At 56.2% G+C, this 56,497-nt stretch carries 54 protein-coding genes, 1 tRNA gene and 1 riboswitch (2 of these 56 cut by a window edge); of the genes, 31 read left to right on the top strand and 24 right to left on the bottom strand.

All coding sequences use genetic code 11. The features are described from left to right. Positions 1-32, top strand: partial view of a hypothetical protein gene (locus tag ACR0MQ_RS00305; protein WP_029621749.1) — the 3' end only. The gene continues 364 nt to the left of window position 1, outside the view; the window shows 32 of its 396 coding nt (coding positions 365-396); its start codon lies off the left edge, out of view; its stop codon occupies positions 30-32. Between the two features lie 2 nt (positions 33-34). Here the strand turns inward: ACR0MQ_RS00305 and ACR0MQ_RS00310 are convergent, their stop codons facing one another. Beyond that, positions 35-682, bottom strand: coding sequence for a glutathione S-transferase family protein (locus tag ACR0MQ_RS00310; RefSeq protein WP_170770356.1), 648 nt, complete (start codon positions 680-682; stop codon positions 35-37). 3 nt (positions 683-685) lie between these two features. Then, positions 686-2,170 carry an exodeoxyribonuclease VII large subunit gene (xseA, locus tag ACR0MQ_RS00315; protein WP_480603681.1) on the bottom strand — a complete coding sequence of 495 codons (1,485 nt, stop codon included), beginning with the start codon at positions 2,168-2,170 and terminating at the stop codon, positions 686-688. Positions 2,171-2,244: 74 nt separating this feature from the next. Here xseA and purD point away from each other — a divergent pair, with 74 nt between their 5' ends. Further along, positions 2,245-3,507: a phosphoribosylamine--glycine ligase gene (gene purD, locus ACR0MQ_RS00320; protein WP_480603684.1), complete on the top strand. Its 1,263-nt coding sequence runs from the start codon at positions 2,245-2,247 to the stop codon at positions 3,505-3,507. Between the two features lie 106 nt (positions 3,508-3,613). On the opposite strand, the gene ACR0MQ_RS00325 is transcribed toward purD, so the two are convergent. The 4 genes from ACR0MQ_RS00325 to ACR0MQ_RS00340 form a co-directional block, all read right to left on the bottom strand. After that, positions 3,614-4,318 carry an FG-GAP repeat domain-containing protein gene (locus ACR0MQ_RS00325; protein WP_480603686.1) on the bottom strand — a complete coding sequence of 235 codons (705 nt, stop codon included), beginning with the start codon at positions 4,316-4,318 and terminating at the stop codon, positions 3,614-3,616. A 17-nt stretch (positions 4,319-4,335) separates the two neighbouring features. Further along, complete coding sequence (locus ACR0MQ_RS00330; protein WP_010439247.1) at positions 4,336-4,659, bottom strand: 2Fe-2S iron-sulfur cluster-binding protein; 324 nt, start codon at positions 4,657-4,659, stop codon at positions 4,336-4,338. Positions 4,660-4,817: 158 nt separating this feature from the next. Then, complete coding sequence (locus ACR0MQ_RS00335; protein WP_170469259.1) at positions 4,818-5,648, bottom strand: creatininase family protein; 831 nt, start codon at positions 5,646-5,648, stop codon at positions 4,818-4,820. Positions 5,649-5,710: 62 nt separating this feature from the next. After that, entirely contained in the window at positions 5,711-6,400 is a 690-nt protein-coding gene (locus ACR0MQ_RS00340) for a glutathione S-transferase N-terminal domain-containing protein (RefSeq protein WP_480603690.1), read from the bottom strand. Positions 6,401-6,529: 129 nt separating this feature from the next. Beyond that, positions 6,530-6,607: riboswitch (SAM riboswitch) on the top strand. 62 nt (positions 6,608-6,669) lie between these two features. On the opposite strand from ACR0MQ_RS00340, the gene metZ reads away from it, so the two are divergent. From metZ to ACR0MQ_RS00365, 5 genes are all read left to right on the top strand, one after another. Further along, positions 6,670-7,860 carry an O-succinylhomoserine sulfhydrylase gene (gene metZ, locus ACR0MQ_RS00345; RefSeq protein ID WP_480454624.1) on the top strand — a complete coding sequence of 397 codons (1,191 nt, stop codon included), beginning with the start codon at positions 6,670-6,672 and terminating at the stop codon, positions 7,858-7,860. A 181-nt stretch (positions 7,861-8,041) separates the two neighbouring features. Further along, on the top strand, positions 8,042-9,145 hold the full coding sequence (gene folE2 / locus ACR0MQ_RS00350) for a GTP cyclohydrolase FolE2 (protein WP_480603693.1): 1,104 nt from the start codon (positions 8,042-8,044) through the stop codon (positions 9,143-9,145). 281 nt (positions 9,146-9,426) lie between these two features. Beyond that, positions 9,427-10,194, top strand: coding sequence for a hypothetical protein (locus ACR0MQ_RS00355; RefSeq protein WP_480603696.1), 768 nt, complete (start codon positions 9,427-9,429; stop codon positions 10,192-10,194). Positions 10,195-10,245: 51 nt separating this feature from the next. Then, complete coding sequence (locus ACR0MQ_RS00360; protein WP_170779079.1) at positions 10,246-11,694, top strand: TrkH family potassium uptake protein; 1,449 nt, start codon at positions 10,246-10,248, stop codon at positions 11,692-11,694. Beyond that, positions 11,694-13,268, top strand: coding sequence for a thiamine pyrophosphate-binding protein (locus ACR0MQ_RS00365; protein WP_480603699.1), 1,575 nt, complete (start codon positions 11,694-11,696; stop codon positions 13,266-13,268). Before ACR0MQ_RS00360 ends, ACR0MQ_RS00365 begins: the two co-directional genes overlap by 1 nt. 56 nt (positions 13,269-13,324) lie before the next feature. On the opposite strand, the gene ACR0MQ_RS00370 is transcribed toward ACR0MQ_RS00365, so the two are convergent. Further along, complete coding sequence (locus ACR0MQ_RS00370) at positions 13,325-15,064, bottom strand: serine protease (protein WP_480603702.1); 1,740 nt, start codon at positions 15,062-15,064, stop codon at positions 13,325-13,327. 207 nt (positions 15,065-15,271) lie between these two features. On the opposite strand from ACR0MQ_RS00370, the gene ACR0MQ_RS00375 reads away from it, so the two are divergent. Further along, the gene (locus tag ACR0MQ_RS00375; protein WP_170770375.1) at positions 15,272-16,201 is read left to right on the top strand and encodes a glycine--tRNA ligase subunit alpha; all 930 of its coding nucleotides are present in this window, start codon (positions 15,272-15,274) and stop codon (positions 16,199-16,201) included. A gap of 8 nt (positions 16,202-16,209) precedes the next feature. Here the strand turns inward: ACR0MQ_RS00375 and ACR0MQ_RS00380 are convergent, their stop codons facing one another. After that, positions 16,210-16,842 (bottom strand): MarC family protein, encoded by a 633-nt coding sequence (locus ACR0MQ_RS00380; RefSeq protein WP_480603705.1) that lies wholly within the window; start codon positions 16,840-16,842, stop codon positions 16,210-16,212. Between the two features lie 78 nt (positions 16,843-16,920). On the opposite strand from ACR0MQ_RS00380, the gene ACR0MQ_RS00385 reads away from it, so the two are divergent. From ACR0MQ_RS00385 to glmM, 9 genes are all read left to right on the top strand, one after another. Beyond that, positions 16,921-17,442 carry a DUF6446 family protein gene (locus tag ACR0MQ_RS00385; protein WP_480603708.1) on the top strand — a complete coding sequence of 174 codons (522 nt, stop codon included), beginning with the start codon at positions 16,921-16,923 and terminating at the stop codon, positions 17,440-17,442. After that, on the top strand, positions 17,418-18,656 hold the full coding sequence (gene gltS / locus ACR0MQ_RS00390) for a sodium/glutamate symporter (RefSeq protein WP_480603711.1): 1,239 nt from the start codon (positions 17,418-17,420) through the stop codon (positions 18,654-18,656). Before ACR0MQ_RS00385 ends, gltS begins: the two co-directional genes overlap by 25 nt. Positions 18,657-18,665: 9 nt before the next feature. After that, entirely contained in the window at positions 18,666-20,885 is a 2,220-nt protein-coding gene (glyS, locus tag ACR0MQ_RS00395) for a glycine--tRNA ligase subunit beta (protein WP_170770381.1), read from the top strand. Positions 20,886-20,897: 12 nt separating this feature from the next. Next, positions 20,898-23,483 (top strand): putative PEP-binding protein, encoded by a 2,586-nt coding sequence (locus tag ACR0MQ_RS00400; protein ID WP_480603714.1) that lies wholly within the window; start codon positions 20,898-20,900, stop codon positions 23,481-23,483. Positions 23,484-23,669: 186 nt separating this feature from the next. Then, positions 23,670-24,308 (top strand): cell wall hydrolase, encoded by a 639-nt coding sequence (locus ACR0MQ_RS00405; RefSeq protein WP_029621754.1) that lies wholly within the window; start codon positions 23,670-23,672, stop codon positions 24,306-24,308. 73 nt (positions 24,309-24,381) lie between these two features. Next, positions 24,382-25,755 (top strand): multicopper oxidase family protein, encoded by a 1,374-nt coding sequence (locus tag ACR0MQ_RS00410; RefSeq protein WP_480603717.1) that lies wholly within the window; start codon positions 24,382-24,384, stop codon positions 25,753-25,755. A gap of 104 nt (positions 25,756-25,859) precedes the next feature. Then, complete coding sequence (locus tag ACR0MQ_RS00415; protein WP_010439296.1) at positions 25,860-26,780, top strand: dihydroneopterin aldolase; 921 nt, start codon at positions 25,860-25,862, stop codon at positions 26,778-26,780. Next, on the top strand, positions 26,777-27,775 hold the full coding sequence (gene folP, locus ACR0MQ_RS00420) for a dihydropteroate synthase (protein ID WP_480603720.1): 999 nt from the start codon (positions 26,777-26,779) through the stop codon (positions 27,773-27,775). The genes ACR0MQ_RS00415 and folP overlap by 4 nt, the downstream gene beginning before the upstream one ends. Positions 27,776-27,807: 32 nt before the next feature. Further along, a complete protein-coding gene (gene glmM, locus ACR0MQ_RS00425) occupies positions 27,808-29,151 on the top strand; it encodes a phosphoglucosamine mutase (RefSeq protein WP_480454638.1) in 1,344 nt (447 codons plus the stop codon). On the opposite strand, the gene ACR0MQ_RS00430 is transcribed toward glmM, so the two are convergent. After that, positions 29,148-30,050, bottom strand: coding sequence for a DMT family transporter (locus tag ACR0MQ_RS00430; protein ID WP_170770387.1), 903 nt, complete (start codon positions 30,048-30,050; stop codon positions 29,148-29,150). The two genes, glmM and ACR0MQ_RS00430, sit on opposite strands and share 4 nt — an antisense overlap. A gap of 78 nt (positions 30,051-30,128) precedes the next feature. Here ACR0MQ_RS00430 and ACR0MQ_RS00435 point away from each other — a divergent pair, with 78 nt between their 5' ends. Together ACR0MQ_RS00435 and ACR0MQ_RS00440 are read left to right on the top strand one after the other, a co-directional pair. Next, complete coding sequence (locus ACR0MQ_RS00435) at positions 30,129-30,440, top strand: metalloregulator ArsR/SmtB family transcription factor (RefSeq protein WP_170770389.1); 312 nt, start codon at positions 30,129-30,131, stop codon at positions 30,438-30,440. Then, positions 30,437-30,892, top strand: a complete 456-nt coding sequence (locus ACR0MQ_RS00440) for an SRPBCC domain-containing protein (RefSeq protein ID WP_170770391.1) — start codon at positions 30,437-30,439, stop codon at positions 30,890-30,892. The genes ACR0MQ_RS00435 and ACR0MQ_RS00440 overlap by 4 nt, the downstream gene beginning before the upstream one ends. A gap of 45 nt (positions 30,893-30,937) precedes the next feature. On the opposite strand, the gene ilvC is transcribed toward ACR0MQ_RS00440, so the two are convergent. Beyond that, entirely contained in the window at positions 30,938-31,960 is a 1,023-nt protein-coding gene (gene ilvC, locus ACR0MQ_RS00445; protein ID WP_170469311.1) for a ketol-acid reductoisomerase, read from the bottom strand. Between the two features lie 132 nt (positions 31,961-32,092). Here ilvC and ACR0MQ_RS00450 point away from each other — a divergent pair, with 132 nt between their 5' ends. Both ACR0MQ_RS00450 and ACR0MQ_RS00455 read left to right on the top strand, forming a co-directional pair. Then, positions 32,093-32,548, top strand: coding sequence for an Lrp/AsnC family transcriptional regulator (locus ACR0MQ_RS00450; protein ID WP_170770393.1), 456 nt, complete (start codon positions 32,093-32,095; stop codon positions 32,546-32,548). Beyond that, entirely contained in the window at positions 32,545-33,003 is a 459-nt protein-coding gene (locus ACR0MQ_RS00455) for an Lrp/AsnC family transcriptional regulator (protein WP_010439313.1), read from the top strand. Before ACR0MQ_RS00450 ends, ACR0MQ_RS00455 begins: the two co-directional genes overlap by 4 nt. Here the strand turns inward: ACR0MQ_RS00455 and ACR0MQ_RS00460 are convergent. Continuing rightward, positions 33,000-33,701 carry a GntR family transcriptional regulator gene (locus ACR0MQ_RS00460; RefSeq protein WP_170469317.1) on the bottom strand — a complete coding sequence of 234 codons (702 nt, stop codon included), beginning with the start codon at positions 33,699-33,701 and terminating at the stop codon, positions 33,000-33,002. The genes ACR0MQ_RS00455 and ACR0MQ_RS00460 overlap by 4 nt on opposite strands. A gap of 231 nt (positions 33,702-33,932) precedes the next feature. On the opposite strand from ACR0MQ_RS00460, the gene ACR0MQ_RS00465 reads away from it, so the two are divergent. Then, positions 33,933-35,060 carry an aminotransferase class V-fold PLP-dependent enzyme gene (locus ACR0MQ_RS00465; protein ID WP_170770951.1) on the top strand — a complete coding sequence of 376 codons (1,128 nt, stop codon included), beginning with the start codon at positions 33,933-33,935 and terminating at the stop codon, positions 35,058-35,060. A 32-nt stretch (positions 35,061-35,092) separates the two neighbouring features. Here the strand turns inward: ACR0MQ_RS00465 and ACR0MQ_RS00470 are convergent, their stop codons facing one another. From ACR0MQ_RS00470 to ACR0MQ_RS00480, 3 genes are all read right to left on the bottom strand, one after another. Continuing rightward, a complete protein-coding gene (locus ACR0MQ_RS00470; RefSeq protein WP_480603726.1) occupies positions 35,093-36,289 on the bottom strand; it encodes a UbiH/UbiF family hydroxylase in 1,197 nt (398 codons plus the stop codon). Positions 36,290-36,361: 72 nt separating this feature from the next. Beyond that, a complete protein-coding gene (locus ACR0MQ_RS00475) occupies positions 36,362-36,610 on the bottom strand; it encodes a hypothetical protein (RefSeq protein WP_170770397.1) in 249 nt (82 codons plus the stop codon). A gap of 87 nt (positions 36,611-36,697) precedes the next feature. Beyond that, positions 36,698-37,342 carry a pyrimidine 5'-nucleotidase gene (locus ACR0MQ_RS00480; RefSeq protein WP_170469326.1) on the bottom strand — a complete coding sequence of 215 codons (645 nt, stop codon included), beginning with the start codon at positions 37,340-37,342 and terminating at the stop codon, positions 36,698-36,700. A 100-nt stretch (positions 37,343-37,442) separates the two neighbouring features. Here ACR0MQ_RS00480 and ACR0MQ_RS00485 point away from each other — a divergent pair, with 100 nt between their 5' ends. Then, on the top strand, positions 37,443-38,090 hold the full coding sequence (locus tag ACR0MQ_RS00485) for a GntR family transcriptional regulator (protein WP_170770399.1): 648 nt from the start codon (positions 37,443-37,445) through the stop codon (positions 38,088-38,090). Here the strand turns inward: ACR0MQ_RS00485 and ACR0MQ_RS00490 are convergent. Further along, a complete protein-coding gene (locus tag ACR0MQ_RS00490) occupies positions 38,047-39,951 on the bottom strand; it encodes a glycosyltransferase family 2 protein (protein WP_170770401.1) in 1,905 nt (634 codons plus the stop codon). The genes ACR0MQ_RS00485 and ACR0MQ_RS00490 overlap by 44 nt on opposite strands. A 79-nt stretch (positions 39,952-40,030) precedes the next feature. Then, on the bottom strand, positions 40,031-41,197 hold the full coding sequence (carA, locus tag ACR0MQ_RS00495; protein WP_480603730.1) for a glutamine-hydrolyzing carbamoyl-phosphate synthase small subunit: 1,167 nt from the start codon (positions 41,195-41,197) through the stop codon (positions 40,031-40,033). A 183-nt stretch (positions 41,198-41,380) separates the two neighbouring features. Between carA and ACR0MQ_RS00500 the strand changes: the two genes are divergently transcribed. Next, positions 41,381-41,863 carry a GatB/YqeY domain-containing protein gene (locus ACR0MQ_RS00500; protein ID WP_170539063.1) on the top strand — a complete coding sequence of 161 codons (483 nt, stop codon included), beginning with the start codon at positions 41,381-41,383 and terminating at the stop codon, positions 41,861-41,863. On the opposite strand, the gene ACR0MQ_RS00505 is transcribed toward ACR0MQ_RS00500, so the two are convergent. The 3 genes from ACR0MQ_RS00505 to ctaD form a co-directional block, all read right to left on the bottom strand. Further along, positions 41,864-42,349 (bottom strand): DUF2244 domain-containing protein, encoded by a 486-nt coding sequence (locus ACR0MQ_RS00505; protein ID WP_170770412.1) that lies wholly within the window; start codon positions 42,347-42,349, stop codon positions 41,864-41,866. Positions 42,350-42,394: 45 nt separating this feature from the next. Then, the gene (locus ACR0MQ_RS00510; protein WP_170770414.1) at positions 42,395-42,994 is read right to left on the bottom strand and encodes a 2-hydroxychromene-2-carboxylate isomerase; all 600 of its coding nucleotides are present in this window, start codon (positions 42,992-42,994) and stop codon (positions 42,395-42,397) included. A gap of 148 nt (positions 42,995-43,142) precedes the next feature. After that, positions 43,143-44,801: a cytochrome c oxidase subunit I gene (gene ctaD, locus ACR0MQ_RS00515; protein ID WP_260025559.1), complete on the bottom strand. Its 1,659-nt coding sequence runs from the start codon at positions 44,799-44,801 to the stop codon at positions 43,143-43,145. A 279-nt stretch (positions 44,802-45,080) separates the two neighbouring features. Here ctaD and ACR0MQ_RS00520 point away from each other — a divergent pair, with 279 nt between their 5' ends. Further along, positions 45,081-45,500: an HIT family protein gene (locus ACR0MQ_RS00520; protein ID WP_480603735.1), complete on the top strand. Its 420-nt coding sequence runs from the start codon at positions 45,081-45,083 to the stop codon at positions 45,498-45,500. Positions 45,501-45,896: 396 nt separating this feature from the next. Here ACR0MQ_RS00520 and lipB read toward each other — a convergent pair whose 3' ends face one another. Next, positions 45,897-46,553, bottom strand: a complete 657-nt coding sequence (gene lipB / locus ACR0MQ_RS00525; RefSeq protein ID WP_170539071.1) for a lipoyl(octanoyl) transferase LipB — start codon at positions 46,551-46,553, stop codon at positions 45,897-45,899. Positions 46,554-46,592: 39 nt separating this feature from the next. After that, entirely contained in the window at positions 46,593-47,252 is a 660-nt protein-coding gene (locus ACR0MQ_RS00530; protein ID WP_480603739.1) for a DsbA family oxidoreductase, read from the bottom strand. Between the two features lie 130 nt (positions 47,253-47,382). Here ACR0MQ_RS00530 and ACR0MQ_RS00535 point away from each other — a divergent pair. Beyond that, positions 47,383-47,469, top strand: a tRNA-Leu gene (locus ACR0MQ_RS00535). Between the two features lie 79 nt (positions 47,470-47,548). Here ACR0MQ_RS00535 and ACR0MQ_RS00540 read toward each other — a convergent pair. Beyond that, positions 47,549-47,815, bottom strand: a complete 267-nt coding sequence (locus ACR0MQ_RS00540) for a helix-turn-helix transcriptional regulator (RefSeq protein ID WP_480603742.1) — start codon at positions 47,813-47,815, stop codon at positions 47,549-47,551. 1,153 nt (positions 47,816-48,968) lie between these two features. Between ACR0MQ_RS00540 and ACR0MQ_RS00545 the strand changes: the two genes are divergently transcribed. Both ACR0MQ_RS00545 and ACR0MQ_RS00550 read left to right on the top strand, forming a co-directional pair. Further along, a complete protein-coding gene (locus ACR0MQ_RS00545; RefSeq protein WP_480603745.1) occupies positions 48,969-50,558 on the top strand; it encodes a hypothetical protein in 1,590 nt (529 codons plus the stop codon). A gap of 271 nt (positions 50,559-50,829) precedes the next feature. Beyond that, positions 50,830-51,801 carry an AAA family ATPase gene (locus ACR0MQ_RS00550; RefSeq protein WP_480603748.1) on the top strand — a complete coding sequence of 324 codons (972 nt, stop codon included), beginning with the start codon at positions 50,830-50,832 and terminating at the stop codon, positions 51,799-51,801. A 404-nt stretch (positions 51,802-52,205) separates the two neighbouring features. On the opposite strand, the gene ACR0MQ_RS00555 is transcribed toward ACR0MQ_RS00550, so the two are convergent. Further along, positions 52,206-53,093 (bottom strand): LysR family transcriptional regulator, encoded by an 888-nt coding sequence (locus tag ACR0MQ_RS00555; RefSeq protein WP_480603751.1) that lies wholly within the window; start codon positions 53,091-53,093, stop codon positions 52,206-52,208. Positions 53,094-53,171: 78 nt separating this feature from the next. Between ACR0MQ_RS00555 and ACR0MQ_RS00560 the strand changes: the two genes are divergently transcribed. From ACR0MQ_RS00560 to ACR0MQ_RS00570, 3 genes are read left to right on the top strand one after another with little or no spacing between them, the layout of a single operon-like run. Beyond that, on the top strand, positions 53,172-54,059 hold the full coding sequence (locus tag ACR0MQ_RS00560; RefSeq protein WP_480603754.1) for an SDR family NAD(P)-dependent oxidoreductase: 888 nt from the start codon (positions 53,172-53,174) through the stop codon (positions 54,057-54,059). After that, positions 54,056-54,433: a DoxX family protein gene (locus tag ACR0MQ_RS00565; protein WP_480603757.1), complete on the top strand. Its 378-nt coding sequence runs from the start codon at positions 54,056-54,058 to the stop codon at positions 54,431-54,433. The genes ACR0MQ_RS00560 and ACR0MQ_RS00565 overlap by 4 nt, the downstream gene beginning before the upstream one ends. Positions 54,434-54,463: 30 nt before the next feature. Next, on the top strand, positions 54,464-55,252 hold the full coding sequence (locus ACR0MQ_RS00570) for a nuclear transport factor 2 family protein (RefSeq protein WP_480603760.1): 789 nt from the start codon (positions 54,464-54,466) through the stop codon (positions 55,250-55,252). Between the two features lie 178 nt (positions 55,253-55,430). On the opposite strand, the gene ACR0MQ_RS00575 is transcribed toward ACR0MQ_RS00570, so the two are convergent. Next, on the bottom strand, positions 55,431-56,497 hold the 3' portion of the coding sequence (locus tag ACR0MQ_RS00575) for a mechanosensitive ion channel family protein (RefSeq protein WP_480603763.1). Its footprint extends 238 nt past the window's final position; 1,067 of the gene's 1,305 nt are visible here — the last part of the coding sequence; the start codon falls outside the window, past its right edge; the stop codon is at positions 55,431-55,433.

The raw sequence follows: 56,497 nt of genomic DNA on the forward strand, positions 1-56,497 counted from the left end.
TGCTGTGCTACGGGCCAGATGTCGGGGTCTGATGTCAAGCGTCGGGTGGCCTTAGCTCTTCGTAGCCAATCATGACATGTCTTTTATATGCAGGTCTTTCGGTTAACGTGTCGTAGTATCTGCTAAGATGCGGGAGCGTCGCGCGGTCTATTTCGATATCGTAGTAGCGGTAGAGCACGTGGCCGAATTGGATATCGGCCAATGTGAACGTATCGCCCGCCAGATATGGTGAGTCGGCAAGCAGAGTATCCGCTATGGTGAGCTTGAACTCCAGATCGATGACAGCCTGTCGGATTGTCTGATCGTCCCGCTGTTTTGCATGGGTGCGAACCACTTGCCAGAATACCGGGACGGTAAACGCCATTGCGACGTTTAGTTTTGCCCATTCCGCCCATTTGTCGATCTGTGCGCGCTGTATGGGATCTGATGGCCAGAAAGTTTCGTTCCCATATCTAGTAGCAAGATACCGCAGGATGGCACCGGTCTCCCAGAGCGGTGCGCCGTCACCATCTCTTAGAACCGGAATGGTTCGGTTTGGGTTCAGGGCCTGAAACGCCGCGCTGTCCAACCCGCCAAAGCGATGACCCAGATCGTGGCGCTGGTACTCCAGATCGAGTTCGCCGACACACCACATGAGTGCCTGAACATTGGATGATGTTTTACGGCCCCAGATCGTCAGCATTGATTAGAACAACGATCCCTGATCAGGCGGTGCCTGTTTGGGTTTTTTGGTCGATGCTTTGCCCTGTGTTCCGGTTTGGAGGCGACCATCGGCGAACTCGATCTCAAGTGCCGTGTGACCGGCGGCCTGTGCTTTGGTTGTGATGACTTCGCCGTCGGCGCGCACGACGGCGTAGCCACGCCCGAGCGTCGCCTTGTAGCTCAGCGTTTCGCGCAGGCGGTCAGTGGCCTCCATCTGCTGGCGCAGGCGGTCCAGCCGCGTGGATTGCGCGGCGTTCAGGCGATCGCTCAGTCGGTTGAGGGTATCGCGCCGTGTTTCCAGCTCGCGCTGGATCGGGCGAAGAGACAAGCGCGAAGACAGATTGCGCCAGCGGTCTCGGCGGGTTTCGACGAAACTGCGCAGGGTCGAGGGGCGCAGACGGGCCGCGCTATCGAGCAGTTTGACGCGACGGTTCTGAACACCCCGGATCAGCGCGTTGGGCAGGCGTTCTGAGATTTGGTCGAGCCTTTGGCGCGGGCTTTCCAGCAGCGTATCGGGGCGGGGCAGGGCTCGGGACAGATCGCGCAGGCGCTGGCTGCGTCGTTGCACGGCATCCGTGGAGGCGCGCGAAAGGCGGGCGCCTTGTTCTCCGGTCCACGCCAGCAGCTCCATGCGGACCGGTACGGCAAGTTCGGCAGCGGCGGTTGGCGTGGGCGCGCGGCGGTCCGATACATAGTCGATCAGGGTGGTGTCGGTCTCGTGCCCCACGGCCGAGATCAACGGGATTTCTGACGCTGCAGTCGCGCGCGCGACGCTTTCTTCGTTGAAGCCCCAGAGGTCCTCGATTGATCCGCCCCCGCGCGCGACGATAATCAGGTCGGGTCGCGGGAGGGCCCTTCCCGGTGTGAGTTGATTGAAGCCTTCGATGGCGCGGGTCACTTCAGGGGCGCAGTTTGCCCCCTGAACCGCGACGGGCCAGATCAGAACTTTGCGCGGGAAACGATCGCGCAGCCGATGCAAGATGTCTCGGATCACTGCACCGGAGGGCGAAGTGACGACGCCGATGATCTTGGGCAGGTAGGGCAGGGGTTTCTTGCGTTCAGCCAAAAACAGCCCTTCGGAATCGAGCTGTTTCTTGCGCTTTTCCAGCAATGCCATTAGTGCGCCTTGGCCGGCGACGGCGACCTCATCGACGTTCAGATTGTATTTCGACTGGGCTCCGAAAGCTGTGAGACGTCCGGTGACGACAACTTCAAGACCTTCGTCGGGAACAACCGACAAACCTGATATCTGCCCTTTCCACGTGGTGCAGGCCAGAACATTCCGGTCGTCCTTAATGTCGTAATAGAGATGCCCCGAGCGCGCCTTGAACACCCGCCCGACCTCGCCGCGTACACGGATTCGGCCAAACGTGCCTTCGAGCGTGCGCTTCACCTCACCCGAGATGTCCGAGACGGTGTATTCGGGGGTGTTTTGTCCCGGAAACGGGTCATCAAGCAGGTCGGACATTTCAGCGCCTTGTGTCAAATCTCTGCGCAGCTTAGAACGCCGCGCAGGCAAGGCCAAGCAGATCGGAGCGTTTCATGAATATCCTCATTCTCGGCAGCGGCGGGCGCGAACACAGCCTTGCCTGGGCGGTGATGCAGAACCCTAAATGTGATCGCCTGATTGTGGCGCCGGGTAACGCCGGGATCGCGCAGATCGCAGATTGTGCTGCGCTGGATATCGAGAATGGTGGGGCAGTCGTCAGTTTTGCCGAAGAAAACGCGATTGATTTCGTAATTGTCGGCCCTGAGGCTCCTTTGGCGGCGGGGGTTGCTGATCGGTTGCGTGAAGCAGGCGTTCTGGTCTTTGGTCCGTCAGCCGAAGCGGCGCGGTTGGAGGCCTCAAAAAGTTTCACCAAGGAAATCTGTGACGCATCTGGCGCGCCGACAGCGGGTTATGCGCGGTTCACGGAAGCAGAACCAGCCAAGGCTTATATCCGCGCGCAGGGTGCCCCGATCGTGGTCAAGGCCGATGGTCTGGCTGCCGGGAAGGGCGTGATCGTTGCAATGGATGAGCAAACCGCGCTGGACGCCATTGATGACATGTTCGGCGGTGCATTCGGTGGCGCGGGGGCTGAAGTTGTGATCGAAGAATTCATGGAGGGCGAGGAGGCTTCGCTTTTCGTTCTCTGTGATGGTGAGGATATCCTGTCGATTGGCACGGCTCAGGATCACAAGCGTGTGGGCGAGGGGGATACCGGACTGAACACCGGCGGCATGGGTGCGTATTCTCCGGCCCCGGTTTTGAGTGCCGAGATTGAGGCCTGTGCGATGGATCAGATCGTGCGCCCAACCGTGGCTGAGATGATGCGGCGGGGGACGCCATTTCAGGGTGTGCTTTATGCAGGGCTGATGATCAAGGATGGTCAGCCCAAGCTGGTGGAATACAACGTGCGTTTTGGCGATCCGGAATGTCAGGTATTGATGATGCGGCTGGGCGCGCAGGCGATGGATCTGATGCACGCTGCGGCCGAAGGGCGGCTGGGTAAGACGCGCGTGAATTGGGCCGAGGACCACGCGATCACCGTCGTGATGGCCGCAAAAGGATATCCCGGCACCTACGAGAAAGGCACTGCAATCAAGGGATTGGAGGACCTGCCCGAGGACAGCCGGAACATGGTCTTCCATGCGGGTACTAAGGTGGCTGAGGGGCAGGTTCAGGCAACAGGCGGTCGGGTTCTTAACGTGACCGCACGCGGGGAAACACTGCAAGAGGCGCGGGACCGGGCCTATGCGATGGTAGAAGGCGTGGATTGGCCCGAAGGCTTCTATCGCCGTGATATCGGTTGGCGCGCACTGTGATCTGCTTGCCGGGCTATGCCCGACTTCATTGATTGCGAGTAGGGGGCATTGCCCACTCGGCCTTTGGCCTCACCCCCAGGATATTTATGGCCAGATGAAAACGGGATCAGCACTTTAGCGCTGCGGTCAAGTCATCGCGTTTATTGAGCGGGCCGAGATCAGCGGTTTGCCAGCCGTTTTGGTATGAGACGCTGATGATGCGCGTCCAGTTCGCGTTTGCAACGATTAACTCTGGGGCACCGTCGCATTGACGTAGGCCGCCCGAGATAAAGTCCTCTCCGATTTTGTGATTGGTGAGGCTGGGGATCGACTGGATTTCGGTCAGGACGCCGTTTTCAAAGCGCCAGATGCGCAGGGTTTTAGCGAGGTGTGGGCGGTCGACATAGGCGATCTCGATATTGCCGTCACCATCGAGGTCGGCGGCACCGATAGGGGCAAGCCAGCGATTCCGGGTTCCGATATAGGGGGTGGCGGCGATCAGACCGCCGCCGTTGTAGATTGCGAGCCGGGCACCTTTGTCACGATGGCTTTCAACCACAAGCGCTTCGCGACGGCCGTCATTGTCTATGTCGACAAGACGCGGCCTAATATCTTCAAAGACCCGTTCCATGGGCAGGCGGATTGTGTATCGCGCCGAATTGGGTGCGTATTGCAATACAAGCGCGCCGTATTCGATCTGATCACCGAGCACGCCGTGCGGGTATCGAGCGGTGGGTTCGGCGTATTCCGCCGATCCCAATAGCTCATACTGCCATGGTTGCTGTGACTGAGCTTTGATCGGACAAATCCCCAGCGCGATTGCTAGGGCCATGACCGACCAGGAAGGCATCAGATTTGTTTTTCGGGCATCTGGACAACCAGCCCGTCCAGCGCATCGGTGACCTTGATTTGGCAGGTCAGGCGCGAGCGCTCAGTGTCGGGCTCATAGGCAAAGTCCAGCATGTCTTCTTCCATGTCGTCCTTGGCTGGGATTTTCTCGACCCAGTCAGGGTGAACATAGACATGGCAGGTCGAGCAGGCGCAGGCGCCACCGCAATCGGCCTCAATGCCGGGAATATTGTTGTCACGGGCCCCTTCCATGACTGTCAGTCCGTTGGCGACCTCGACTGTATGTTCGGTACCGCCATGCTCGACATAGGTGATCTTTGCCATTGCGTGCGTCTTCCTTTTTCGGTTGTCGAATTCTTCCTTAGTGAAGGGAGCCTGATGTTTCCAGTCTCATTTGCGTCTCATCGTATTGAGCTTGGATTCTCCTGGTGAGAATTCCATTTTTGTTCTCATCGCTGCATTGATTATGAAAGGGTGCACTATTAATTTGCGTCCCTTCGGCGCTGTATCTGTGTCAACGCGGCGTTCACCTTAAGCTGAACCATTTGTTTGCCGATTTCGCGCGTCGCGAGGTCAGGTTGACCGTCGAATCCTGCGCTCCAACCAGGAGGAACCGGTGCTCGTGAGCGACCGACTTCATCTGCATTGACATACATGAGCTCGGAGGTGTCCCGCAACGCAGCATGATTGCCGATTTGCTCTGCACTGAAACCCTGATCTTCCAGAAATGCGATCTGGCCATTTTTCTCATAATAGTCAGAGACATGCTGTACGATTACCCCGGTTGTCGCTAATTCAAGGCTGGTTGAAGTGGCGGTACGGGACTGCGCTGCCTGATTTCCCCCGCTGTCGCCGATCAGGAGGATCTCCTTGAACCCGTGAGAGGCGAGGCTGCGGATTGTTGCCTCCAACACCTGCTGAAAGACCGGTTCGGGCAATGAAATTGTACCTGGCCATTGCATGTGTCCTGTGGGGTTGGGGGCAACGTCACCTTCAGGCACATAGCGGATCACCGGTGCGATCAGAGTATTGCCCAGTTGTTCGGCAATTTCCCGACTGGCATATTCGACAACGAAATTGTGTTTTCCCAAAGTGACGTGGGGACCATTCTGTTCGGTTCCTCCTGTGGGAATGATGATTGTTCTGTAGCCGTCCTCAAGCGCGGCATGCACTTCTGGCCAGGTCATATGTTCCAGAAAAAGATCGTTGGTAGGGTCTGGCGTTTGCTGTACCCACATCAAGCTGGCTGTTATGAGCGCTGCCCCGACAATGCACACCGCCCAAATGGTTCTGCGCAAACGTGCCTGGCACATGTTCATTCCTCTTATAAATGATGCTGGAACCCACTAATCGGGTCAGGACAAAGACAACGAATTCACTGATTGAACAAGATCCCCTGCGATTTTTTGTCCCCGTGATCCCCACGCAGCTCGGCATGCAGCGCGCGACCGGCCTGAACGCCGGGGCGGGCGCTCATCATCTCAAGCCAGCGTGTGAAGTGCGGTTTGTCCTCCAGTACCTGCTGCTGACCCTCCCACAAGCTCGCCCAGCCCCAGATCGACATGTCGGCGATCGAGTAGAAATCGCCCGCAACAAATTCATTTTCGGCCAGACGCCTGTCCAGCACGCTGTATAGACGCCCGACCTCGGTGCGATAGCGGTCTTTTGGATAGGGAAGGTCTTGCGGCGGCTCCAGTTTCGGGGCGTATTTCAGGAAGTGGTGCGCTTGCCCTGCCATCGGACCGACACCGCCCATTTGCCACATGAGCCATTCCTCGACTGCAATCCGGTCGCGCTCAGTTTTGCCATAAAAGCGCCCAGTCTTGCGGGCGAGATACATCAGGATCGCGCCGCTTTCGAAAACGGAAACGGGCTCGCCGCCGGGGCCATCCGGATCGACGATAGCGGGCATGCGGTTGTTGGGTGAGATCTTCAGGAATTCGGGATCGAACTGATCGCCCTTGCCGATGTTGATCAAGTGGGTTTCATAGGGCAGCTCCATCTCTTCCAAAGCGATGGACACTTTCCAGCCGTTGGGCGTGGGCCAGAAATACAGATCGATCATGGGGCCTCCTCAGGTTGAAGCGATGATGAAGCTTTTTGAGCAAACGGCAAGAGCCTGCTCGGGCCATTTACGAAAGCGTGACCCGAAGCGGGACGGGCTTGACGAGGCCTGGGACGGGGCGTAAACGCATGCCTACCACGTGGCGATTTGTTACCGGATTGCGGGCCACGCTAAATAACACCGCTAAAAGGTCAGGATGAAAGACCCCTTTCGCTTGGCCGCGTCTGGGGTTTTTTGTTTGCCTCCTAAGCGGGGCTGAAAGGAATGAGATGAGCGAGAGCTGGAACAAACGCACCCAAGCCGTCCATGGCGGCATCCGTCGCAGTCAGTACAATGAGGTTTCCGAGGCGATCTTTCTGACACAAGGGTTTGTCTACGAAAACGCTGAGCAGGCCGAGGCCCGGTTTATCGAAAGCGGCCCGGATGAGTTCATCTATGCCCGCTACGGCAACCCCACAGTTTCAATGTTCGAGCAACGTATAGCGGCTTTGGAAGGCGGGGAAGATGCGTTTGCCACCGCCTCGGGCATGGCGGCTGTGAACGGTGCGCTGACTTCGATGTTGAAAGCTGGCGACCATGTGGTTTCAGCCAAAGCTCTGTTTGGGTCCTGCCTGTATATCCTTGAAAACATCCTGACACGGTTCGGTGTTGAGGTGACGTTTGTGGACGGTACCGATCTGGCCGCATGGGAGGCTGCGCTCCGACCTGACACCAAGGCGGTATTCTTCGAATCCATGTCGAACCCGACGCTTGAGGTGATCGATATCGCCGGTGTGTCGAAACTGGCCCACGCGGTTGGTGCCGTTGTAATCGTAGACAACGTATTCTCGACGCCGGTGTTCTCGCGCGCGATCGAGCAGGGCGCGGATGTGGTTGTCTATTCGGCAACCAAGCATATTGACGGGCAGGGCCGCGCGCTGGGCGGTGTGATCATCGGCACCAAGGATTTCATCCGTGGCACGGTCGAACCCTACATGAAACACACCGGCGGTGCACTTAGTCCGTTTAACGCCTGGATCATGGTCAAAGGTCTTGAAACCATGGCCCTGCGCGTGAATGCGCAGGCAGACAGCGCCCAGAAGATTGCTGAGGCGCTTGAAGGGCATCCCGCACTAGAGAGGACACTGTTCCCCGGCCTTAAGACGCACCCGCAGAACGCATTGGTGCAGGATCAGCTGGGCGGCAAAGGCGGCACGGTTCTGTCGCTGGATATCAAGGGCGGCAAAGCCGCAGCGTTTGCGTTCCTGAATGCGCTCACGATCCCGGTGATCTCGAACAATTTGGGTGACGCCAAGTCGATCGCGACGCACCCGGCCACCACCACGCATCAGCGCCTGAGCGAAGAACAACGCGATGAGTTGGGAATTACGCCGGGCCTGATCCGCCTGTCGGTCGGGCTTGAGGATGCCGGGGATCTGCTGGCGGATATCCAGCGCGCGCTGGAGGTATCTCAGGGCTAGCGCCGCGCCGGGAATTCATGGTCAGGCGGGTGTGAACCGCCTGATCCGGCGCTTTTGGTTGTAATGTGACGATTTCTCGCCTCGAATTTCGATCCGGGCTGCTATCCCGCGCGTATCGTTCAGGACTGGTAATTAAACCTCGGTGGTATATAACCGTCGGCCTAGCAAGGGATCCGTGCCAATGAACATTCATCCGCGCGACATCAACGAGACACCCGATCACGATCAGGCCGCCGCAGCGCTAAAGTTACTGCGCGAATGGGCGAAATCGGCCTCGGCGGCCGAAATCAGCCAGCTTGATCCGGCGGTGGCGCAGCTTGTTCCGGGTTTACAGCCGTCAAACTATCCTGCTTTGTCGCGCGACTATCCCGAAAGCTTTGAGGCAGATTTAGCCTACAGGGCCACCTTGCCCGATTTGCAGAACGGGCCGTCCAGCCTGATCCGGGGGTCGAAGCAGCAGATCCAGCATGTCGGCATCTCGAATTTTCGCCTGCCGATCCGGTTCCACCGCAAAAGCGGTGCCGAGCTGACACTTGAGACTTCGGTCACCGGATCTGTCAGCCTTGAGGCCGAAAAGAAGGGCATCAACATGTCCCGGATCATGCGGTCTTTCTACAAGCACGCCGAGCGCACCTTTAGTTTTGAGGTGATGGAGGCAGCGCTGAACGACTATCTGTCCGATCTGGACAGTTTGGATGCGCGGATTCAGATGCGGTTTTCCTATCCCGACCGGATCGAGAGCCTGCGTTCGGGATTGTCCGGTTACCAGTATTACGACATCGCGCTGGAACTGGTTGATCGGGGCGGAGAGTGTCTAAAGATCATGCATCTCGACTATGTCTATTCGTCCACATGCCCCTGTTCACTGGAACTTAGCGAACACGCACGCGCCACACGTGGGCAGTTGGCAACGCCGCACTCGCAGCGCTCGGTCGCGCGGATTTCGGTCGTGGTTGATTGCAACGCCGATTGCCTGTGGTTCGAGGACCTGATCGCGCTCTGCCGTCGCGCGGTGCCGACCGAAACGCAGGTGATGGTCAAGCGCGAAGATGAACAGGCCTTTGCTGAGCTGAATGCGGCCAATCCCATTTTCGTCGAAGATGCGGCGCGTCTGTTCTGCGCCGAGTTGCAGGCCGATCATCACGTCGGCGATTTCCGCGTGATTGCCAGCCATCAGGAAAGCCTGCACAGCCATGATGCGGTCTCGATTTTGACCGAAGGTCCAACGTTCGAAACGGCTAGCCTGGACCCGCGTTTGTTCACGACGCTGTTTCATGTGGGCTGATTGACCCTACGGAAGCTGCTGGAAAAACGATCATAAATCCCGCATGGGCGCTTTTTTGCCGCAATGCAGCAAATAATGCTGCACCTGCACCTCAATTTGCGATAGGTTGCCCCTGAGTGCAGCTGCTGCGCCTCCGCAAAACCCGGATGGTGCAGCCCGAAAGGAAGCCGGGACGTGCAACGCCTTGGACCGCCAACCTGCAAATCCGCCCGGACGATTGGGGCGGGTGGGGTCTTTTACTCATTTTCCTGCTGCCTCGGTTTTATCAGGAGAGACATGCAATGAATCCGATTACTCAACCGCTTGAGTTTCAGGCAGCGGCCATCCGGATGGCCGGTTACGCAATGGCCAGTCAGATTGAGATCATGCAGATCATGACGCGCGCGGCTTTTGATCTGCCGATGACACCTCTGCACGGACTGAAGACAGCCGAGGCACCCGCACCGGTTGCCCGCAAAGCGGCGACACCAGCAACACGAAAGCCAGCCAGGCCGGCTGCCAAAACCAAGGTTGCAGCAAAGTATAAAGCCGAGCCGAAAACCAAAACGGCACCTAAGCCAAAGGCGGCGGCTACGTCTGCGGTGGTACCAGTGCCGAAAGCGGCGGCTCCTAAGGTTGCGGCCGCTGCACCTATGGCGACCCCTGCGGCCAAACCGGCTGTGAAAACAGCACGGGCCAAGGCCAAGATGCCTGCGAAACCCGCCTCGAAATCGGCAAAGCCAGTATCAACGGCGGCCAACGCGGTCGCGGAGTTCAAATCCTCCGCCCAGGCCAAGGCACAACCGGTAGCCGCAGCGCCGAAAGCGTCGGCAAAAACGGCAAAAGCTGGGCCCAAGGCACCTGCGGCAGCTAAGCCTGCCCCCGTAAAGCCCTCGCCTGCAAAAGCTGCGCCTCAGGTCACAGTGGCCCCGAAACCTGCCGCGGTAAAGCCTGCGCCGCAGAAACCCGCAGCTGCGTCGGCTGAGCAGGCCAAACCAGCGCAGCGTCGTGCACGCGCCCCGTCGAAGCCACCCGCGATGCCGGGCTCTGAGGCAAAATCCGACAGTTAACGCCGATCATCTGCTTGACACCGTCGGGTTGGCGCGCCAACGCTGCCCGTCATGATGGATCTTCGCCCGGTCGGATATGTGATTGGCCTGCTGGTCGCCATTCTAGGGGCGACCATGCTGCTGCCCATGCTTGTCGACATGATCGAGGGGCGGGGCGAGTGGCATGTTTTCTTTGAAAGCGCGGTCATCACGCTGTTGACTGGCAGTGTTCTTGCGATGAGTTGTTCGAACGGGGTGGGGGAAGGTCTGACCATCCGTCAGACCTTTTTGTTGACCTCGGGTGTCTGGGTCGCACTGCCGGTTTTTGGCGCCATACCCTTTGTGTTCGGCGAGACCGAGCTCCGCTTTGTTGATGCTTATTTCGAGGCGATGTCGGGGCTGACCACCACCGGGTCGACTGTGATCTCGGGGCTGGATGATCTGCCACGTGGTCTGTTGTTGTGGCGGGGGGTCCTGCAATGGCTGGGTGGCATTGGCATCATCGTTGTCGCAATGGTTTTCCTACCCGAACTGCGCGTAGGCGGAATGCAGATCTTCCGCTCGGAAGGATTTGAAACTATGGGGAAGATCCTTCCTCGTGCGCAAGAAATTGCAGGTCAGATTTCCCTGATCTATGTCGTTCTCACAGTGGTCTGCATCCTCGTATATGCCGGTCTTGGGATGAGCTTCTTTGACGCTCTGGTCCATGCGCTGACCACGATTTCCACCGGCGGGTTCTCCAACTATGATGCATCATTCGGGACTTTTTCGGGACCTGCTGAATACGCCGCCGCCGTTTTCATGATCCTCGCGGCCTTGCCATTCGTACGCTATGTCCAATTTGCCAACGGCAATACGAGTTCGCTTTGGCAAGACAGTCAGATCAGGGCATTTCTGGCAACGATTGCGGTTCTTGTGGTTCTCATGTCGATATTCCTGACATCGGTCTTTCCACACCATTGGGAACAAGCGTTCCGCGAGTCGCTGTTCAATATCACTTCGATCATCTCGGGTACCGGCTATGCCAGCGTTGATTATATGGGCTGGGGCAGCTTCCCGATCATGCTGTTCTTCCTGATCGGCCTAATTGGCGGTTGTGCGGGCTCTACCGCATGTTCGATCAAAGTGTTCCGCTATCAGTTGCTGTTTGCCTCGATCAAAACGCAGATCAGCCGCATCCGGTCTCCGCATGGTGTGTTCGTGCCGCGATATGACGGGCGACCCATCGGGCGCGATGTTCTGACCTCGGTCATGAGCTATTTTATGTTCTTCGCACTTTCGATGGGGGTGCTGTCCTGGGCTCTGGCACTGACTGGATTGGACTTTATCACCTCGGTTTCGGGTGCAGCAACTGCACTGGCCAATGTGGGTCCTGGGTTGGGTGATCAGATCGGCCCTGCAGGAAACTTTGCCGGGCTCAACGACAGCGCGAAATGGATGCTGATTGTAGGTATGTTGGTTGGGCGGCTAGAGCTGCTTGCCGTTTACGCAATATTTACTGTTCAATTCTGGAGAGACTAATGAAGCGACCGCTTGGTGCGCAGATATCGCACATGTTGAAAGATCGCGGCGTTGATGTGATTTTTGGAATTCCCGGCGTTCATAATCAGGAAATGTACCGTGGTATCGAAGAAGCTGGCATAACGCATGTACTGGCGCGCCATGAACAAGGCGCTGGGTTCATGGCTGATGGATACGCGCGCGCCTCTGGCAAGCCTGGTGTGGCTTATGTGATCACCGGTCCTGGCCTGTGCAACATCATGACGCCGATGGGCCAGGCCTATTCGGATTCAGTTCCAATGCTGGTGTTGTCCTCTTGCCTTGACGATGTTCAGTCACGGCGTGGACAGTTGCACCAGATGAAAGATCAACGCGGCGCAGCGGACACCGTGGCAGACTGGTCCTGCCAGGCAGACGATGCGCAGTCCGCATATCGGTTGGTTGAACGAGCGTTCGAAGACTTTGAGTTGTCGCGACCACGGCCCAAGCATATCCAGATCCCGATTGCTCGGCTGGAAGCTGAAGCTGAGCCGGCAGCATTCCCGAACCAACCAGCCTTGCGTACGAAGGCGTTGCCGCCCGATGTCGCTCCTGTTTTGTCTTTGCTCAATATTGCGCAGCGGCCATTGTTCATTCTAGGCGGTGGTAGCCGCTCCAACCTGTGGCGGCAGATCCTGACGGAGCTAGGTGCTGCCTGTTTCACCACATTTGCCGGACGAGGGCTTGTTGGGGCCAACTATCCGCTGGATTTCGGATCGATGTTGCCTCGTCCGGGCAGCGCTGAGGTGATCGCCTCGGCCGATCTTGTTGTTGTTGTCGGGGCAGAGCTGGGAGAGGTTGATTTGTGGCGTGATCGATTGGGCCATTCCGCCCAGCTGGTACGCGTTGATATCGACCCCGAAGTGTTGTCCGACCACCATAGGGCGACAGTCAAGATTCAGGCTGATGGCGAAAGCTTCGCATATGCGTTATGGCAATCCGTCGAAAAGGTTCAACCGGCAGGCGGATGGTCCCAGGATGAAGTAAGTGAGGCACGCACGCGCTGGCGAGCGGAAATCAACGCCGAACTACCGGGCATCGTTCAGGTGTCCGACGCGCTGCGCGAGGCGATGCAGGTCGAGACGATGATCTATTCGGATATGACGCAGTTCGCTTATGTCTCGAAAGAGATCTGGGACATGCATTATCCTTATCACTGGCATCACCCAACTGGGTTCGGCACACTGGGATATGCTCTGCCCGCAGGCATCGGTGGCGCCATGGCGCGACGTGGAAAACCCACAGCGGTGATCGCGGGCGACTATGGTTTCCACTACACGATGCAAGAGCTTGGCGTCGCAGTGGAGTTGGGCCTGCCTCTGCCCATTATTCTGTGGGACAATGGCAAGCTGAAAGCGATCGAAGACAGCATGGTGCGCAGTCAGATCGCGCCCAACGCCGTGATCGCGCGCAATCCGGATTTCTGCAAACTGGCCGAGGCCTTTGGGGCCCGATCGGCAGAACCGGGCAATCTGGACGAGATGCAGGCGGCAGTTCGCCAGGCGTTTACTGCTGACGGTCCAACTCTGATCAGAATTACGCCGGAAATTCTGTGAGGCGTGAAAAAAGGCGCTGCACCTCGGTCCAGCGCCTTTTCAGTGATGTCAGGTATTCAGTCCCAGCAATGAACCAATACAGTCATTCCACTGGCCCGGCGGCTTAGCTCGTTTGGTGAGATCTGGGTCGAGTTTTGTGCGGTTTGGCCGGAAACACCCGCCTTGTTCAGTACTTCAGTCAGGCGATCGACGTTTGCCGCAAGGCTAACCGAGCCGGGCAGGGTGCGTCCCTCAGAAGGGGTCGGTAGCAGCATGCCGACCACGTTGCCGCTGTCGTCAAAGACCGGCCCGCCCGCATCCCCGGGCTGCGCGGCCAGCGCCAAACGTTTGACGCCATCTTCGCCGTTCAAGCCGCGAATATCGGCGATCTCACCAAAGGTCAGGGTGGGGGCACCCAAAGCGCCTTCGTAAGAAAAGCCCGAAACCGCAACCTGAGACTGAATGCGGGGTTGGTCTGATTGGAATTCGGCGACGCTGATTGGGGCCAATGTCTGGCTGGGGCGCAGAACGGAAACGCCAAGACCAGCGTCTTGCCATGCGACCTGAACTTCCTGACCACCGTCCAGCGTGATGCGGCTACAGCTGTCGGAAGCCTCCGAAACAGTCAGGACTGTCCCGTTGCTATCGGCGTAGAAACCGGATCGCGACAGTCGCGGTTTGCGGACTTGAAGACCTGAGACCAGATCAATGCGTTGTTCGGCCTCCGCCCCGGCACTGGCATCGAGCACCACATCCGTGGGGGTGAAGCTAGCGCGCATTGCGGCCAGAACGCGGGCGCGTCGCGCTTCATCGCCTTCAGGCCAAACCAGAGTGAATCCCTTGATCTTCCCGTCCTTCAAGGCCGCCTGAGTGTACGAGGTTATTCCCTGGCTGCGCCCCACTATCGTAAAACTGTTACCGCGTAAGGCGCGTTCGCCATCAAGCGGAACAATCTCAAGCGATTGCATCACTTGATACAGCGCCCGAAGGGTGGCGGGTGAACCTTCCTGGCTGATCAACAGCGCTTGGGCGTCCAAATCCGAGGCGGGTTTGAAATGCGCAAAGGGGGCTTCATAGCGGTCAAATGCTAACACGCCCAGAGGCATGTCCAACTCGATCCCGGCTTGAACGTCGGAATATCGCGCCATGCCGACGCTGATCAGCGGTGCGTTGTAGTCGTCCATCAGCGTCTTGCGCTGCAATGTTGTCAGAACGCCAGTTGCCTCAAACCCGTTGAAGCTTTGCCAATCGCTCATCGAGCGACGGGTACCCTGACCAAACGCACCGTCGATGGTCGAGTTGTAGAACCCGGCCGCCTGCAGCGCAGTCTGCAGGTCCTTGCGTTCCTGAGCCGTCAGCAGGCGTTCACCCTGCAGGGCTTCCGAACGCGTTTCGTCTGCGTCCTGCAAGCTCAAACCAATCGCTGGCTGTTCTGGTTGCTGTTCCGGCTGTACAGGTGCGTTGATCACACCCCGTTCAAGAATGTTGGCTCCAACAGGCCAGAACTGCTGAGCCAGCGCATTGGAAAAAGCGATGAAACTGTCTGACGGTATCTGGCGTTCAGCCCGGTAGACCCGCAATACCTGTTCGGCGTCATCGCGAATATATGGCCCGATTACAATGGCATACCAGCCCGAGTTCAGGCGAAACCCGTTCACATCTGGCAGGGCGTTTGCGTAAGCCTGAGCACGCTCCTGCGCTTCGCGAAGCGAGGGCTGTGCCTCAATCTGGATCCAAACGCCGGCGTCTTGTTGGGCGAAAGCGGCGCGAAGACCGAAGAAGAGAAAGAATGTAATTACCGTAAATACGCGTGTCATTGTCTGCCCGTTTTATGCAGTGTTTTCACTTTGCCGCAGAGTACGCGGAATCGCGACCCAATGGCCATGCCCGGAATACGGGGAATTCTGGGTGTGGCTGCTCAGCGACAGCCAGTGCCGTTTGGCCCGTTGACGCCCCTTGGTGGCTTGCATAGGAAGGGCCAAACCCACTGAAACAGGGCGCAAATGGCGTCCAAGGGAAATGTCATGACCGAACCCAAAAGCGCTCCTCGTTCATTTCAGGAGATTATCCTGCGGCTTCAGACCTATTGGGCGTCGAAAGGCTGTGCGATCCTGCAGCCCTATGACATGGAGGTTGGCGCGGGTACGTTCCATCCGGCAACCACCCTGCGCGCGCTGGGATCCAAGGCTTGGGCCGCGGCCTACGTTCAACCCTCACGCCGCCCGACGGACGGGCGCTATGGCGAAAACCCAAACCGGTTGCAGCATTACTATCAGTATCAGGTGCTGATCAAACCCAGCCCGCCGGATCTGCAAGAGCTGTATCTGGGCAGCCTTGAGGCGATCGGCATCGACATGGACCTGCATGATATCAGGTTCGTCGAGGATGACTGGGAAAGCCCTACGCTAGGTGCGTGGGGACTGGGTTGGGAAGTTTGGTGTGATGGCATGGAAGTCAGCCAGTTCACCTATTTCCAGCAGGTCGGGGGCCACGACTGCACGCCGGTTTCGGGCGAGTTGACCTATGGGCTGGAGCGTCTGGCGATGTATGTACTGGGCATCGATCACGTGATGGATATGCCGTTCAACGATCCGCAATCACCCAGCCCGCTATCTTATGGCGACATCTTCAAGCAGACCGAAGAGGAATACGCCCGCTGGAACTTTGATGTGGCCAATACCGAGGTCCTGCTGCGCCACTTCGAAGAGGCCGAGGCCGAATGCGCGTCCATTCTGGCGCAGGAACATGATGACCCGAAGACGGGCAAGCGCATCATCATGGCGCATCCTGCATACGATCAGTGCATCAAGGCCAGCCACATCTTCAATCTGCTTGACGCGCGAGGCGTGATCTCGGTGACCGAACGGCAGGCCTATATCGGTCGCGTTCGCGCTTTGGCCAAGCAATGCGCCGATGCGTTCGTGCAGACCGAGGCCGCCGGGTTCGAGGTTTGATGCAGCGTCTAGGCCAGACCAGGCAACAACGCCTTCAGGCCGTCTGCGATCATGCTGATTGCGATGGCCGCAAGGATCATGCCCATGAAGCGGCTCATGATCACACGGGCGTTGTCCGACAGCCGCTTGGCCAGCGCCGAGGCGTTCCAGAATGTACCCAGCAGCAAAGCGACGACAAACAGAAATACACCTGCATAGACAATGGCTTCGATCGGTGTCTTGATGTGGTGCGCGTAGAGGATCAAGGTCGTGATCGTGCCGGGGCCGACCAGTATCGGAAAGGCCAAGGGATAGAAGGCAACCGTCTCGGGGGCTGGGTAGGATTTCTTTTCTCCGTCGGTCCCATGGTGCGAGCTGCTTTCGTTTCCGTTCAGCATGTTCAGCCCGATCATCAGGACGACAAGGCCACCGGCGACACGCAGGTCATCGACGCTGATGCCGAACAGCCCAAGCGCCTGACTGCCAATCGCAGCGAAGGCTCCACCAAGTATCAAGCAGTAGAGCGCGGTTTTCATAGCCACTTTGCGTTGATCCGAAACGGGCAGGTCTTGCGTAACACTCAGGAACACAGGCAGGTTGGTAATCGGATTCATGATCGCGAACAACGCGCCGAAGAATCCGACGGCAAGGGTGGTTTCCATGCGTGTAGCCTCGTTTCTGCTCGTACTGGTTTGAAACCTGTCCTATTTTCTGTGAACTTGAAAGAGGCGGCGTAAACGATGACTGGAAAACTGCTTGCGCTGATCCTTGTGATTTCTGCCGTTCTGGCAGGGGCCGGGATGTATTATCTTCAGGTCTATGGGTTCTATTATGAAGTCGAGCCGCGCCCGGGCCAGGATGTGGTATTGCTGGCACGAGGGGCGGAGGCTCCCGAACCCATCGCATATACTGGTTTCAAGGCCATTGACGCCGACAGCTCTCCGATCCGGTATAGGGCCTGTTTCGAAACTGAGATGATGCCGGATCAGATGGTGGATTTCATCCCTATCGAGAACCCCGAGCCATTGACTGCGCCGGGATGGTTTGACTGCTACGACGCGGTTGCGCTTGCCGATGCGTTGAAAACAGGGCAGGCGCAGGCCTTCATGGGCGCCAAGAACATCCATTATGGAGTCGATCGGATCGTCGCCATTACACAGGATGGTAAAGGCTACATCTGGCACGCACTAAACAATTGCGGTGAAAAGGCCTATGACGGCACGGTCGTGGGCGAGGAATGCCCACCCAGACCCGAGGGTTGACGCAGATGGGTACGGTTGTTGAAATTCCGGAGTTCCTGACCGCAACGCTGGGCTTTGCGGTTTACCTGTTGGGGGCCGAGATTAACGCCCGCGTTGCGCCCTTGCGCAGCTTCAACATCCCCGAGCCGGTGACCGGGGGCCTTTTGGCCTCGCTGGTGGTGTTGGCTCTGTATCTTGGATTTGGCATTGAGCTGTCATTTGGCTTGACCGCGCGCGATTTCCTACTGGTTCTGTTCTTTGCGGGGATTGGCCTGAACGCCCGCCTGTCCGATCTGATAGCAGGCGGTAAGCCATTGCTATTACTTCTTATTTTGACGCTTCTAACCATCGTTGCGCAAAATGTGATCGGCGCTGCGGGGGCCGTGATGTTCGGATATCCGGCGCAAGCCGGGGTACTGTTCGGGTCTGCTGCGCTGATCGGGGGGCACGGGACCGCGATCGCCTGGGCTCCCGAAGTTGCGGACGCCACTGGTTTGAGTGGCGCAACCGAGTTGGGGGTTGCAGTGGCCACATTGGGCCTGGTGCTGGCCGCCTTGGTCGGTGGGCCGATTGCGCGACTGCTGATCGAAGGGCGCAAGCTCAGCCCCGAACGACCGGGGGAAGAGCATACGGTGGGCCTGCCCAATGAGGTCGACCCGAAGTCCGAGATTGATCATCTGACAATCATGCGCGTGCTTCTGCACCTAAACCTTGCGATCATCTCGGGTTACATCCTGAGTGAGGCGATCACCGCCGCCGGGCTAAAGTTGCCCTTGTTCGTGCCCTGCCTGATCATGGGCATTGTCATTGCAAACCTGCGCTCCGCGCTTGCTCCGAATGCACCGCCGGTGTCGCGTACGCCCTCGCTGGCGCTGATCTCGGAATTTGCGCTGGGGGCGTTTCTGGCGATGTCACTGATGAGCCTGCAACTGTGGACCATCGCTGAGCTGGGCCTTGCGATCGCGGTGATCATGACCGCTCAGACGCTGTTTGCAGTCGTGTTCGTGATGTGGGCACTGTTCCCGCTGATGGGATCAAATTACCGCGCCGCCGTTCTGGCCGCCGGGTTCGGAGGGTTCGCATTGGGTGCGACCCCGACCGCTATCGCGAATATGACCGCCGTAACCAAGCGATATGGCCCGTCGCCTATTGCCTTTATCGTGCTGCCCCTTGTATCCGCATTCTTTGTGGATATCGCCAATGCCATCGTCATCCAGACGATTGTCAATTTCTAAGGACCGACTATGCCCGACCTGCTGATCGAACTGTTCTCCGAAGAGATCCCTGCGCGGATGCAAGCCCGCGCTGGTGAGGACCTGAAAAAGCGGATCACGGACGGTCTGGTTGAGGCTGGTTTGACTTATGCCTCTGCCGCTGCACTGACCACGCCGCGTCGCCTGACGCTGGCTATCGAGGGCCTGCTGGCGGAAAGCCCCACGATCCGCGAAGAGCGCAAAGGCCCCAAGGTCGGCGCGCCTGACAAAGCTATCGAAGGTTTTCTACGTGGCGCGGGCCTGACCCGAGATCAATTGGAAGAGCGCGACACGCCCAAAGGCGCAGTATATTTCGCCACCATCGAAAAGGCGGGTCGCCCGGCGGCTGAAATCATCGCCGAGGTTTTGGAGGCTACCATCCGCAACTTCCCCTGGCCCAAATCGATGCGCTGGGGGGCTGGATCAATGCGGTGGGTGCGGCCTTTGCACTCGATCCTGTGTGTCCTGACAGATGAGGCAGGCGCGCAGGTCGTGCCGCTTGAGGTCGAGGGGATCACATCCGGCGACACAGCCGAGGGTCATCGCTTTATGGCGCCGAACCGGTTTTCTGTTACATCCTTCGAGGATTACGCCGCCAAGCTGAAGCGCGCCTTTGTGATTCTGTCGCCCGAGGAACGTGTCGAGCATATCTGGAACGACGCCCAGAACATGGCCTTTGCCGCCGGTCTGGAAGTGGTCGATGACAAGGGTCTGCTGGCCGAGGTGGCCGGTCTGGTCGAATGGCCCGTTGTACTGATGGGGCAGATTGATGAGGAGTTTCTTGAGCTGCCACCCGAGGTGCTGCAGACCTCGATGAAGGAACACCAGAAGTTCTTTTCCGTAAAGAACCCCAAGACGGGGCGGATCGAACGGTTTATCACCGTTGCCAACCGCGAAACCGCCGACAATGGTGCGACCATTCTGGCAGGGAACCAGAAGGTGCTGTCGGCGCGTCTGGCGGATGCCAAGTTCTTCTGGGAGAACGACTTGCGCATCGCCAAATCGGACATCACCCAATGGACCCACGCGCTGGAGAATGTGACCTTCCAAAACAAGCTGGGTACACAGGCCGAGCGGATCGACCGCATCGCCGCACTGGCCCGCGAACTGACTCCGGTAACCGGAGCGGATGCCGATCAGGCTGAGAAAGCCGCGCGTTTGGCCAAGGCTGATTTGAACTCCGAAATGGTCTATGAATTCCCTGAACTTCAGGGGCTTATGGGGCGGTATTACATCGAAGCGGCAGGCGAAGATGCCGCAGTGGCCGCCGTGGCGCAGGAACATTATTCGCCGCTGGGGCCATCGGACGATGTGCCAACCGCGCCGCTGTCGGTGACCGTGGCACTGGCCGACAAGTTGGACACGCTGACCGGATTTTGGGCGATTGATGAGAAGCCGACTGGCTCGAAAGATCCGTTTGCGTTGCGTCGTTCGGCATTAGGGGTAATTCGACTAATTGTGAATAACGATCTGCGTCTTCGGTTGGACCGTTTCTTCGATAGCCAACTGGTTCGAGCAGAAAGCGCTATCAATGACGCCTTGCCCGAAACGAATGTCCGCGATCTCTTGGAAGAAATCGCAGAACATGGTGTCTTTGGTGCGTCATTCCAGACTGTCAAAGAAAAGCTTGAAGGACTGCCCGCAACAGCATTTCTTGAGCTTGAGAAAAAGGTTCCTGACGCGTCTGACGATCTCCTTTCTTTCTTCCACGACCGCCTCAAAGTCTTCCTCCGAGACGAAGGCATCCGCCATGATGTCATCGACGCCTGTATCGCGATGGAGGGGAATGACGACCTCAACCTGTTGGTCAAACGTGCGCGTGCTCTGAACGCGGTGATTGCGACCGAGGATGGAGAGAACCTCGTGCAGGGGTTCAAGCGGGCCAACAATATCTTGTCTCAGGCGGAAGAGAAGGATGGGGTGGAATACTCCTACGGCGCGGATGTGAAATTTGCCGAAACCGACAGCGAGAAGGCTCTGTTTGCAGCACTCGACGCGGCGGAGGCTAAGATCGATCCTGCGCTGAAGGCGGAAGATTTCCCGGCAGCGATGGCGGCAATGGCCGAACTGCGCGGGCCGGTGGATGCGTTCTTTGAGGATGTGCAGGTCAACACCGACAATGACATCCTGCGTCGCAACCGTCTGAACCTGCTGAGCCAGATCCGCAAGGTCTGCTCCAGCGTCGCTGATCTGACCCGGATCGAAGGATAACGCCCTTGCGCCATGGGCGCAGGGCCTTATGCTGCGGGCAAACCAAAAGGTGCCGCAGTGCAGAATAATCCGCATACCACGCTTATCACTCCGAAAGCGCCCGTTGCCGCCAATACCCATGGCGGCCGGGCGAAGTGCCTGCAAAGACTGGTCCGGCTGGACATGCCGGTGCCACGCACGGTGGCGCTGTCCTTTGACGCGGTGCAGCGCATCGCGGAAGGTCAAGTTCCTGACATCGCCGCCATTCTGGAACAATTCGATGCCGAGGCGCTGCTGTGTGTACGGCCTAGTTCAGAAGACCCCGATTGGGGTGGCCCGGGCGCAGTGTTGAACATCGGTATGAATGATGCACGTTATCTCGACCGATCAGCGGATATGGGCGCAGATGCGGCGGCGGCGCTCTATCTTCGGTTCGTGCAGAGCTACGCGCTGCATGTGGCCCGTCTGGACCCGGATGTATTCGATGATATCGAGACGGATGGTCGCGAAGGACTGAGCTTGTCTCTGCGCGCGTATGAAGATGAGACCGACGAGGTCTTCCCCCAGGATCGGGGTGAGCAGTTGATCGGTGTCTTGCGGTCGATGGCGCGGGCGTGGGATGGAACCTCGGCCCGGTTGCTGCGACAGGCCAAAGGGGCACCCGCAGATGCCGGGCTTGGACTGGTGATTCAGGAAATGATCCCGGGCGTGGGGCAAGGCGAATGTGGCTCGGGTGTACTGCAACTGATTGATCCGGCAACGGGCATGCCTCAGATCACTGGGCGGTATCTGAGCCAGAGCCAGGGGCGAGATGCGCTCGGTGAAGGCGTTGCTGCGCTGTATCTTGAGAAGGATGAGCGCGGACCATCACTGGAAGACGTGGCTCCCGAAGCTTTCGCGGATCTCAAAGCCAATGCTGCCTTGATGCGAGAGAAGCTGCGCGAAGAGATGCAGGTCGAGTTTGTCGTTCAGAACGGGCAGGTACATATTCTGGATGGTGTCCGGGTGCCACGCGGATCGCGAGCAGGCATGCGGATTGCGGTGCGTTTGGCGGAGGACGGGATCATCCCGCCGCAAGAGGCTGTGATGCGCATCGACCCGCATTCGCTGAATGAACTGCTGCACCGTCAGGTTCACCCAGACGCAGAACGTGATGTTCTGGCAACGGCCATCGCCGCAAGCCCGGGCGCTGCGACAGGTCGGATTGTATTCACCGCCGCCGAAGCGCAGGCCAGCGCTGCGCGGGGTGAACCTTGTATTCTAGTGCGCCGTGAAACTTCGCCCGAGGATGTGCGGGGAATGCATGCCTCGGTTGCGGTGTTGACCGAAAAGGGCGGGATTACCAGCCATGCGGCAGTGATCGGCCGAGGTTTGGGGCTGCCTTGTATTGTCGGCGCGTCCGAAATGCGGTTTCAAACCAAGAAAAAGCTGCTGAACGCTCCGGATGGGCGGGTGTTCAAAACAGGTGACATTCTGACCATCGACGGCACATCCGGGCAGGTTCTGGCAGGCCAGCCCGAAATGCTTGAGGCAGCCTTGGATGATTGCTTTCAAACCTTGATGGGGTGGGCCGACGCCGAGCGGGACATTGCGATCCGCGCGAATGCCGATACGCCTGCCGATGCACAGACTGCGCGGAATTTTCAAGCAGAAGGGATCGGGCTTTGCCGGACGGAGCACATGTTCTTTGATCCGGGTCGTCTGACCGTGATGCGTGAGATGATTTTTGCGCAAACGCCATCGGGGCGCGCTGCGGTGTTGGAACGCCTACTGCCGATGCAGCGGCAGGATTTTGTACAGCTGTTTCGGATCATGGAGGGGCAGCCGGTTTGCATCCGCCTGTTCGATCCGCCGTTGCATGAATTCCTGCCCACAACCCGTAGCGGACAGAGAGAGCTGGCTGAGGCGCTGGACTTGCCTGTTTCGGATGTCGAGCGTCGGGTCGAGGCGATGAGCGAATACAACCCCATGCTGGGGCTGCGTGGCGTACGTCTGGGCGTGACTGTACCCGAAATCTACGACATGCAGGCGCGCGCGATCTTCGAAGCAACGTTGGAGGCCAGCAAAGAAGGCGCACCCGTGGTGCCCGAGGTGATGATCCCACTGGTTTCGGCCAAGCGCGAGGTCGAGCTGGTTAAAACCCGGATCGATACGGTCGCAGCCGAGGTTGCCTCGGAGCAAGGGCAGGAATTCGATTATCGGCTGGGCGTGATGGTGGAAACGCCCCGGGCCTGTCTGCGCGCGAATGAGATTGCCCCGCATTCCGCCTTTCTCAGCTTTGGAACCAACGATTTGACTCAGATGACCTACGGATTGTCGCGCGACGATGCGGGGCGGTTCATGTCGGCTTACGTGAATTTGGGGGTCTTCAATGAAGATCCGTTCCACGTTCTTGATGGGGACGGGGTTGGCGAATTGCTGAAGCTTGGGGCCGAACGTGGTCGGGAAGCTCAGCCAGACGTTACGCTTTCAGTATGTGGCGAACATGGTGGTAACCCCGAATCAATCGCCATCTGCCGAGCTTTGGGGTTTGACTACGTGTCCTGCTCTCCCTTCCGAGTTCCGGTCGCTAGGCTGTCTGCCGCTCAACTGACGATTTCGTCCAAACTTGGGGGTTGACTAACTGTCCACTACCTAGAAATAGTGTCGAAGTAATTGCCTCGCTGTCGATGAAAATCGTTGGCGTAGGCGATTTTTTACTTGCATTTGTTTGAAAACTGGACGTCTGCCTCGAAGTGGGGTATGTGCCTCGTCGCGCCCGCCGGGGGAGGGTATGGCGCGTTTGTGCCTGTGCGAGGTTATCTGATGAGACGCTACATAATGGCTGTCGCCGTGGGGGCCGCAGCCGTGCTGCCAAGTTTGTTGTTCGCCGAACGGCAGAACGATGAAAAACCTGTTGAACTGGTTGCCCGGAACGAGCTACCAGCGCAGAACTTTCGCGACTATCTTACGCTGTTCAAGCCGCGTAAGGCACCAGAAAAGGTTGAAATCTCTTACACCAAAGGTTGGTTGGATCAGCAGCCCAACGCAAACGGAGATGAACATTTCCGTTGTCTTGCAGAGGCGCTGTATTTCGAAGCCCGTGGTGAAAGCGTACGCGGGCAATTTGCCGTAGCCGAAGTGATCATGAATCGCGTCGAAAGCGGACGCTTTCCGAATTCGCTTTGTGGTGTGATCAAGCAGGGAACCGGTAAGAAGTATCAGTGCCAGTTTACTTACACCTGCGATGGCCACAAAGAGGTCATCCACGAAAAGCGTGCTTACGAGCGTGTCGCCAAGGTTGCCCGTGCGGCGATTGATGGCGTTGCTGAAGAGATGACAGCGGGTGCTACACACTATCACACCAAGGCAGTTCGCCCGTCCTGGTCACGGGTTTACAAGGAAACTGCGCGGATTGGTGTGCATATTTTCTACAAGCACAACTATCGCACTGCCAGCAACTGATTGACGCACCAGCGCTGGAAGGGTGCTGGCCCCAGGCGTTTTACCGACTATGTTGCGAGCCAGGAGGCTCGTAATGACCATATCACGCCGACAGTTTCTACAATCGACCTTGGCCTTGTCGATGATGCCACGCGTGGCGATGGCATCAGCCTCCGAGTTGGTGGCGCAGACTTCCATGCAGCAGATCGCGCCCCAAGGGTATCCGAAAACTCCGATCTGGAGTTATAGCGGTGGTGTTCCGGGTAACGAAATCCGTGTTCCACAGGGCGCCCGGGTGCGTCGCAAACTTGTTAACAAGCTGCCCCAACCAACGACTGTTCACTGGCATGGCATCCGGATTGACAATGCGATGGATGGAGTGCCGGGTCTGACGCAGGAGGTTGTGCAGCCGAAGGCTAGTTTTGACTATGATTTCGTGGTGCCGGATGCGGGGACCTATTGGTACCATGCGCATAATCAATCTATGGAGCAGGTCGCGCGAGGGCTTTATGGCCCCTTGATCGTCGAAGAGGCCAGCGGACCCGATGTTGATCAAGACCTGACCCTGATGCTGGACGATTGGCGCCTTGACCCCGAAAGCGCAGAGATTTCAGGCGATTTCGACAATGGTCATGATCTGAGCCATGCGGGTCGGCTGGGCAACCTTGTAACGGTGAATGGAAAGTTTGACCCTTCTTATCCGGTACAGACGTCTGAACGATTACGCTTACGGCTGATCAATGCGGCGAATGCCCGGGTATTCGACGTCACGCTCGACGGGCTCGCCGGCTGGATCGTGGCGCTTGACGGTATGCCGCTTGAGGTTCCATTGCGGGTTGAAAACAGTTTCCCATTGGCACCCGCGCAGCGGGCTGACCTGATCGTTGATGTTTTGGCGAACTCGGGCCAGGCGGCGAGCATTGTCAGCGTGGAGCGGGACGGCGCATACGGATTGCTCAAGTTTGATGTGTCAGGAGTTTCATCACGTGTTGCGCGGACTGAAATTGATCCGCTACCGGTAAATCAGATGCCCGAAATTACACTGCAGAACACTCCGCTGCATCGTATGACGATGCAAGGTGGGGCAATGCGCTGGTTGGAAAGCGCCAACTTGGGCGATGCGGAGCTTTCAGGTCGTGAGTTGGCACAGCTTGGGCGATTCTGGGCATTGAACGGATATGCAGAGCGGCCGGATGATCCGTTTCTGGATGTGCGATTGGGATCGGTTCATCGGATTGAATTTGCAAATGAAACGGCATTTCCACATGCCATGCATCTGCATGGCCACCATTTTCGCATAATCTTGCAGGATGGTACGCTGGGGCCGTGGCGTGACACTGTTCTGGTCGAGCGTGGGCAGGTGCGGCAGGTGGCGCTTGTCGCCGACAATCCAGGTAACTGGCTGTTGCATTGTCACATGCTAGGCCATGCGGCATCGGGAATGATGAGCTGGTTTCGGGTCATGTAACGCCGCAATCGATAGCTGGAAAGGCGCATGTTACGGTGCTATACGCCCGCGAAACGCCTAAAGTGGGCTGTGATCAGTCCACCGAGCCCGAAAAGGTCCGACGTATGAGCTCTGAAATCCGCCTTGCCTTCGCGCATCCCTCTGAGCGGTCCGAGGCAACCGCACCTCGCGGTCCTTTGGATCGTATTTCTTTGCGGGATCACATTGTCGAAGTTGAGATCGGTGCCTTTCAGGCTGAACGCGGCACAACCCAACGTATCTGTTTCAACATCGTCGTTGAAGTGCGTCCGTTGAGCGATCCTATTGATGATGATGTGGATCGCATTCTGTCTTATGACAGAGTAACCGAAGCGATCGCGTTCGAATTGGCGGCTGAGCGGTTGAATCTTCTAGAAACACTGGCTGACCGCGTGGCTGAGCGAATTTTGCATGAGCCTCAGGCCGTAAGAGCCTTTGTTCGAATTGAAAAATTGGATCGCGGCCCCGGTGCGCTGGGGGTCGAGATCGTCCGCGGAAAGGATGCGGTGCATCACGACGTGACCGAAGAAGAGCGGCCTCATCCGCGGCTTGTTTTCCTGTCAAATGCCGCGATTGAATCCGAAAACCTGACTGGCTGGATCGATCAGCTCGAGAACCGTCAGCGCCCGCTGATCTTGTGTGTTGGTGCCTCTGATCTGGCGGTGCCGCAGACCGGCCATGCCATGACGCAACGCAGGATTGATCTGCTGGCGATCGAGCAGAACGCCTGGGTGTTGGCCGCAAGGGATTTCCGTTGCGTAGTCGTCTCGACACGGACCGAGTTGGATTGGGCGATGAAAAACGGTCAGATATGCGTTTGGGCACCGTCGAAAGTAGTGTTGGATGCGGTAGATGGCCCGTCTGCGGCACCGTCGGATGCAGTGGCGCTGGCTGCGTGGTTCGCGGCAACATTTGAAGCCAGCGAAATGCTGGTGATCGGCGGAGACCTGCCCGAGGCCCCTAAAACGCCGTTGCGTGCAGTTCCGGTCGAACAGGCGCAACTGTGACTGTCTATTATCGACCATTGGTTCAGCACGGCTCCTTGCGTCCTCAGGGTTCAGTACCTCTGGCCGGTCAGAATCTGTGGTTTACGCAGGCCGAAAAGATCGAGCGGAACAACGTCAGGAAGATCGTGAATGTCGTTGATATTCCTCCGGAATATCTGGATTCGTTGACGCACGCGCGTACAACAGTCGCCGGGCTTGATATGGCGCAGCCTCAGATCATGGGCATTCTGAACGCAACGCCCGATAGCTTCTCGGATGGAGGGGTGCATAACTCGGTTGACACAGCGCGCACCGCTGCAGTCGAGATGGTGGCGCATGGTGCAAGCATTCTGGACATCGGCGGCGAGTCCACACGCCCCGGAGCTGATTTCGTGCCGGAGGACGAAGAAATTGCGCGTACGCGCCCCCTGATCGAGGCGATCCGCTCCGAAACCGATGCGTTGATCTCGATCGATACTCGTAAAGCCAGCGTTGCCAGAGCCGCGTATCAGGCAGGCGCAGGGCTGATCAATGACGTGTCGGGGTTCACTTTCGACCCGCAACTTGCGCCATTTTGCGCACAGATCGAGGCTCCGGTCTGCGTAATGCATATGCAGGGTGATCCGGCCACGATGCAGGATGACCCACAATATGACGACGTTTTATTGGACGTTTACGATTTCCTAGATGGGCAAATCACTGAATTGGAACGGCAGGGCCTGAACCGCGATCTGATTATCGTCGATCCCGGCATCGGGTTTGGCAAAAGCACAGACCACAACCTAACCCTTTTGCGTAATCTCAGCCTGTTCCACGGTTTGGGCTGCCCAATCCTGTTAGGCGTTTCGCGCAAAGGGTTCATTGGCGAGACCGGCAAAGAGTCGCGCAAGGATGCCCGCGCGCCGGGATCAATCGCGGTTGCTCTGGCGGGATTATCACAGGGTGTGCAGATTGTGCGGGTACATGACGTGGCCGAGACGGCTCAGGCCTTGCGTCTATGGGCCGCCGTCCGGTAATCCGGACATAAGGAATTTCAGGAGAACGACTTATGCGCAAGCTGTTTGGAACCGACGGAGTGCGGGGCACCGCCAACACGCACCCGATGACGGCGGAAATGGCATTGCGCATTGGTGCAGCTGTGGGTCGGTATTTTCGCCGGGACGCGTCAGGCGTGCATCGGGTGGTCATTGGTAAGGACACAAGGCTGTCTGGCTATATGCTGGAAAACGCGTTGACGGCGGGCCTGACCTCTACGGGCATGAATGTGCTGTTGCTGGGGCCGGTGCCGACGCCCGCAGTGGGTCTGATGACCCGGTCGATGCGTGCGGATCTGGGTGTGATGATTTCGGCCAGCCACAATCCGGCGATCGACAATGGTATCAAGTTTTTTGGGCCAGATGGCTTCAAATTGTCTGATCAGGCAGAGATTGAGATCGAACGGCTGATCGAAGAAGGCGTAAGCCCCGCGCAGGCACAGAATATCGGCCGTGCGCGTCGGGTCGATGATGCGCGCTTTCGTTACGGAGAGCGGGTGAAATCCTCGTTGCCGCGCGATCTGCGGCTGGACGGGCTGAAGGTCGTGATCGACTGCGCAAATGGGGCGGCGCATCGGACAGCGCCCGAGGTTCTGTGGGAGCTGGGTGCGGATGTGATCCCGGTTGGGACTGCACCTGACGGCAAGAATATCAACCTCGATTGCGGCTCGACACAGCCCCGCGTTGCGGCCGAGACCGTAGTATCGCATGGCGCCGATGTCGGCATCTGTCTAGATGGTGATGCCGACCGGGTGGTTGTGATCGACGAAACCGGCACCGTAGCAGATGGGGATCAACTGATGGCCCTTTTGGCTTCCTCGTGGTCTCGCGCTGATCAGCTCAAAGGCGGTGCGCTGGTGGCAACGGTGATGTCAAACCTCGGGCTGGAACGGTTTCTGGCGGGCCAAGGGCTGCGGTTGGAACGCACTGCCGTTGGTGACCGGTATGTAGTCGAACGGATGCGCGAAGGTGGCTTCAATCTGGGCGGTGAACAATCGGGCCATATTGTTATGAGCGATTATGCCACAACCGGCGACGGGCTTATGGCAGGGCTCCATTTTCTGGCCGAGATGGTACAAACCGGAAAGAAGGCCTCGGAACTGTCGCGCCAGTTTGAGACGGTGCCGCAACTGCTGAAAAATGTGCGTTTTAGTGCCGGTCAGGCGCCGCTTGAGGCCGCCAGCGTCCAAAGTGCTATTTCCGACGCCGAAGCACGCCTGAATGGTCAGGGACGCCTGTTGATCCGCAAATCGGGAACCGAACCTTTGATCCGGGTTATGGCTGAATGCGAAGATTCCACCCTGCTGAACCAGGTTGTTGATGGGATTGTGGCCGAGGTCGAGGCCGCCACTGGCTAACGCCCGATCAGCATTTTGCGCAGGCTGAACCATTGGCTGATTGCCAAACCAGTCAGAATCATGAGTAGAGCGATGTAGAAGCGCAGAGGCAAAGCCTCGGACAGGATCCACGCTCCGAAGACCATTGACCAGATGGGCACCTGATAATTCACCAAGGTCATAAAAACCGATCCGGCGCTACGGATGATCGACACGCGAAGCAGTGTGGCGAAGGCTGTTGGTATCAGCCCCAGAATTATGATGGCAAGTCCTGAGCGCGTGCCTTGCCATGTGGGTGTTCCTTCAGTCATCAGCATGATCGGTAACAAGATCACTGCGCCAACGACCAGTGTCAGTGCAGACAACGTTATCGGGTCAATTGGCGGACAGCGGCGGGTGATAACGGATGAACTGGCATAGCAGAATGCGGCGCCGATACAGGCAAGCTGTGCCAGTGGCTCGGCCCCTTGGCCCAGCTGTGCTAGGCCGGGGGCGATCAGAACAAGCGCACCGGAAAATCCCAGCAATACCCCAACCAAGCGGCGCTGGTTCATAGGCTCATCCGAAAAGAAATGTGCCAATGGCAGCACCATGAGTGGAACTGCGGCCATCGACAGGCCCGCAAAGGCCGATGGCACATATTGCTGGCCCCAACTCAGCAACACAAAGGGCAGGGCAGTAGAAAGCACTCCGATAACAGTGACGAACCACCAAAGTTGAGCACTCATCGCGGGCATTTTGCGCCGTGTGATCCGCATCAACAGCAGCAGTGTGACCGCGCCCAGAGTTGTGCGCGCGGTGGCCACAGTAATAGGGCCATAGCCTTCAAGAGCTATGGCCACGACCATGAAAGTGGCCCCCCAGATGAGGCCGAGTGCTGCGATGCCGCTCCAGTCGCGGTGGTCGGGTTGTTGAACCATTCCATCCCCTTATCCTGCGATCAGGTCGGTGTCACGATGCGATCTTGACTTTATGTAAGTATAAGCTTACCGTTAGTCATGACTTACCAATATACGTTCTATGCACTAGGTGATCCGACCCGTCGGCAGGTGTTCGAAGCGGTAGCTGACAAGCCCCGTGCAGTAGGTGAACTGGCAGGTGAATTGCCCGTTAGTCGCCCTGCGGTATCCCAGCATCTGAAAGTGCTTTCCGACGCCGGTTTGGTCGAATGCCGCGCTGAAGGCACCCGACGGATTTATGCGGCGCGGCCTGGCGGGCTGAATGAAATGCGGGCGTGGTTAGAGCGCTACTGGTCTGATGTTCTGGAAAGCTTCGCAATTGAGGTAAATGAAGGGGGGCAGGACATATGACGGATCCAATCATCAAAACTGTAGTTGTAAATGCAGCGCCACAACAGGCTTTCGACATATTCGTCAAGCGCACAGCATCATGGTGGCCACTGAACCGGCACGCGGTATCAGCAGGGGCGGGCAAGGTGGCTTTGGGTGTCGTGATTGAAACTGAAGTTGGCGGCGCAGTCTATGAAGTGATGCATGATGGCGCACGGGCCAAATGGGGTGAGGTTCTGGATTATGAGGTTGGTCGCCACTTTGCCATGAGCTGGCATCCGGGCACTGATCCAGACAAACAGACCCGCGTCGAGGTGAAGTTCGAGGAACATGGGCAGGGACAAACCAAAGTTACGTTGACCCATTCTGGTTGGGAGGTCTGGGCCGCTGAGGCGCAAACCAAGCGAGATGGCTATAACAGTGGCTGGGATTATGTATTTGCGACCTGTTTTGCCGATGCGGTGGGCAAATGAAAAGGGCGGCCACATGGGCCGCCCTTTCACTAACAGACGTCAGGCCTAGTTCTTTTCTTTGTCGACCATTTTACCGGCCGAGATCCAAGGCATCATACCACGCAGTTTGGCACCGGTTTCTTCGATCATGTGCTCGTCATTGGCGCGGCGGGCCGCTTTGATGGTCGGCTGACCAACGGCGTTTTCCAGCATGAAGTCACGAACGAATTTGCCCTGCTGGATGTCGTTCAGAACCTCTTTCATTCGTGCTTTGGTCTCGTCGTATTTCAGGATACGCGGGCCGGTTACGTACTGGCCGTATTCGGCCGTGTTCGAGATCGAGTAATCCATGTTGGCGATGCCGCCTTCATAGATCAGGTCAACGATCAGCTTCACCTCGTGCAGACACTCGAAATAGGCCATCTCGGGCGCGTAGCCAGCTTCGACCAGCGTTTCAAAACCGCAGCGGATCAGCTCTACCAGACCACCGCACAGAACGGCTTGTTCACCGAACAGGTCGGTTTCGCATTCTTCGCGGAAGTTGGTTTCTATGATGCCCGAACGCCCGCCACCGATGGCTGAGCAATAGGACAGGCCGATTTCCAGCGCTTTGCCGGTCGCGTCGTTGTCTACAGCAACAAGGCAGGGCACGCCGCCGCCTTTGGTGTATTCGCCGCGCACAGTGTGGCCGGGGCCTTTGGGGGCCATCATGATCACGTCGACGCCTTCTTTCGGCTCGATCAAGCCGAAATGCACGTTCAGGCCGTGGGCAAATGCGATGGCAGCACCCGGCTTGATGTTGTCATGCACGTATTTCTTGTACGTCTCGGCCTGCAGTTCGTCGGGCATGGTGAACATGATGACGTCGCACCAAGCGGCGGCTTCAGCGATGCCCATCACTTCCAAACCTTCCGCTTCGGCTTTCTTCGCTGAAGGCGAACCTTCGCGCAGCGCTACGACAAGGTTCTTGGCGCCCGAGTCACGTAGGTTCAGAGCGTGGGCGTGACCTTGCGAGCCGTAGCCCAGAATGGCCACTTTCTTGTCTTTGATCAGGTTGATGTCGCAATCGCGATCGTAATAGACGCGCATTTTGCCGGTCCTTTCTGTTTCGATTGCGGTGGTTCTTACTTTGTATTTCCAAGGATAGCGATGGCTCTATCCTTGGAAAATCAAGAATAAATGCCTTGTCTATTCTTGAAAAATGCTATTCTTGTGAAATTCATGTTAGATGATCTGGATCGCCGAATATTACGCCATCTGCAGGCCGAGCCGAGCTTGTCTGGTGCGGAACTGGCCGAACGTTGCCGCAGCACGCAGGGAGTTTGCGGGCGACGGATCGAAAAGATGCAGGCGGCGGGTATCATCGAAGGGCAGGAGGCGGTAATCGATTGGACCGCTCTGGGATATGCGGTAGAAGTGTCGCTGCGCGTGACCTTGGACAAGACGCAGGCACGGGCCTTTGATGAATTTACCGAGGCTGCCCGTGAAGTGGCCGAGGTGATCGAACTTCAGACCTTTCTGGGGCGGGTCGATGTGCGCCTTTCAGTGCTGGCGCAGGACATGAGACACTACCAAAAGGTCTATCGGGATCGAATCCTAACACTGCCGCATATCGCAGATATTGAGGCCTTGATGCACATTGCCCGAGTCAAACAGGATGAGGCATTGCCGATATGATCGAATTGGACGAAATCGATCGAAGGATTTTGCGTGCTTTGAGGCAGGATGCCACCCAAAGCGCAGGCGCATTGGGGCGCAAATTCGGGTTGTCTCAGCCCGCAACCTGGCGCCGAATTAAGCGGCTGGAAGACGCGGGTGTGATCAAAGGACGACGGTTGCGGCTGAACGCCGAAGCGCTCGGGTTCGGGGTGACGGTGTTTTTGGGTGTGAAACTAGCGCGAAAAGGTCAGGTTAGCCTTGAGGATTTTGAACGCGCCGTCAGTGCCATCCCAGAGGTGCAGACGGTCGAGCATGTGCTAGGGCTCTACGATTATCGCTTGCGGGTTGTGGCGCGGGACCTGGCTGATTTCGAAAGAGTCTTGCGGAGACGCGTTATGACTCTGCCCGGGGCCGGGGAAGTCGAGGCCAACGTATTGCTAAGCGAAGAGCGCCTTCCAGGACCGATTGGTTAGTACTTTGAGCGGATTCGAAATCCGGGATGATGGGTCATGCGGGCAAAAGTCATGGGGCGGCCGTTTTTCCATGTGGTCCGCTCGAGCTGGATCATCGATGTCCCAGTCGTGGTGCCCATGAAATCAGCTAAGCGCCCATCGGCAGAGATGGCGCAAAAGGCGATCTCAGCTTCGGTAAAAGGTGCTGCGTTCAGCAACCATTCATGAGGGCCGCTTTTGTTCAGATCGGCGTGTTCAACCTCGGGAACGGCTTCAATATTGATCCAGCGCTCTTCAAGTTGGAAGGGACGATTGTCAGCATAGTGCATACAGATCACATGCAAGACACGCGCATCCGGTTCGACATTCAATTGAGAGGTCAGCCAGCCGGGGCTGTAGACCACCTTTCGTTCCACCAGTGCGTAGCGATAGGCTGAGTTCTGATTCTCAACTGCCTGACGTGCCAGTGAAATCTCAAGTTTGGCTTGTTTGCGCGGCTCTTTTTTAACCCGCGTCCCGCTTTTGCGCTTACGCTCGACAAAGCCCTGTTCTGCAAGTTCCCGTAACGCGCGGTTAACTGTAGCGCGGGCGCAATTGAACTCTTCCGCAAGTTGGGTTTCGGTGGGCAGAAGTGAGCCCTGTGGCCAAATACGTGATTCAATCCGCCGTTTAACTTCGTCCCGGACGACCTGAAAATTGATCCGCTTTTGCGCAGTCACGAGCTAAAAATTCCATTCTTGTTCAAAGTGAGTGTATCTGGTCAGAAACACGTCAGGGTGTAAAGAGATGGTGACACTAGTTGGCGTCATTTCTGCTAATTGTTGCATGTTAAATCTCAAAGTAAAACTTAAGGTTGCGGGTTACTTAAGGTCAACCAATCTCGGCGCTTTGAAGCTTTACCCCGAGGCAAGGAAAAGGCAGAAACAAGTGGCGATAGGAAAGGACGCATGATGCCTGCATTACTTGGAACCGTTGATCCCAATGGCCTTGAAGAGTTCTCGGTCGTATTTACTGATCGCTCGCTCAACCATATGTCCGCAAACTTTCAACAGGTTATGTGCGATATCTCTGATATGTTGTGCGAGGTATACAATGCTGAAGGTGTCGCCATTGTTCCTGGAGGCGGGACGTACGGGATGGAGGCGGTTGCGCGACAATTTGCACGCGGGGCAAATGTTCTCGTGGTCCGCAACGGCTGGTTTTCCTATCGCTGGAGCCAGATCATAGAATCAGGTGAGTTGACCGGTTCGACGACGGTTTTGAAAGCCCGAGAAACCGGGAATGCCAGCCCTTCGCCCTTTGCACCTGCTCCGATAGAAGAAGTTGTCGCGACAATCCATGAGAAACGCCCGGATGTCGTTTTTGCCCCGCATGTCGAAACCTCTGCTGGGGTGATTTTGCCTGATGACTATGTAACCGCAATGGCAACCGCCGCGCATGAGGCGGGTGCGCTTATGGTACTGGATTGCATCGCCTCAGGCTGTGCTTGGGTCGATATGAAGGCAACCGGTGTGGATGTGCTGATTTCGGCCCCGCAAAAGGGGTGGAGTGCGACGCCCTGTGCCGGTCTTGTAATGCTGTCCGAGCGGGCCGAAGCACGGTTGACCGAAACCACATCTGACAGTTTTGCGATTGATCTGAAGAAATGGCGACAGATCATGCAGGCCTATGAAAATGGCGGCCATGCCTATCACGCCACGATGCCCACGGATTCTCTGCGTGCCTTTCGCGATACCATGCTTGAAACACGTGAGTATGGATTCGAAAAGTTGCGTGCGGCGCAGTGGGCTCTGGGGGATGGCGTGCGGGCTTATCTGAAGGATAAAGGCGTGATGTCGGTGGCAGCCGAAGGTTTCGGCGCGCCCGGAGTGGTTGTTAGTTACACTACCGACTCCGAGATTCAAAACGGCAAGAAGTTCGCGGCTTTGGGCATGCAGATCGCGGCAGGTGTGCCGCTTCAATGTGATGAACCGGCTGGGTTCAGCACATTCCGTCTGGGGCTGTTTGGCTTGGACAAGCTCTATGATGTCAACGGCACGATTTCGCGCCTGACACGGGTTTTGGATCAGGTATTGTAACCGGCAAGGCGGGCAGAAGCCCGCCTGACGGATCAGCGGACGCCGAGGCCCATTTGCATCAGCGTCTTCCGCACCGTTGGTAGGGAATAGAGCGCATTTAGCCCCATCGCCCTTGCATCACGCAGCGGTCGCGCCTCGATCATCGAGGCGCGGTTCAGCAGATCGATACCTTTGACGCGCAGTCCGATCTCAGTATGGCGGGCCTTATGATAGGCATCCAGCATTTGCGCGTCACCCAAGCCTTCGGGCCGGGCCAGCGCTAGTTCCATCAAACTACGAAGATCGCCGAGCGACATGTTCAGCCCCTGCGCGCCGATAGGGGGGACCACGTGTGCGGCTTCGGCCATCAGGGCAATGCGTTCACCAGCCAAACGTTCCGCCGACTGGCTGATGATTGGCCAGATTGTCCGGCGCGAAGCGAGTTTCAGCGGTCCGAACAGCCCGCAGGAGCGTTCAGTCATCGCAGCCTCGAATGTCTCCTCGTCGAGGTTCAGCAATTCGATGGCGCGTGGACCGCGCTCCATCCAGACAATCGCAGACGACGGCTGACCCTGCCAATCGGGCAGGGGGACCAAGGTGAAAGGTCCACCGGAACGATGGATTTCGGTCGAAACATTGTCGTGCGGGATTGGGTGAGTAACGGCGAAGGCCAGAGCTTTCTGGCCGTAGCGGGTGGTATGAACGCTAATTCCGGCGGCTTCCCGCATCGGCGAGTTTCGTCCGTCTGCGGCGATGACAAGCTTGCAGCGGATGCGGCTGCCATCGCTCAGACCGACGCGTGCTTCATTGGTGCGGGTGAACAGGCTGACCGTGCCGGTGCCGGGCCGGAAATCGACGTTTGGCAATTCTGACAGCCGTGCCACCATCTCACGCCGCAGCAGCCAGTTGGGCAGGTTCCAGCCGAACGGTTGATCCGAGATATCGGCGGCGTTGAAATCGCGCACCACGCGGGGTTCGGGCACGTCGCCGCCCGCGTCCACAATGCGCATGATCTGCAGAGGGGCAGCATGTGCATCCAAACGCGACCAGAGTCCGCACTGCTCCAGCAACCCATGGGCGGGCTGCAAAAAGGCGGTGGTGCGCAGATCCGAGCCATCCACGTCGCGTTCTGTGATCGGCGGTGAAGGGTCGACGCAAATCACGTCAAACCCGGCAGCACCAAAGGCGGCGGCGGCGGTCAATCCGGCGATTCCGCCGCCAGAAATCAGGATATCACAGCTGTCGGTCATGAATATGTCTCCGTTGCCGCAGACACTAGTGCTGTTGCGAGGCGGGTGCCAAGTGACATCCTGTCTCGTGCCTTATCCGCGAGAGATCAAAATCAGGATAAGGAACATCGTCGGCACCATCATCAGTGCAGGGATGTAAAGGCCAGGCAGGCCGAACAGAAGAATGGAACACCCCCACATACTGACAAGTGCTAAGGCCGAGTAGTACAGGTCTTCGGCTTCGGCATTGGCCACATCCCGGGCCATCCAGCCAAAAAGCGGGATTGCAAACAATAGGCGCTGCCACAAAGGCGGGCGCGCCGGGATATCGAGCGCGGTCATTGGGATCTCCGATTCTGTTCGTCGCTGAGCTGCATATGGGGCTGATGCTGCGACTGCGAAACGCACAGATCGTCGCAGTGTGACAGCCTATCGCAGGCGGCCCAGAAATCCGGTCAGATCGTCCGTGTGATGGTGAATGTGATCTGCATCGTGTGGATCAGGTGCGACGTGAACAGTACGCATTCCCATCTCATGCGGCGCAGCCAGGTTGCGTGGATCATCCTCGAACATGGCTGCTTGTGTGGCTTCGATTCCGTCCTGAGCAAAGATTGCTTGGAATGCAGCCTTTTGCGGTTTAGGGCGATAGCCTGCATGCTCAATTCCGTAGATCGCATCGAATAGCCCATCCAGCCCACGTGCAGCCAAAACACGCTGTGCGTAAGGTGCTGACCCATTGGTATAGACGATGCGTCGGCCCGGCAGCGCGCGGATGTGATCGGCCAATGCTGCGTCGGGCTCCATATGGCTCATATCCACTTGATGCACTGCATGCAGATAGGGATCGGGGTCCAGATCGTGTTCGGCCATCAGGCCGGCAAGCGTGGTGCCGTATTCACGCCAGTAGTGCGAACGGAGCCGATCGGCCTCGGGTCGGTCGACGCCGATCGCTTGCACCACGTAATCCGTCATCAGCACCTCAATCTGATCGAACAGGCGCATATGCGGTGGGTAAAGTGTGTTGTCGAGGTCGAACACCCATTGGGTGACGTGAGTAAAGGCAGGTTTGACCATGGTTTGGGTTTAGGGCGATGAACGATGGTTTTCAATGCCGCACTTGATTGCCAGGGCGCGAGGCGGCTAGACATGTCCGAACCAGGAGACATAATAACCGATGCCCCAATCCAAACAGTCCAATACGGATGCCTATAGCCTGATACTCGAAGCAATCGATGTGGGCGTCTACAAGCCGGGCGACCGGTTGGTGGAAAGCGAGCTGGCCGAGCGTTTTGGCGTTTCGCGTACACCGATCCGCGAAGCGTTGCAGCGGTTAGAGACGCAATCGCTGCTGGAACGGGACGGGCGGTCTCTGATCGTGGCGTCGCTGGACCACAACCAGATGGCAGAACTATATGTCGTGCGACGTGAATTGGAGGGGCTCGCCGCAAGGCTGGCGGCCAAGCATGCAACCGAAGAAGAAATCCGGATCCTTCAAGATATGGTAGATGCCGATGATGCGCTGGTGAATGACCCGTCTGCGCTATCGCGTGCCAACCGCAGGTTTCACGAGCAGATCCATCTGGCCTCGCACAATCGCTATCTGGTGCAACAGCTTGATCTGGTGCACAGGACCATGGCGTTGATGGCGACTACATCCCTTGCGGCTGAGGGGCGCGGTGAAATCGCGCAGAATGAGCACAAAAACATCGTCGACGCGATTGCTGCCCGCGATGAGGCAGGGGCCCAACAAGCCCTGCAGGACCATATCTCGGTCGCGTTCATGACCCGGCTGAAACAGGATGCAATCCGGCGCGAGAAATAGCAGCCTCGCTTTCCTCGACCGCATGACCGTGCTGGGTTTTGTCCCAGAAGAATGGCCGTACCGCTAATTCCCACAAGCCCTTATAGGCCGCCACAACACCCAGAGGAAAATAAAGGACCATCATCGGAACCCAGGGTAACAGAAAGAGCCTGTTGCCCGCGATGACGCCCAGCATGCCAACCAAAAGATTTGCAGCCTCTGCAGCGAGCAATAAGTAAATGCAGTTTCGCAGAAAATCAGGTGTTGTGATGTGCTGATAGGGGTGCGGCAGATCGAGAAAGGTCAGCCAGAATACCCATAACACCGGGGCAAGTAGAAACTGCCCGAGCGTTCCAAGAAAAAAGGCCTGAAAGCCCAGAAAACGGAGCGGTCCCAGATCGCGCAGCAACCTTAACGGCGCGCGCATATGGACCAGATATGTAACCATGAATCCCTTCAGCCAACGCGAGCGCTGTTTGACCCAGGGCCAGGCCCGAAAATTAGCCTCTTCAAAGGTGGCGGTGCTGACGATTTCAGTCTTGTAGCCAGCCCGACAGAGACGAACGCCCAAATCTGCGTCTTCAGTAACATTATGGGCATCCCATCCGCCCAGCTCGACCAGCTTGTCTCGACGAAAAAAGAATGTGGTGCCACCCAGCGGAACCACAAGGCCCAATCGGGCGATGCCGCTGAGAATCACCCGAAACCAACCGCTGTATTCGATGGTAAAGCACCGTGACCGCCAGTTGGTGCGCGGGTTATAATAGTCCAGAACGCCTTGCAGGCAGACAACATCTTCGGGCGCGGCCGCAAAATGCCGGACAACGGATTCGATCTGATCTGGCATCGGGGCGTCTTCGGCATCCCAGACACCCAATATATCCCCGCGGCAGAAATCCAACGCATAGTTCATCGCACGAGGCTTGGTCGTTAGTTTACCCCGGTTCGGCACCTCAAGTACCCGTACCCAGCTGGGAAGCTCGATGCCATGCAGTGCAGCTTTGGTGACATTATCATGCTCTTCAAGCACCAATATGACGTCGAGCAGCGCCTTTGGGTAAGTCAACCGTCGCAGACGGGCGATCAGGATTTCTGCGATTTCTTTTTCTTTAAAAAGCGGCACCAGTATCGACACACAGGGCAGGCGGATCGGATCTGCTGTGACAAGACGAGGGTTTCGAAGTGTCAAATGGGCAATCAGCCCCGAGACACGAAGGAGGAAGAACAACGCCAAAGTCGCAAGCGTTGTCCAAAGTAGAGCGGTGAGACCCAGCATTGGGAATAAACTGCATAAAGTGATTAGCAGAACGACCAACGTGATAGGTCTGGCCCGAGCCGTTGCCGACCAGTTGCGACAGCTTTGTTGCAAATCGACGCGCGTTTCAGCCGCCTCCGTCAGATCGGCGGCAAAACGGCGCGCAATTGCGGTATCAATCTGTTCGGCCCCGGCTAGAACCGGGACGATCGTATAGCCTGTATCACTTAACGCAGTTGAAACCGTATCGAACCGGTCAGGCCGCGCCGTTGCAATCAGCAGGATTGGTCCAACTCGCATCCAAGGCAGAACGTTGTGCGTTAGCCAAAACTCCAATGGTTTCAGCGCGCAAAGCTCTTCGGGAGGCGGAGTTTGTTCCAGATCGGCAATTTGCAAGCCTGTTTGTTCGGACAAGGCAGAGAGAACTTCGGCCCGACTGGCCCAATCTTCACCAACAAGGATTTCCCCCAACGGGGCATTCTGGCGGGTTTGTAAATGCAACGCCTGTTGGAGCTGAGCCTCTGATATCACCCCTTGATCCCGCAGGCAGGCCCCAAGAGGTTTGCGTGAATGGGGGCCGGGAACCGGTTCCGCCGGTATCTGGCGTTTCAGATTCAGTTCAACCATAAGAATACCCTGCCGCGGTTCACGGACGGCAGGGTTGCTCAAACAGGGTTAACGCCGAGTTAACTCGACTAAATCGCTCTTAGGCCTGTGTTTTTTGATCGGCCATTGCAGCAGCGAAGCGTTCGAACAGGTAGAAACTGTCTTGTGGTCCGGGTGAGGCTTCGGGGTGATGTTGCACCGAATAGACTGGACGACCCGTCATGCGGATGCCGCAGTTTGAGCCGTCAAACAGTGAACGATGCGTCTCGATCACGCCATCGGGCAGGGATTGAGCATCTACGGCAAAGCCGTGGTTCATCGAGGTGATTTCGACCTTGCCGGTTTCCATATCCTTGACGGGATGGTTCGCGCCGTGGTGGCCGTGGTTCATCTTGACGGTCTGCCCGCCCAAAGCCAGCGCGAGCATCTGATGGCCAAGGCAGATGCCAAAGACCGGCAGGTTAGTGGTTTCCAACACTTCTTTGATCATCGGCACGGCGTATTCACCAGTGGCCGCCGGGTCGCCCGGGCCGTTGGACAGAAAGACACCGTCGGGCTTATGGGCAAGAACATCCGCTGCTGTCGCGGTCGCAGGCAATACGGTCACGTCACAGCCTGCCGATGCCAGGCAGCGTAGGATGTTTCGCTTGGCACCATAGTCGATAGCGACCACCTTATGTGACGGAGCTTCCTGTCGCTGGTAGCCGTCAGGCCAGGCCCAACGCATCTCATCCCAACGATAGCTTTGTGCGCAGGTAACGTCCTTAGCCAGATCCATGCCCTCAAGTCCGGCAAACCCGCGCGCAGCCGCGATCAAAGCTTCGATGTCGAAGTTACCTTCGGGGCCATGCGCCAGCGCTACATGCGGTGCACCTTGCTGACGGATAGCGCGGGTCAGGCGGCGGGTGTCGACGCCCCCAATCGCAATACGGCCGCGACGGGCCAGCCATGCTTTTAGCTCTTCGGCAGAGCGCCAGTTTGAAGGCTCGGTCGGGTCCCATTTGACCACCATACCCGCGGCAACTGGATCGCCAGTTTCGTCATCCTCCGGGTTCACGCCAACATTACCGATATGCGGGAAGGTAAATGTCACGATCTGGCCCGCGTAGGAGGGGTCTGTCATGATTTCCTGATAGCCGGTCATGGCGGTGTTGAAGCACAGCTCGGCCACCGTCTGGCCGGTGGCGCCAAAGCCAATACCGTAGAACAGCGTTCCATCGGCCAATGCCAGACATGCGGTGGGCTTGGACGGGGCGTTCTGGGCCATGGCGCGACTCTCCTGCAAGGTAAACGGACGCATACCTAAGGGGGTTAGCGCGTCGGGTCAAGCCTGTTCAAATTTTAGGCTATTGTTTAAAATCAATAACTTAGGAAAGTATCGCCCCTGTTGTGCCCGCCTTTTTGTTTCGATATGGTCGAGGTTCCTTTGCCATGGGGATGGACAGACCATATGGATATGCGATCACGGGTGAATGCCGCCCTGAAGCAAGCAATGAAAGACAAAGAAGCCGAGCGCCTATCGACGCTGCGCCTGATCAATGCCGCGATCAAGGATCGTGACATTGCTTCGCGCGCATCCGTAAATGAAGAGGCCAAAGGCTGTGGCGATGCCGAGGTGCTTGAGATCCTTGGAAAAATGACCAAGCAGCGCAAGGAAAGCGCGCGCGCCTATGAAGAGGGCGGGCGCCTGGATTTGGCCGAGCGTGAGTTGCGCGAAGTCGAAGTGATCGAGGAATTCCTGCCCAAGCAGCTGGATGATGACGAGGTCAGCAAAGCTATTCAGACGGCCATCACGGCCACCGGCGCGGGGTCAATCCGCGATATGGGCAAGGTGATGGGCGAATTGAAAACGCGCTATACCGGTCAGATGGATTTCGGCAAGGTCGGGCCAATGGTTAAAGATCACCTTTGCGCCGCATCAAACGGCGGTTAATCAAGCAGAATCGCGCAGTTTCCGGGTTAAGTCATCGAACAGCGCGATCCGTTCCTCTTCAGTGAGGAATGCACCAATTTCGACCTCCCGGCCGTCTCCGACCAGTGTCACGTAGTGGGGCACCGGACCACCGCTCGCGTGCATTTCGGGGCGCGCCCAATATCGATTGCAGGACCATTCCAGATCGTCTTTGCGTGGATTGCGGTGCACGAGGCGCGCCTGCGTTTTATCCAACGTGAGAACCTCGAACACGCTGCGTGCGCGATAGTTCATCTCAAATGCCAGCCAGAGACCTAGTACGGTCAGCAACAAGAAGGGCAGCAAGCCCCACAGCAGAACAGATCCCAGCACCGCAAACAGCGGAATCAGACCGAACAGAAAGACCGCGAGAACAACCCCCATCGCGCCACGCGGCGGTAAGGAGTTATGCGGCCAGAGGCGCAACTCCTGCTCTGTATCTGAATTCTTGGTCCATCGATAAGGCATGGTTGAAACCTAGCGCAGCAACTGCCTGAGGCGAAGTGCAATCTGTCACACAACGTGTCCAACACGCACCCACGACAACGCGTCGTCCAGCCGGTCATCACCCCAAAACACCTCGCCGCGCACGACAAAGCTGGGTGCGCCAAACACACCCAGTTGGATGGCAGTGTTGGTCTCGTTTTCGAGAGATTGCACAATGTCCGGACTGCGCGCACGTGCGAGGGCTAGGCGGGGGTCCTGCTGACAACGATGCAGGGCTTCGGTGATGGCTGTCTCGGACCCGGCTTCTATGCCGTCTTCAAACCAGAGACTATAGAGCAATTGTGTATACGTCTTTCCCCAGCCTTCGGTCATTCCCAGTAGGGCAACCTGATTGGCCAATGCGAGGTCCGAAATTGGGTAGGGCGCTGGCAAGTTGGCGTGAATATGATACTTGGCCGCCCGGCGCTCTATATCCCGCCACATGTAAGCGGATTTGATCGGTTTGCCAGCGAAGGGGATGTTCTGCTGTTCTGACATCACGGTCCGCACATTGAACGGCCGCCAGTTCACGGTGGCATCGTGTTCGGCACTCCAATCGTCCAGGCGTTTGATCGTCAGAAAGCTGTAGGTGCTACCTATTGAGAACCAAAAGTCGATCTCGGGCATCGTAAACCCCTTTCGGTTGGCCGGGTATTTTGCCCGGACCAGAATACTCTATTTTTGCTGTTCTGGCGACTGCCCCGCTTACACAGGTCAGGCAGGAACAAAAAACCCCGCCTAAATGGGCGGGGTTTTCTTGTCATTCAGGTCGGGATCAGTGCGCGTGGCCTTTATCCCAATCCTCCTGCTTCGGCAGCTGCTCGAACGTGTGTTCAGGCGGCGGCGTTGGCAAGGTCCATTCCAGCGTATCCGCGTATTCGTTCCACGGGTTCGGCCGCGTCTCTTTCGCGCCGCGCAGCAGGGCGTAGATCACGATGCCGAAGAACAGCAGGAATGAGGCGAATGAAATGAACGCACCAATCGATGAAACCAAGTTCCACTGCGCGAACGCCTCTGGGTAGTCGATGTAGCGGCGCGGCATGCCCTGACGGCCCAAGAAGTGCTGCGGGAAGAAGGTCAGGTTGGCGCCGATGAAGAACAGCCAGAAATGAACCTTGCCCCAGAACTCGGAATACTGACGACCTGTCATCTTCGAGAAGTAGAAGTATACGCCAGCGAAGATCGCGAAGACTGCACCCAAGCTCATCACATAGTGGAAATGCGCCACGACGTAGTAAGTGTCATGATAAGCACGGTCTACACCTGCCTGCGACAGCACAACGCCGGTTACACCACCAACGGTGAACAGGAAGAGAAAGCCGAAGGCGAACAGCATCGGGGTTTTGAACTCGATCGAGCCGCCCCACATGGTCGCAATCCACGAGAAGACCTTGACGCCGGTCGGAACCGCGATGACCATCGTGGCCAGCATGAAGTAGGCTTGCTGACGCAGCGACATGCCAACGGTGTACATGTGGTGCGCCCACACGACAAAGCCCAGAACACCGATCGCGATAATCGCCCAGACCATCGGCAGGTAACCGAAGATCGGCTTGCGTGCGAAGGTCGCGATCACGTGGCTGATAAGGCCAAAGCCCGGCAGGATCACGATATACACTTCGGGGTGGCCAAAGAACCACAGGATGTGCTGATACAGGATCGGATCGCCGCCACCGGCCGGATCAAAGAAGGTGAAGCCGAAGTTGCGGTCCATCAGCAGCATGGTGATCGCGCCCGCCAGAACCGGCAGCGACAGCAGAATCAGCCACGCGGTGACAAAGATCGACCAGCTGAACAGCGGCACCTTGAACAGGGTCATGCCCGGGGCACGCATGTTCAGGAAGGTGGTGATCATGTTGATCGCGCCGAGGATCGAGGAGGCGCCCGATACGTGCACAGCAAAGATCGCAAGGTCCATGGACATGCCGCCCTCGGTCGTGGACAGCGGTGGATACAGAACCCAGCCGACGCCCGAACCGAGCTGATCGTTACCACCGGGGCTCAGCAGCGAGGCGACGCCCAGCGAGGTCCCGGCGACGTACAGCCAGAAGGACAGGTTGTTCATCCGCGGGAACGCCATATCCGGCGCACCGATCTGCAACGGCATGAAATAGTTGCCAAATCCGCCGAAGAGGGCCGGGATAACCACGAAGAACATCATCAGGACACCGTGATAGGTGATCATGACGTTCCACAGGTGTCCGTTGGGGGTACATGGATCGGCCATGAAACCTTCGAGGCACATGTACTGAACACCGGGGTGCATCAGTTCGAGCCGCATGTAGACAGTCATCAGAACCGAAATCAAACCGGCGAGCGCCGATACGATCAGGTACAGAATCCCGATATCCTTGTGGTTGGTCGACATGAACCAACGGGTAAAGAACCCACGCTGGTCTTCATGCTCGTGACCATGAATGGCTGCGTCTGCCATTAGGTGCCTCCTGTTGCAACTACACCGCGCAGTCGGACCTCTCCAACGCGCGGGATTCCTGCTGGTTTTAGATTGCAAGGGGGCGACCTTCAATGGCCGAGTTTGATCTGGATCAAGATTAATTGTCGCGGGCAGCCCATGCAGCCCGGCATTTCAACCTCTGACAATAGCGATTTGGGGGGCCAGTCCACGAATTCAAGTGGTGATGGGGGAATCCCGCTTGACCCGCATCGGGGGGCGGCACAGAACAGCAAAGAAGCGCAATACCGGAGGCCCGTGATGACTGAATATGATCCCGAAAACGTCTTTGCCAAGATCTTACGTGGGGAAATCCCGTCGAACCGAGTTTATGAAGATGATGAAACAGTCGCCTTGATGGACATCATGCCGCGCTCTGATGGGCATGTGTTGGTCATCCCAAAATCACCGTGCCGCAACATGCTGGACGCGTCGTCCGTAGAACTTGCGGCAGTGATAGAGACGGTTCAGAAAATAGCACAGGCCGTGAAGGTCGCGTTTGACGCTGATGGTGTAACTGTTCAGCAGTTCAACGAAGCTGCGGGCGGGCAGGAGGTGTTTCATCTACATTTCCATGTCCTGCCCCGTTACGAAGGCGTATCGATGCGTCCACCGGGCAAGATGGGTGATTTTGATCTGATTGCCGAGCACGCTGACAAAATCCGCGCAGCATTGGGTTGAATTCCAAGAAAGTTCCGCTGGCACGTGGGGTCGATAAGCTGCACGAAAGGCCGCAAAGGCAAGGGATTTATACAATACCGAGGCCCTAAAACGAGAATTGCCGTTCCGATTATGGGGTCGGAACGGCAGACTCGTAACCAAACACTTTCACGGATTTCGCTGGGCAGCCCTGCGATCACCGGTTAACACACCACTCACTCATGAACGGTCATTACATACTACGTGGTCAAATCGCGTTTGTAAGGAGTGGATGTGAAGAATCCCTGAATTTGAGGCGAATTGGGGCGATTTGAAGGACAAGCCACTATGATTTTCGAAACAGAACGCATCGAAATTCAGCATTGTTGTTTGGGTAATGTTTCCGGATCGTTCCGAGTACGTGGAATCACCTAGTTTTCAAACGCCTTCGGAGGCGAACACATCATCAAAGGTCTTTTTTAGTGCCACGTCGACGTCATCCATCGTTACGGGAAGCCCGAGGTCGACCAAAGATGTCACACCGTGTTCCTGTATGCCGCAAGGTACAATCCCACCGAAATGAGACAGATCTGGTTCAACATTGATTGATATTCCGTGGAAACTAACCCACTTCCTCAGACGTATTCCGATGGCTGCAATTTTATCCTCGGCGGTCTGTCCCGCTATCGAAAGCGGCTTGTCCTGCCGCTGAACCCAGACGCCCACGCGGCCTTCCCGTATCTCACCGGTTACGTTGAATTCGGCCAGGGCTGCAATCACCCAGGCCTCAAGCTGCTGAACAAAGCGGCGAACATCACGGCCGCGTTTACCCACGTCCAGCATGACGTAAACGACGCGCTGACCGGGGCCGTGATAGGTGTACTGACCGCCGCGCTTGCTCTCATAGACCGGAAACCGATCCGGATCGGTCAGATCTTCACGCTTGGCGGAAGTCCCAGCGGTATAGAGCGGTGGATGTTCCAACAGCCAGATGCATTCATCGGCTTCACCTGCCGCAATCGCGGCAACGCGCGCCTCCATAAAGGCAGTGGCTTCGTCGTAGTCGATCAGCCCATCGGTGGTTTTCCATTCCATGCTCGTTCCTTAGACCGTCTGCGGGGCAGGGGGAAGGGGTCAGGCGGCCTCGGCCAGACAACGCTGCAACACCTGCGCATAGGTGTCGGCGCCTTGCGCGCCAGTCAGCAGATATTTCCCGCCAAATACCATCGAAGGCACGCCCGAAATGCCTCGGCTGGTCCAGAATTGTTGTTTCTCACGCACCGGCTGGGCGTGTGCACCCGACTCAAGTGCCGCGCGTGCCGCATTCGGGTCAAGCCCCGCCGTTTCGACCGCACCCAATAACACGTCGGCGTCAGAGACATCCTGCTGCATGGTGAAATAGGCGTCGAACAAGGCCAGTTTAAGCGGATGCTGACGTCCCTGCGTTTCCGCCCAATCAAGCAGTTGATGCGCGGCAAAGGTGTTCACAATTCTACTGTCATCGGTGAAATTGAAGGTAAATCCAAGTTCAGCCCCTAACGCGGTCAACCGCTCGCGCGCCTGCTGGCTTTGTTCGGGTGTCGAGCCATATTTTTCGGCAATATGCTCTCGCAGGTTCTGCCCCTCAGGCCCCATGTTGGGGTTCAGTTCAAACGGATGCCAGCGTAATCTGGCCAGCACATTTTCTTGCTTCAGCGCGGCATCGAGTTGACGAAAGCCGACGATACACCACGGACAGACCACATCCGAGACGACATCAATCTGCACGGTAGGGCGGGGATCGGGCGAGGGCATGGGCTGCTCCAGATTGCATTGTGTCGCGTTTAGATATTGCTAAAGCGCGCGAATTCAATCGGCTGTGTTTTTGCCTCTTCACATCGCGTGGCACAGCGTCTATACGCCCCTCTACCAAGTCATTGGCAGTGCGGTCGTGGCGGAATTGGTAGACGCGCAGCGTTGAGGTCGCTGTGGGGTAACACCCGTGGAAGTTCGAGTCTTCTCGACCGCACCAAAATCAACCCCTAAGTGTAAGAAAATAATATATTTTTGCTTGTCTGCTTTATTCAGTCCCACAATTGGCCCCACATCCGTTAAGCCGCGCTTTCGGGTCTTTCGATCCAAGATTTGATTTCAGATACTTTGACTACAGATCTACTACCTACTTTGTAGATTCTAATGTCTCCGTTTTTGCTCGCCCTATAAAGTGTGTCTTTCGATACACCGAACCATTTAGGCGCCTCGATCAACGGTACGTAAAGCGGAGCGAATTCAGGCATCGCCTGGGCGGCCTCGCGAATGTATGCGATATCGATCTCATCGACACCACGAGCTATTTCGAATTTGCCTTGATAAGTCATGTTGAACTGCCTCAGTGGTTTGTTTTTTGTGTTCGCTGTGGGACTTCATTGCTGTTTGCGAACCTTGAGGCGGTGGTATCACGAAAATTCTATTCGTCCAGACAAAGCAAAAATATGTCGCTAGGTGCCCCACGATTATTAAAGAGTGATTTGATAGCAATATGTTAGTTCGCACACCTGATCTTTTTCAAAGCGGCCCTGAGAGCCATTCGGTTGCGGTAGTTGACAGTGCCGATTCGCTTGAGACAAAGCGCTCCCACAAGTAGGCAGTTTGCGGAGTGGTTGTCGTTTATTTCCTTCAAAAAAGCGGACAGTTCGCGCAGTTTCTTTAGGTCCTTTCGTAATGCTCACATTGGGGTTGGCGGTTTCCCTGGCAATTAATGCGCTAAATCACGTGCGCTTTGTGCGCGAATTCATACACAACATAACAGACATGAAATACGACGCAGATTTCATGTGCACGGTGGAACTGACGCTGAAAGAAATGGACCATAGTTTTTTGTCTCCCAGAGATAAGCAGAGCGAAAGTAACGCAATATGTGTATAGTGTGTATAGTGTGTTTAATGTCCTGTCAAGCATTTGACGCACTGTGTGTATAATGCTATTTTGGCTATATGAAGAAACTCGGTAAAAGCCCCCCGCAAAGATTACAGATACTGATGACGGACGAGGAGTTGTCAGACATCAAGGAGTACACCCACCAAAATGGGATTTATGGGCGTTCCGCAGCAATCCGAGAACTTGTGCGGGTCGGTTTGGAAGCCGAGAGGATGGCCGGAAGATTCAAAAAGGAAGGCTAAACCGACTAAATAGCCTTTGTGGAAATTTCTTACCTGCTGGGGGAAATTGTTTTCTTTTGTATGAAGTAATGCAGAGAGCCCCCAGATTTTGGTTTTTGGCAACGCTCTCAACTCGTCCGTTCTGAAGCCCGAGTACAGAATGCGATCCTTTAAGTGATCTAAACGCAGCTAATCCTTTTAAAAGTTTTAAACCGCATTCGTGCCATTTGCTTACTGGCGAGTACAGGCCGTGGCCACATCCCGGAAGTCGGAGTGACAAAGCCCCGTTCGCGAGAAATTGTGATCAGAGGCACGGAGTCAATTTAGCTGGAAACAACAGCCGTCCTTTGGTCCGTGATCGAAGGAAAAAGTTGTGAAAAAGAACAACGCGGGAAAATTCCGCGCACAAAGAAGATGTGCCCAACGAAGGCGCGATCACCAAAAACTCAAGCAGAATAGTGGGCAAGCTAAACACATTTATGGGCATGAAGTGCTCCCGCCAAAGACGCTGCGCCAGGTGGGAAGAAAAGTTGAGTATCACGGCGGTTTTCGCCTTGGTTTAGGCTCCGAAAGGTATCGGAAAATGTCTGCTGTTATTGCCGAGATGGCGGCTGAAGTAGGTCACGACTTATACAGACCTGGTAAGAAGAAAGCGGCACAATTCCTACTAGGTCTACCAGACAACGAATACCTGGCAATATGTTACCCAGCATTCAAACACGACAAGCGGCTGCCTTCGGTTGCCATGGTGGATACAACACAGACAGCGGCCAATCTCCAATACCATTATGAAACCAAAGTGCAGGGCAAGGCGCAGTTAGCGGCGCTGACCTTTCCAGCGCTCGAAGACAGAATTCCTATTGATTCCTATAGCGCCGGCGTGGAATTGGCATTCAAGCGCATGAACACGCTCAAAACTGCACTCAGAAAATCTGGCCTGGGTGACTTTGTGTATGCTCAGTTAGAAGCGCCATTTCAGCCTGAATCGGAAACCTTCTACCTGCATTTTCATATTCTCCTGACTTTCGATCTTGGTGATGTTCATCGTCAAAGAGCATTGGCGTTCATCAAGGAAAATTCTCCTTGGTTGCAAAGTAAGGCCGGCGTTCATCTGAAGCGCATTGCTCATCAGGATGTCGCCCGATCCATCCGATATGGAACCAAGCCAAGCACGACAGCATATGAGATTGCCATGTCTGAAAACAAAAAGGTGTTCGAAGCTTATCTGAATGTCTCCAAGGGGCGGCGTCTTACCAGAACGGAAGGTTTGCTGAAGGAGACAATGCAGGAACTAAAAGCGCAGGGGCGGCGTACGAAATTCTCCCAATGTGAAAACACCAGCCGTCTTTCTGTCTGTCTGGTGAAAAAAGTTGGTAGGCGCGAAACAGGGGCCATAGAACGGGTGGATCGCAAGGGGGGCAGGAGGCAAGACACGCAGAAGCCAAAGACCGGGGACAATGCGAATAATATCTTCTGTGGCTGCGGTCACCCTGTTGCGTCACCAGATGGCCGCCTGATGGCTTTTGGGTACGTCCAGGGCTTTTGTGAAGAAACCTTCGAACCTGGTTCTGGGAAAGGTGTTCTGGGGAGTCTGTTTGAGGTTAATCGGATCGCTCGACTTGCCTGGGAGGTGAACACTGGAAAACCGTTCGATTTAAAAGAATTCCTTTCTCCAATTGCCGATGACATCATGCGATTGTTCCGTGATGCTGATGTTCAGAGTTACACGGTAATCGCCTCGCCAAACGTTCTGAAGACGCTCCGGCAAATTCAAAAGGAGCGTGAGCAAAGTTCCCCATGCCAAAAAAGGGTTCAACTAGGACGATTTGGCCAGAAAGAAATTGCGAGAACTCTAAGACGTTGGGCCTCCAGAATGAGCGGAGTTTTAGATTGGCTCAAGAATTCGATGAATAGAATTTCCGGCAAAACCAGCAGGCCATCTTCAAGCACATTTTCCAACTAAAATCAGGCTGCCCATTGTACTTCCGTAAGTATTACAATATGTTACACGAATGAACAGAAATCGGATCCTCATTCATCTGATATGACCAGCAGTTTTGCTGGTCGATATCTATTGAATGCAGGCTTAGAGTTTCCAAACAAACCTCCTTGGATTTTATCACCTGCGACACTCTCGTGAAGGTGTTCACATGCCAAGAATTGTTCCGTTGCTTACTGATCTAAAGCTGTTCGAAACCGAGGATGATGACATTGAAAGACGTTTGAGGAACCACTTGGAAGAACTCCGGTACTCAAGCTCCAAAGAAGGCAAAACCGAAGAGCCAAAGCGTGTGACATGGCAGGACACTGACACGATCCGCCGTCGCGCCAAGAAAATTATCGAAGCCCGTGGCAAGTATTCTCAAGGTCGGCATCTGTCCCGAGCTGACAGAAAGATGTTGCGGCCTGTTACAAGCGGAGTTGCTGTGGGTGGTCCATCTTCTGAACATCAAGTCGATGAAATCGCGGCTGTGTTGTATGACGAGATGCCTTGGATGATGGAGGTCATCAACGAACTTTGGTTGGACATGCGCCATAGCATCATTGAGCATGGTGTGGGTTTGAAACTGCGACCAACACTTTTAGTAGGAGGAGCGGGCCTTGGCAAAACGCATCTCGTACGTCGGATTGCAGAACTCTCGCACCTACCGGTGGTTCATATTGATGGCGGAGCAGGATCGGAGGGTTTTCCCGTCGCCGGCTTAAGTCGTGGCTGGGGCGGGGCCGAATGTGGGCGACCATTGAATGCTATGTTGTCCACTAAAGTGGCGAACCCAATGGTCGTAATCGACGAGGTCGATAAGGCCGGGACAGCCTTTGGTACTAGTGGACATAGCACTTCTATGCACTCTGCTTTGCTTGGCTTGTTGGAACCTGTATCGGCCGTTGATTGGCACTGCCCTTATTTTCAAACTGGATTCGATATGAGTCGGATCAACTGGTTAATGACTGCCAATGACGCCAGCGTTCTTCCTGCATTGCTCCGGTCTCGTGTTCGTGCAATTTACGTTGACCCTCCGAGTGAAGCTCAATTGGCGATGTTCATTGAAAAAGAAATCAGTAGGCGATCAATGCCTGAAGACTGCGTCGACCAGATTACAAAAGTTATCCAGAGGCCTTACGGGAGCAAAGCTGTAAGCGTTCGCTTCGTCGTAAGGCTTCTTGAGGAAGTACAAAGGTTTGAAACACTGCCGCTGAAACATTAGCTGGTGTGCACGACATGTAGGCGGAAGGTTTCGAGTTCGAGTCTTTCGTGCGCGCATATGAAAAGATCTGTTAGTAATGACACACTTTTGAAACGTCGCCAAAGCGCAGAAAGTGGACTTTGCAAATTTTCGGCTTTCAGCCCAGAGCTGTCGTTGGACAGATTGTCCGGATGCTGTTGACTCGGTTCTCGCAGCCGACCTTCGAGCACAGCGAAGCTGATCTGTGGGACACTTCAATCTAGTCTACGGGAAACTAAAAATCTGACATAAAATCCATAGTTTCTTCTTTGATCGACTAGAACTTACGCTGCCCTTGAAGCTCTTATTCCTACGAGTTGGCGTGCAACATCGCTGGTTTCAGTGCAAATTTAACAACAAAGAGAAGTGTTAATTTCCACAAACCGTTAAACATCCAACTGGCTGCGGATCCAGCTGAGAAGGGGAGATCGTGTGTCTCGTTCGTGCCAAATTGCACGGATTCCCAATTCCGGCAGGGGGAAAGGGCAATCGCGCGTGATTAGATTTCCGTTGATGGCGGCGGTTTGGGCAAGCGTTTCCGGCACAAATGCGATTAGATTTGTTCCTTCCAGGAAGGCGGGTTGCAGGTGCAGGCTATCCGTCACCAACCCGACCTGACGTAGGGGCAAACCCTGCTCCTTGCCATAGAGATGCACTGGGTCATCTTGTTTCGCCATCAGGCTCAGCCGGACATGTGGATATAGAAAGACTGTCTCAGCATTCCAGCTGTTCAAAGCTGGGTGGGTTCGGTCCAATAGGCACAGAAGGCGCTCGCGCAGTAGCAGCTTTTGAAGAAACTTCGGAATTGCCTGAAGTCCTGCGCCAATGATCAAATCGGCATCACCGGAATCGAGCATCTGGTAGCTGTGATCCGAATAGCTGTGAATTTCGAAAACGATCCCTGGTGCTTGCTCTCGAATACGCCGAACCGCCTTTGCAAGAAAACTGGTGGCAATAAAATCATGGGCATGAATTCGAATAGTTGCGCTCGCGTTTTCAGGTGAGAACGTCACCGGTGCAGTCAGCACGCTGATCTCAGAAAGGATCGTGTTCAACCGTGCCGCAAGGTCCAGGGTGCGCGCCGTAGGCACCATTTCGCGCCCTTGCTTGACGAACAGAGGGTCGTCAAACAGGCGGCGCAACCTTGCCAGAGTATGACTCATTGCAGGTTGCGTTACGTTCATTCGCTGCGCAGCACGTCCAACATGCCGTTCCGAAATGAGCGCTTGCAGAGATTTCAGTAGATTGAGATCAATTCCATCAATTTCATTCATACCAAGAAGAAATAATGATTATTTCCAATTATGTCTATCGATTGCCATCTTACTCTCGACCACAAGAGGAACAGAAAGATGAATATTCTGATCACTGGGGCCAGCAGCGGCTTCGGAAAAGAAATGGCCATCAGACTTGCGGGCGAAGGTCATTCTGTATTTGCCGGAATGCGTGCTTTGAAGGGGCGAAACGCCGAAGTGGCGGCCAGTCTGGAGGCAGTATCCGGGCAAGTTTGTCCCATCGAACTGGATGTCAGCAGTGACGCCAGCGTAGACAGCGCAATTGCCAATCTGATGTTAAAGCTGGATGGACCACTTGATGTCGTGATCAACAATGCCGGGATATATGTTGGCGGACTCAACGAGACCATTTCTGCGGCACGATTTCAGAACATGCTGAATGTGAACGTGCTGGGACCGGTTCGTGTGCTGCGCGCAGTGCTTCCCAATATGAGGGCCCAGGGTTTTGGCACAGTAATCAGCATCACCAGTGACATGTCGCGGTTTGCGTTGCCGATGAGCGGTTTTTACTCAGCCAGTAAAGCGGCGCTGGAACTGGTCGCCGAGACCTATGCTCTTGAACTCGCACCTTTGGGACTGGAAGCCCTTATCGTTCAACCCGGCGCATTTGATACTGGCATTATGCAGAAATCACCGCCAACGGGTGAGCCGGAACGGTTGGCTGGATACGGCCCAACGTTGGAACAAGCACAAGCAATGGCCGGACGCTTCATGGGGTTGGCGCAAAAAAGCTTTTCTGAGGCGTCCCCTGCAATGGTTGCCGATGCCATCGCCGATCTGTTGAACCTGCCCTACGGCAAAAGACCACTGAGAACTGTCGTCGACCCGTCGGACATTGGAGCGTTGGCCAACGCAATGAATGCTGCCGTAGCCACCGCGCAGGAAACGTTTTTGGATGCTCTCGGAGCGGATTTTTCGTGCCTGGTTCAGGAGGCTGCGGAATGACTCCGATCACGGTTTTCGTCGGACTGCTGTCCGTCTTCTTCCTGTTCGCAAGCTCGATCAAGATCTTCGGCTGGCAGAAGTTCATATTCGAAACCCAATTGGCGATGTTCATCAAGTACGGATTAAACCGCCAGATCATGACCTTGGTTGGCGGGGTTGAATTGTTTGGTGCAGTCGCGATCTGGTTTCAGGGATCCTGGATCGGAACCTTGGGCGCGCTGGCAATTCTTGGCACGTCCATCGGTGCAGTTGGTTGTCATCTGATCTGGGACACCTGGAAAGAAGGCGTTCCCGCCATGGTCACAGGCACCTTGTCCGCTTTCGTTGTTTGGTCTGACCGTGAAACGGTGCTGAGCATTGTTGGTATTAGCTAAAACCATTTCTATGACACAGGAGTGCATTTTGTGACTGACAGTATCCGCGTGGCAAATGCCAAGGGCCTTTATCTGGAAGGCATTCGTGACGGCAAAATGGCCGAGGCGCTCGATAAATTTACCGGGGATCGCTACACGCAACATTCAACGGGTGTACGTGATGGTAAGGAAGGTTTCATCGAGTTTTTCACGCCTTTTCTTGAGCGGAATCCGGTGCGCGACATTCAGGTTCTGCGCACCATCGAGGACGGAAATTTCGTCTTCGTGCATGTGTATCAGAGCCTCAATAACGGTGAAGCCCAGTGGGTAACGGCCGATATCTTTGATACCGACGAGGACGGTAAAATCATCGAGCATTGGGATGTGATTGCCAAGTATACATGGCCAACCGTCTCGGGCCGCAGCATGGTGGATGGCCCAACCGAAATCGAAGATCTCGATTTCACCGAGGCCAACAAGACCGTGGTGCAAGGGTTCATCGACAATGTCCTGATTGCAGGGCGCACCGATCTTGTGAATGACTACATATCGACCGAGCAATACGATCAGCACAACCCAGAAATTGACGACGGATTGGAAGCTTTCTCCAAGCATCTTGGAGAGATGACGAATGGTGGAAAAACCGGGCAATACATCAAAGTTCACCGACTACTAGGCCAAGGAAATTTTGTGGTTGCTTTTAGCCATGTAAAACACGACGAGGACGATTGGGCCGTCTTTGACTTGTTCCGGCTCAAGCGCGGAAAGATCGTCGAACATTGGGATGTTCAGGAACAGATCGGCCCGAAAGAGACGTGGAACAACTCTGGCAAATTCTAATCGGCTGGAAAGCCGGCCCTACACGCGCAAGTCGCCAAAGCTACGCACTTTTGCGCGTTGAGTGGGTGATCGCCTTGGGTCCTCTTCCTCTATGTTTGAGCAGTGGTATTTGATTGACCCGGCGCGACACCGCAGATGCGCAGAATTGGCGGAATCCAGATTGCTAACGTCTTCAAGATTAGACACCTTCGGCTGGTATCAGGTGAACATCGCGTTGCGGAAACGGAATGGATATACCTTCCTGATCAAAACGTTCCTTTGCTTGCCCGGTTAGGTCCCAGTACACCGTCCAATAGTCATCGGATTTAGACCACGGACGGCAGAATATGTTGACCGAGTTGTCCCCCAATTCTCCAACAAATACCTCGGCTTTTGGCGAGCTGAGGCAAAGATCGTGGTTTTTGACCAGTTCCTTCAAAACGGCAATGGCATGAGCGGCATTGTCAGAATATGCTATGCCAAACACGAGATCGACACGCCGCTCGTCTGATGCGCTTACATTGGTAATCACGTCCCCCCAGATTTTGCTGTTTGGAACAACGATGATCTGATTGTCGAATGTACGGATCTTTGTGGAAACAACGGACATCTCATCCACAAACCCGGATGATCCGCCGACTTCGATATAATCGCCGGTATCGAAGGGCTTGAGGACCATTATCATCAGGCCGCTTGCAAGGTTGCCCAGAGTTTCCTGCAACGCGAAGCCCAAAATGAACGACAAGCCGCCGAATACCGCGAATAACGGTGTTACGTTCACGCCGAACAAGGCCAGGACAATCAGGATACCCAACACAAAAACCGCCCAAAAAACTGCGGTGGCCAGAAACCTCTTTAACATTCGAGACAGTGTCGGAACTCTATCAAGACCGCGCTGTGCCATCCTGCGCACGAAGCGGGCAACAAACATCATCGTCCAGACAGCAACCAGAACGCCCAATACCCCAAGGACAATTCGCATCCCCCCGTCGAATGCGACCAGCCATGCGAAGGCGCTCTGCACCAGCGTCGTGAAATCAACCGATGTTATCGCACTGGTTTGAAGCGCCGACAGGTAGTCAAGATGGGGTTTGAGATCCTCCGGGGCTGCTCCTTTTTTTGACCAAGCCTCAAGAACAGTCCTATATTTTTCGAGCGTCGCATTTGAGGTCGCTACAAAAGCTGACAGTTCTAATCTCAGTTTGTCTTCGTTTTCCTTATTTGCTTTCTGCAAGTTCAGATTTATCTGGGCAAATTCTTCGGCCT

This window comes from Ruegeria sp. AN6 (assembly GCF_056540425.1).

Coding starts and splice junctions, on each gene's coding strand:
- ACR0MQ_RS00415 (WP_010439296.1), top strand. CDS start 25,860: ATGAGCTCTGAAATCCGCCTTGCCTTCGCGCATCCCTCTGAGCGGTCC.
- purD (WP_480603684.1), top strand. CDS start 2,245: ATGAATATCCTCATTCTCGGCAGCGGCGGGCGCGAACACAGCCTTGCC.
- ACR0MQ_RS00565 (WP_480603757.1), top strand. CDS start 54,056: ATGACTCCGATCACGGTTTTCGTCGGACTGCTGTCCGTCTTCTTCCTG.
- ACR0MQ_RS00430 (WP_170770387.1), bottom strand. CDS start 30,050: ATGGTTCAACAACCCGACCACCGCGACTGGAGCGGCATCGCAGCACTC.
- ACR0MQ_RS00470 (WP_480603726.1), bottom strand. CDS start 36,289: ATGACCGACAGCTGTGATATCCTGATTTCTGGCGGCGGAATCGCCGGA.
- lipB (WP_170539071.1), bottom strand. CDS start 46,553: ATGGAATGGAAAACCACCGATGGGCTGATCGACTACGACGAAGCCACT.
- ACR0MQ_RS00380 (WP_480603705.1), bottom strand. CDS start 16,842: ATGGAAACCACCCTTGCCGTCGGATTCTTCGGCGCGTTGTTCGCGATC.
- ACR0MQ_RS00375 (WP_170770375.1), top strand. CDS start 15,272: ATGACCGAACCCAAAAGCGCTCCTCGTTCATTTCAGGAGATTATCCTG.
- ACR0MQ_RS00480 (WP_170469326.1), bottom strand. CDS start 37,342: ATGGTCAAACCTGCCTTTACTCACGTCACCCAATGGGTGTTCGACCTC.
- ACR0MQ_RS00435 (WP_170770389.1), top strand. CDS start 30,129: ATGACTTACCAATATACGTTCTATGCACTAGGTGATCCGACCCGTCGG.
- ACR0MQ_RS00490 (WP_170770401.1), bottom strand. CDS start 39,951: ATGGTTGAACTGAATCTGAAACGCCAGATACCGGCGGAACCGGTTCCC.
- ilvC (WP_170469311.1), bottom strand. CDS start 31,960: ATGCGCGTCTATTACGATCGCGATTGCGACATCAACCTGATCAAAGAC.
- ACR0MQ_RS00485 (WP_170770399.1), top strand. CDS start 37,443: ATGCCCCAATCCAAACAGTCCAATACGGATGCCTATAGCCTGATACTC.
- ACR0MQ_RS00540 (WP_480603742.1), bottom strand. CDS start 47,815: ATGACTTATCAAGGCAAATTCGAAATAGCTCGTGGTGTCGATGAGATC.
- gltS (WP_480603711.1), top strand. CDS start 17,418: ATGCCCACCCAGACCCGAGGGTTGACGCAGATGGGTACGGTTGTTGAA.
- ACR0MQ_RS00555 (WP_480603751.1), bottom strand. CDS start 53,093: ATGAATGAAATTGATGGAATTGATCTCAATCTACTGAAATCTCTGCAA.
- ACR0MQ_RS00530 (WP_480603739.1), bottom strand. CDS start 47,252: ATGCCCTCGCCCGATCCCCGCCCTACCGTGCAGATTGATGTCGTCTCG.
- ACR0MQ_RS00505 (WP_170770412.1), bottom strand. CDS start 42,349: ATGCCTTATCGATGGACCAAGAATTCAGATACAGAGCAGGAGTTGCGC.
- ACR0MQ_RS00310 (WP_170770356.1), bottom strand. CDS start 682: ATGCTGACGATCTGGGGCCGTAAAACATCATCCAATGTTCAGGCACTC.
- ACR0MQ_RS00365 (WP_480603699.1), top strand. CDS start 11,694: ATGAAGCGACCGCTTGGTGCGCAGATATCGCACATGTTGAAAGATCGC.
- ACR0MQ_RS00355 (WP_480603696.1), top strand. CDS start 9,427: ATGAATCCGATTACTCAACCGCTTGAGTTTCAGGCAGCGGCCATCCGG.
- xseA (WP_480603681.1), bottom strand. CDS start 2,170: ATGTCCGACCTGCTTGATGACCCGTTTCCGGGACAAAACACCCCCGAA.
- ACR0MQ_RS00410 (WP_480603717.1), top strand. CDS start 24,382: ATGACCATATCACGCCGACAGTTTCTACAATCGACCTTGGCCTTGTCG.
- ACR0MQ_RS00360 (WP_170779079.1), top strand. CDS start 10,246: ATGATGGATCTTCGCCCGGTCGGATATGTGATTGGCCTGCTGGTCGCC.
- ACR0MQ_RS00500 (WP_170539063.1), top strand. CDS start 41,381: ATGGATATGCGATCACGGGTGAATGCCGCCCTGAAGCAAGCAATGAAA.
- ACR0MQ_RS00340 (WP_480603690.1), bottom strand. CDS start 6,400: ATGATCGATCTGTATTTCTGGCCCACGCCCAACGGCTGGAAAGTGTCC.
- glyS (WP_170770381.1), top strand. CDS start 18,666: ATGCCCGACCTGCTGATCGAACTGTTCTCCGAAGAGATCCCTGCGCGG.
- ACR0MQ_RS00450 (WP_170770393.1), top strand. CDS start 32,093: ATGTTAGATGATCTGGATCGCCGAATATTACGCCATCTGCAGGCCGAG.
- carA (WP_480603730.1), bottom strand. CDS start 41,197: ATGGCCCAGAACGCCCCGTCCAAGCCCACCGCATGTCTGGCATTGGCC.
- ACR0MQ_RS00520 (WP_480603735.1), top strand. CDS start 45,081: ATGACTGAATATGATCCCGAAAACGTCTTTGCCAAGATCTTACGTGGG.
- ACR0MQ_RS00385 (WP_480603708.1), top strand. CDS start 16,921: ATGACTGGAAAACTGCTTGCGCTGATCCTTGTGATTTCTGCCGTTCTG.
- ACR0MQ_RS00400 (WP_480603714.1), top strand. CDS start 20,898: ATGGGCGCAGGGCCTTATGCTGCGGGCAAACCAAAAGGTGCCGCAGTG.
- ACR0MQ_RS00335 (WP_170469259.1), bottom strand. CDS start 5,648: ATGTGCCAGGCACGTTTGCGCAGAACCATTTGGGCGGTGTGCATTGTC.
- ACR0MQ_RS00325 (WP_480603686.1), bottom strand. CDS start 4,318: ATGGCCCTAGCAATCGCGCTGGGGATTTGTCCGATCAAAGCTCAGTCA.
- metZ (WP_480454624.1), top strand. CDS start 6,670: ATGAGCGAGAGCTGGAACAAACGCACCCAAGCCGTCCATGGCGGCATC.
- ACR0MQ_RS00455 (WP_010439313.1), top strand. CDS start 32,545: ATGATCGAATTGGACGAAATCGATCGAAGGATTTTGCGTGCTTTGAGG.
- folE2 (WP_480603693.1), top strand. CDS start 8,042: ATGAACATTCATCCGCGCGACATCAACGAGACACCCGATCACGATCAG.
- ACR0MQ_RS00405 (WP_029621754.1), top strand. CDS start 23,670: ATGAGACGCTACATAATGGCTGTCGCCGTGGGGGCCGCAGCCGTGCTG.
- ACR0MQ_RS00330 (WP_010439247.1), bottom strand. CDS start 4,659: ATGGCAAAGATCACCTATGTCGAGCATGGCGGTACCGAACATACAGTC.
- ACR0MQ_RS00510 (WP_170770414.1), bottom strand. CDS start 42,994: ATGCCCGAGATCGACTTTTGGTTCTCAATAGGTAGCACCTACAGCTTT.
- ctaD (WP_260025559.1), bottom strand. CDS start 44,801: ATGGCAGACGCAGCCATTCATGGTCACGAGCATGAAGACCAGCGTGGG.
- ACR0MQ_RS00560 (WP_480603754.1), top strand. CDS start 53,172: ATGAATATTCTGATCACTGGGGCCAGCAGCGGCTTCGGAAAAGAAATG.
- ACR0MQ_RS00440 (WP_170770391.1), top strand. CDS start 30,437: ATGACGGATCCAATCATCAAAACTGTAGTTGTAAATGCAGCGCCACAA.
- ACR0MQ_RS00475 (WP_170770397.1), bottom strand. CDS start 36,610: ATGACCGCGCTCGATATCCCGGCGCGCCCGCCTTTGTGGCAGCGCCTA.
- ACR0MQ_RS00465 (WP_170770951.1), top strand. CDS start 33,933: ATGCCTGCATTACTTGGAACCGTTGATCCCAATGGCCTTGAAGAGTTC.
- glmM (WP_480454638.1), top strand. CDS start 27,808: ATGCGCAAGCTGTTTGGAACCGACGGAGTGCGGGGCACCGCCAACACG.
- ACR0MQ_RS00370 (WP_480603702.1), bottom strand. CDS start 15,064: ATGACACGCGTATTTACGGTAATTACATTCTTTCTCTTCTTCGGTCTT.